The 57,671-nt window shown below is 55.7% G+C and carries 39 protein-coding genes (2 of these 39 cut by a window edge); 17 read left to right on the top strand and 22 right to left on the bottom strand.

Going from position 1 to position 57,671, the window contains the following annotated elements; translation table 11 throughout:
- From AU11_RS16050 to AU11_RS16080, 7 genes are all read left to right on the top strand, one after another.
- A protein-coding gene (locus AU11_RS16050; protein ID WP_043320664.1) for a TonB-dependent receptor crosses the window boundary here: on the top strand, positions 1-1,306 show its end. 1,688 nt of this gene lie to the left of the window's left edge; 1,306 of the gene's 2,994 nt are visible here — the last part of the coding sequence; the start codon falls outside the window, past its left edge; the stop codon is at positions 1,304-1,306.
- Between the two features lie 126 nt (positions 1,307-1,432).
- The gene (locus AU11_RS16055) at positions 1,433-2,164 is read left to right on the top strand and encodes a SapC family protein (protein ID WP_043320665.1); all 732 of its coding nucleotides are present in this window, start codon (positions 1,433-1,435) and stop codon (positions 2,162-2,164) included.
- A gap of 18 nt (positions 2,165-2,182) precedes the next feature.
- Positions 2,183-3,223, top strand: a complete 1,041-nt coding sequence (locus AU11_RS16060; RefSeq protein ID WP_043320666.1) for a cupin-like domain-containing protein — start codon at positions 2,183-2,185, stop codon at positions 3,221-3,223.
- Positions 3,224-3,262: 39 nt separating this feature from the next.
- Positions 3,263-4,762, top strand: a complete 1,500-nt coding sequence (locus AU11_RS16065; RefSeq protein ID WP_043320667.1) for a tryptophan halogenase family protein — start codon at positions 3,263-3,265, stop codon at positions 4,760-4,762.
- Between the two features lie 168 nt (positions 4,763-4,930).
- The gene (locus AU11_RS16070) at positions 4,931-7,771 is read left to right on the top strand and encodes a di-heme oxidoredictase family protein (RefSeq protein ID WP_231492073.1); all 2,841 of its coding nucleotides are present in this window, start codon (positions 4,931-4,933) and stop codon (positions 7,769-7,771) included.
- A 220-nt stretch (positions 7,772-7,991) separates the two neighbouring features.
- A complete protein-coding gene (locus AU11_RS16075; protein ID WP_051687382.1) occupies positions 7,992-9,533 on the top strand; it encodes a glycoside hydrolase family 16 protein in 1,542 nt (513 codons plus the stop codon).
- 232 nt (positions 9,534-9,765) lie between these two features.
- Positions 9,766-12,315 carry a glycoside hydrolase family 3 N-terminal domain-containing protein gene (locus AU11_RS16080; protein WP_043320668.1) on the top strand — a complete coding sequence of 850 codons (2,550 nt, stop codon included), beginning with the start codon at positions 9,766-9,768 and terminating at the stop codon, positions 12,313-12,315.
- A gap of 263 nt (positions 12,316-12,578) precedes the next feature.
- On the opposite strand, the gene AU11_RS16085 is transcribed toward AU11_RS16080, so the two are convergent.
- Complete coding sequence (locus AU11_RS16085) at positions 12,579-13,733, bottom strand: AraC family transcriptional regulator (protein WP_043320669.1); 1,155 nt, start codon at positions 13,731-13,733, stop codon at positions 12,579-12,581.
- 580 nt (positions 13,734-14,313) lie between these two features.
- Here AU11_RS16085 and glk point away from each other — a divergent pair.
- The 3 genes from glk to AU11_RS16100 all read left to right on the top strand — a co-directional run bounded on the left by glk (position 14,314) and on the right by AU11_RS16100 (position 19,890).
- The gene (gene glk, locus AU11_RS16090; RefSeq protein ID WP_043320670.1) at positions 14,314-15,276 is read left to right on the top strand and encodes a glucokinase; all 963 of its coding nucleotides are present in this window, start codon (positions 14,314-14,316) and stop codon (positions 15,274-15,276) included.
- 226 nt (positions 15,277-15,502) lie between these two features.
- Positions 15,503-18,289, top strand: coding sequence for a TonB-dependent receptor (locus AU11_RS16095; RefSeq protein ID WP_043320671.1), 2,787 nt, complete (start codon positions 15,503-15,505; stop codon positions 18,287-18,289).
- A 107-nt stretch (positions 18,290-18,396) separates the two neighbouring features.
- Positions 18,397-19,890 (top strand): tryptophan halogenase family protein, encoded by a 1,494-nt coding sequence (locus AU11_RS16100; RefSeq protein WP_043320672.1) that lies wholly within the window; start codon positions 18,397-18,399, stop codon positions 19,888-19,890.
- A 59-nt stretch (positions 19,891-19,949) separates the two neighbouring features.
- Here the strand turns inward: AU11_RS16100 and AU11_RS16105 are convergent, their stop codons facing one another.
- Entirely contained in the window at positions 19,950-20,795 is an 846-nt protein-coding gene (locus AU11_RS16105; RefSeq protein ID WP_043320673.1) for a universal stress protein, read from the bottom strand.
- A 262-nt stretch (positions 20,796-21,057) separates the two neighbouring features.
- Here AU11_RS16105 and AU11_RS16110 point away from each other — a divergent pair, with 262 nt between their 5' ends.
- From AU11_RS16110 to AU11_RS16120, 3 genes are all read left to right on the top strand, one after another.
- Positions 21,058-22,812 (top strand): alpha-amylase family glycosyl hydrolase, encoded by a 1,755-nt coding sequence (locus AU11_RS16110; RefSeq protein ID WP_231492076.1) that lies wholly within the window; start codon positions 21,058-21,060, stop codon positions 22,810-22,812.
- Positions 22,813-23,230: 418 nt separating this feature from the next.
- A complete protein-coding gene (locus AU11_RS16115; protein WP_043320674.1) occupies positions 23,231-28,888 on the top strand; it encodes a PQQ-dependent sugar dehydrogenase in 5,658 nt (1,885 codons plus the stop codon).
- A gap of 148 nt (positions 28,889-29,036) precedes the next feature.
- A complete protein-coding gene (locus tag AU11_RS16120; RefSeq protein ID WP_043320675.1) occupies positions 29,037-30,470 on the top strand; it encodes a DUF1552 domain-containing protein in 1,434 nt (477 codons plus the stop codon).
- 65 nt (positions 30,471-30,535) lie between these two features.
- Here the strand turns inward: AU11_RS16120 and AU11_RS16125 are convergent, their stop codons facing one another.
- From AU11_RS16125 to AU11_RS16140, 4 genes are all read right to left on the bottom strand, one after another.
- Positions 30,536-31,378, bottom strand: coding sequence for a DUF3014 domain-containing protein (locus AU11_RS16125; RefSeq protein ID WP_043320676.1), 843 nt, complete (start codon positions 31,376-31,378; stop codon positions 30,536-30,538).
- A gap of 238 nt (positions 31,379-31,616) precedes the next feature.
- Complete coding sequence (locus AU11_RS16130) at positions 31,617-33,509, bottom strand: alpha-amylase family glycosyl hydrolase (protein ID WP_043320677.1); 1,893 nt, start codon at positions 33,507-33,509, stop codon at positions 31,617-31,619.
- Between the two features lie 184 nt (positions 33,510-33,693).
- Positions 33,694-36,153 (bottom strand): TIM-barrel domain-containing protein, encoded by a 2,460-nt coding sequence (locus AU11_RS16135; protein WP_043320678.1) that lies wholly within the window; start codon positions 36,151-36,153, stop codon positions 33,694-33,696.
- 145 nt (positions 36,154-36,298) lie between these two features.
- Complete coding sequence (locus AU11_RS16140; RefSeq protein ID WP_197023881.1) at positions 36,299-38,173, bottom strand: glycoside hydrolase family 13 protein; 1,875 nt, start codon at positions 38,171-38,173, stop codon at positions 36,299-36,301.
- Between the two features lie 285 nt (positions 38,174-38,458).
- On the opposite strand from AU11_RS16140, the gene AU11_RS16145 reads away from it, so the two are divergent.
- Positions 38,459-40,726, top strand: coding sequence for an alpha-amylase family glycosyl hydrolase (locus AU11_RS16145; RefSeq protein WP_304412653.1), 2,268 nt, complete (start codon positions 38,459-38,461; stop codon positions 40,724-40,726).
- 49 nt (positions 40,727-40,775) lie between these two features.
- Here AU11_RS16145 and pgaD read toward each other — a convergent pair whose 3' ends face one another.
- Genes pgaD through pgaA form a run of 4 tightly spaced genes read right to left on the bottom strand, consistent with a single transcriptional unit; the run spans position 40,776 to position 46,343 of the window.
- Positions 40,776-41,246: a poly-beta-1,6-N-acetyl-D-glucosamine biosynthesis protein PgaD gene (pgaD, locus tag AU11_RS16150; RefSeq protein ID WP_043320679.1), complete on the bottom strand. Its 471-nt coding sequence runs from the start codon at positions 41,244-41,246 to the stop codon at positions 40,776-40,778.
- Positions 41,243-42,499, bottom strand: coding sequence for a poly-beta-1,6-N-acetyl-D-glucosamine synthase (gene pgaC, locus AU11_RS16155; protein ID WP_043320680.1), 1,257 nt, complete (start codon positions 42,497-42,499; stop codon positions 41,243-41,245). Before pgaC ends, pgaD begins: the two co-directional genes overlap by 4 nt.
- Positions 42,496-44,325, bottom strand: coding sequence for a poly-beta-1,6-N-acetyl-D-glucosamine N-deacetylase PgaB (gene pgaB / locus AU11_RS17895; protein WP_051687384.1), 1,830 nt, complete (start codon positions 44,323-44,325; stop codon positions 42,496-42,498). Before pgaB ends, pgaC begins: the two co-directional genes overlap by 4 nt.
- Positions 44,326-44,327: 2 nt before the next feature.
- Positions 44,328-46,343 carry a poly-beta-1,6 N-acetyl-D-glucosamine export porin PgaA gene (gene pgaA / locus AU11_RS16165; protein WP_043320681.1) on the bottom strand — a complete coding sequence of 672 codons (2,016 nt, stop codon included), beginning with the start codon at positions 46,341-46,343 and terminating at the stop codon, positions 44,328-44,330.
- 215 nt (positions 46,344-46,558) lie between these two features.
- Here pgaA and AU11_RS16170 point away from each other — a divergent pair, with 215 nt between their 5' ends.
- Positions 46,559-47,422: an alpha/beta hydrolase gene (locus tag AU11_RS16170; protein ID WP_081848224.1), complete on the top strand. Its 864-nt coding sequence runs from the start codon at positions 46,559-46,561 to the stop codon at positions 47,420-47,422.
- Here AU11_RS16170 and AU11_RS16175 read toward each other — a convergent pair whose 3' ends face one another.
- From AU11_RS16175 to AU11_RS16190, 4 genes are all read right to left on the bottom strand, one after another.
- A complete protein-coding gene (locus AU11_RS16175) occupies positions 47,423-48,100 on the bottom strand; it encodes a penicillin-insensitive murein endopeptidase (RefSeq protein WP_043320682.1) in 678 nt (225 codons plus the stop codon).
- A 77-nt stretch (positions 48,101-48,177) separates the two neighbouring features.
- Complete coding sequence (locus AU11_RS16180; protein ID WP_043320683.1) at positions 48,178-48,549, bottom strand: VOC family protein; 372 nt, start codon at positions 48,547-48,549, stop codon at positions 48,178-48,180.
- Between the two features lie 33 nt (positions 48,550-48,582).
- Positions 48,583-49,080, bottom strand: coding sequence for a GNAT family N-acetyltransferase (locus tag AU11_RS16185; RefSeq protein ID WP_197023882.1), 498 nt, complete (start codon positions 49,078-49,080; stop codon positions 48,583-48,585).
- Positions 49,034-49,324 carry a hypothetical protein gene (locus AU11_RS16190; RefSeq protein WP_043320685.1) on the bottom strand — a complete coding sequence of 97 codons (291 nt, stop codon included), beginning with the start codon at positions 49,322-49,324 and terminating at the stop codon, positions 49,034-49,036. Before AU11_RS16190 ends, AU11_RS16185 begins: the two co-directional genes overlap by 47 nt.
- A 106-nt stretch (positions 49,325-49,430) precedes the next feature.
- On the opposite strand from AU11_RS16190, the gene AU11_RS16195 reads away from it, so the two are divergent.
- The gene (locus tag AU11_RS16195; RefSeq protein WP_043320686.1) at positions 49,431-50,135 is read left to right on the top strand and encodes an MnmC family methyltransferase; all 705 of its coding nucleotides are present in this window, start codon (positions 49,431-49,433) and stop codon (positions 50,133-50,135) included.
- A 38-nt stretch (positions 50,136-50,173) separates the two neighbouring features.
- Here AU11_RS16195 and AU11_RS16200 read toward each other — a convergent pair whose 3' ends face one another.
- The 7 genes from AU11_RS16200 to AU11_RS16225 form a co-directional block, all read right to left on the bottom strand.
- On the bottom strand, positions 50,174-50,578 hold the full coding sequence (locus AU11_RS16200) for a hypothetical protein (RefSeq protein WP_051687386.1): 405 nt from the start codon (positions 50,576-50,578) through the stop codon (positions 50,174-50,176).
- Positions 50,579-50,680: 102 nt separating this feature from the next.
- Complete coding sequence (locus AU11_RS16205) at positions 50,681-51,127, bottom strand: isoprenylcysteine carboxylmethyltransferase family protein (protein ID WP_043320687.1); 447 nt, start codon at positions 51,125-51,127, stop codon at positions 50,681-50,683.
- Positions 51,128-51,187: 60 nt separating this feature from the next.
- Positions 51,188-51,778 carry a Crp/Fnr family transcriptional regulator gene (locus AU11_RS16210; protein ID WP_043320688.1) on the bottom strand — a complete coding sequence of 197 codons (591 nt, stop codon included), beginning with the start codon at positions 51,776-51,778 and terminating at the stop codon, positions 51,188-51,190.
- Positions 51,779-52,060: 282 nt separating this feature from the next.
- Entirely contained in the window at positions 52,061-52,477 is a 417-nt protein-coding gene (locus AU11_RS16215) for a VOC family protein (RefSeq protein ID WP_043320919.1), read from the bottom strand.
- Between the two features lie 261 nt (positions 52,478-52,738).
- Positions 52,739-53,521, bottom strand: coding sequence for a class D beta-lactamase (gene blaOXA, locus AU11_RS16220; RefSeq protein ID WP_043320689.1), 783 nt, complete (start codon positions 53,519-53,521; stop codon positions 52,739-52,741).
- A 251-nt stretch (positions 53,522-53,772) separates the two neighbouring features.
- Positions 53,773-54,132 (bottom strand): hypothetical protein, encoded by a 360-nt coding sequence (locus AU11_RS18355; RefSeq protein WP_197023883.1) that lies wholly within the window; start codon positions 54,130-54,132, stop codon positions 53,773-53,775.
- 11 nt (positions 54,133-54,143) lie between these two features.
- The gene (locus AU11_RS16225) at positions 54,144-54,947 is read right to left on the bottom strand and encodes a serine hydrolase (RefSeq protein WP_043320690.1); all 804 of its coding nucleotides are present in this window, start codon (positions 54,945-54,947) and stop codon (positions 54,144-54,146) included.
- 260 nt (positions 54,948-55,207) lie between these two features.
- On the opposite strand from AU11_RS16225, the gene AU11_RS16230 reads away from it, so the two are divergent.
- Positions 55,208-56,158, top strand: a complete 951-nt coding sequence (locus AU11_RS16230) for an IS110 family transposase (protein WP_043320691.1) — start codon at positions 55,208-55,210, stop codon at positions 56,156-56,158.
- Between the two features lie 40 nt (positions 56,159-56,198).
- Here AU11_RS16230 and AU11_RS16235 read toward each other — a convergent pair whose 3' ends face one another.
- On the bottom strand, positions 56,199-57,671 hold the 3' portion of the coding sequence (locus AU11_RS16235) for an AAA family ATPase (protein WP_043320692.1). The gene runs 168 nt beyond the window's last position; the window shows 1,473 of its 1,641 coding nt (coding positions 169-1,641); its start codon lies off the right edge, out of view; it ends in the stop codon at positions 56,199-56,201.

A 57,671-nucleotide genomic window follows, 5' to 3' on the forward strand; every position in this document is an offset into this window, starting at 1 on the left:
CGCGGGCACGGCCAATCGTGTAGGCGATTGTGGAACTGCCTTCTGCGCGTCCACCGATTACGCGTCTGACACCGATCGTGCCACCACCGAGACGTCCACCTCCGTGTATGCACAGTACAACTTCACCTCCGAAATGCGCGGAATGCCTTACGAGATCAACACGGGGCTGCGTTACGAGCAGACCGATGTGGACTCGGTATCTGTGGTGCCTGAATACGATCGCGCAGAATGGAACTCCAACAACGAAGTGGCGATCATCGGCACCGGTGAACAGGTTTATCTGAGCGAAGAGGGTAACTACGATTACTGGTTGCCCAGTATTGCGTTGAAAGTGGACGTGACAGAAGACGTGGTGACCCGCGCGGCAGTCAGCAAGGCAATCACCCGTCCGGATTACAATTCCATCAAAGGTGGCACCACGATCGGCACTATCGCCAACGGCGGCATTGGTGGCGGCTCCACCGGCAACCCGAGCCTGTTGCCCTACGAGTCCATCAACTACGACCTGTCTGTGGAGTGGTATTACGGCGAGACCAGCTACGCGTCGGTGGGCCTGTTCCGCAAGGATGTATCCAACTTCATCAGCAATGCCAAAACCGAGAAATCACTGTTCAATATTGCCAACCCGGCAGACGGTGCTCTGGTGGATGAGGCGCGTGCGAACGGTGCCAATGATGCGGAATCCATTCGTCAGTATATTGCCGCCAATTACGCCGACAGCGACTTCGTCAATGTGACCTACCTCGAAGACGGCGTTACCGTGGATAAGATATTTATTACCGGTAACCCGGCCACCGACAATGACATGGTGTTCCTGGTGGATACCCCGGTAAACAGCGATGTGGACAATACCATCGACGGTGTCGAACTGGCAGTGCAGCACATGTTCGGTGAAACCGGGTTTGGCCTGCAGGCGAACTACACCATCGTAGATTCCGAACTCAGTTATGACCCGTACATACTGGTGGATCAGGAGGCCATGGTCGGCCTGAGCGACTCTGCCAACCTGGTGGGCTTTTACGATAAGAACGGCTTCCAGGCGCGGATCGCCTATAACTGGCGGGATGAGTTCCTGAGTTCCCGCGGCCAGAACACCGGTGCCAACCCACAGTATGTGGAAGCTTACAGCCAGATTGACCTGAACGTGAGCTATGAACTACCACAGCTTGAAGGCATGCAGGTATTCCTTGAGGGGATTAACGTAACCGATGAGTACCAGCGTGTTTACGGCCGTGATTCACGTCAGCTGATGGGTTACTACCAGGGTGGTGCGCGCTGGCAGTTGGGTGCGCGCTACGCCTTTTAAACCAGAGCACAGGATGGTTTGAACTGGCAGGGAAAGCCGCTGATCATATGGTCAGCGGCTTTTTTTATAGCAGATAACATGCTTGAAATCTGATGGCAGATAATAAAAAAGGAAGAGAATAATAGTATGACGAATGCGGTATTGCTGAATAACGTAGAGCACTGTGATCTTCGGGTGCGAACCGGGCGCTCTGCAGAGCTGGGTGATGACGTCTGGTATGCACTGACATTTCCCCTGGAATTTCGCGCGCTTCAGGGGCAGTACCCCATCTTTTTTCAGCGGGATGCCAGTACCGGCGCATTCTTTCCTCTGGTACTGCTTGGCCTGGAGCCCGGTGAAAATCTCTATCTCAACAATGATCAATGGGCCGCTTCCTATCTTCCTCTGACCGTACGCCGGGAACCATTTTTAATTGGGCGCCAGCATTTTGTCGAAGACGGTGTGCAGAAAACCCGCCGGGTGATTCATATCGACCTCGACAGTCCTCGCGTCAGTCGGGAGCAGGGCGAGCCTCTGTTTCTGGAGTATGGTGGCAGTTCGCCGTTTCTTGACGGCGTGTCGGATATGCTTGAAGCCATTCACCAGGGTATCGAACAGAGTGAGAAATTTATCCGCGCGCTGCAAATTCACGGATTGCTGGAACCATTCACCATGGATGTCACGTTGAACAACGGTACGATCAATCAATTGAAGGGGTTTTATACCATCGATGAGCCACGCCTGCGGGCACTCAATGGTGAAGACCTCAGTGAACTGCACCGGGCCGGTTTTCTGGAAGCAATCTATATGGTGCTGGCGTCCCAGTCTCAGGTCCGGCGTTTGATTGATGAGAAAAATCGTCGCAGTGTACATGATTGATCTGACCGGAGGGCAAGCATGAAATCCGGGCGACCATTTATAGAAACCGCAGGTCTGCCGTATGCGGACGAAACCTGGGATGTTACTCCGGAAAATGTATTGGCTTCAGTGGAAGGCGTTACCCGGCCACTGGTGTTGCGAAACTATTGCGCACATTTCCCCGCGGTAAGTGCCGGTAAGCAGTCTGCACGGAAAATGGCGGAATATCTTCTCGACCATTACAGTGGCCAGCCTGTTAACGGCTGCTATGGCGACCCGGAAACGGAAGGGCGGATCTTTTACAATAAAGATCTTACCGGGTTTAATTTTCAGTCCCGCAGAGTGGCTCTTGGGGAATTGCTGGACGACCTGCTTTCTACCGCCGGGGCGTCGCCCGCGCCCATGCGCTATATGCCTTCCAGTCAGACCTCCTTCTGGTTTCCACCATTCGCCAGCACAAATGATGCGGGACTGTCCGATGTATCGCCCGTGGGTTCCTTGTGGCTCGGTAACCGGGTGCGTGTCGCTGCCCATTACGACTTCCCCAACAATCTGGCCTGTAATATTGCCGGCAGACGGCGCTTTACCCTGTTTCCACCGGAAGAAATCGTCAACCTCTATCCAGGGCCACTGGAATTCGCGCCGGGAGGGCAGGAAATCAGTCTTGTGGATTTCTACAATCCAGACTTCGAGCGCTTCCCCCGTTTTCGCGACGCATTGGCCCGTGCGCAAACGGCCGAGCTGCAGGCGGGTGATGCATTGTATATTCCGGGGATGTGGTGGCATCACGTGGAGAGCCTGGACACGCTGAATGTCCTCTATACCCATTGGTGGCGGGATTCTGCCGCGTATCTGGGGCGCCCCACCAATGCGCTGATGCATGCCATGCTCGGTCTGCGGGATCTGCCAGCACACCAGCGCAACGCGTGGCGCGCACTGTTCGATTATTACGTGTTTGCTGCCGAGGAGAGCGGCGCGGCACATATCGAGCCCGCAGCAAGGGGGATTCTCGAACAGCCTATGTCGCTTGAAACTGCGATGCAGTTGCGGACCAAACTGCAGAATGATCTGAAACGTTAAAAGTCATAAATCCTGAAAATAATAATCGAGAGCGAAAGTGTGAGTACACAGCAAAGAGTTCGTAAGGTGGTCATCGCCGGTGGTGGAACGGCGGGCTGGATGGCCGCGGCCGCGCTGGCAAAGTTGTTGGGAAAAAATCTGGATATCCGCCTGGTTGAATCCGAGGCAATCGGTACCGTGGGCGTGGGCGAGGCAACCATTCCGACCCTGCATCTTTTCCATCAGCTGCTCGGGATTGACGAGCGGGAAATGATGGCGGCGACCAATGCGACCTTCAAACTGGGGATCGCATTCGAAAACTGGAAAGAGAAGGGGCAGGACTACATTCACTCCTTTGGTGCCGCGGGCAAGGATTGCTGGGCGTGTAATTTCAGCCATTTCTGGGTCCGGGGCCGGCAACTGGGTATCGACTATCAGATTGGCGACTACACCAAAGAGCACCTGGGTGCACGGATGGGTCGCTATGCCGTCTCCCCTCGTAGTGAACGTACCCATGCGTATCACTTTGATGCAAGTCTATATGCAACATTTCTACGCCGCCTCGCAGAAAAGCACGGTGCCGTACGAATAGAAGGAAAGATCGAACAGGTTCAGCTAGACCCTCACACCGGCTATATCCAGTCCCTGATGCTGGAAAGTGGTGAGCGGCTGGAAGGCGACCTGTTTATAGACTGCACGGGTTTCCGGGGTTTGTTGATCGACAAGGCATTACACACCGGCTTTGACGATTGGGGGCACTGGTTGCCCTGTGATCGGGCGGTCGCGGTTCAGACTGGTAAAGCGCAAAGCCCTGTGCCCTATACCCGTTCAATTGCGCGGGAATCCGGATGGCAATGGCGTATTCCGCTGCAGTCCCGCACTGGTAATGGACTGGTTTTCTGCAGTCACTACCTGGATGAAGAAAATGCGACAAAAATACTGCTGGAAAATGTGGAAGGTGAGCCGCTGAATGCTCCGAGAGTCATTCCATTTCGTACCGGTACCCGTCGCCAGCACTGGAACAAAAACTGTATCGCTATAGGTCTTTCCAGCGGATTTATCGAGCCCCTGGAATCCACCAGTATCCATCTGATTCAGCGCAGTATTGTGCGCCTGCTCACGCTTTTCCCGTCCCGCGGAGTTGTTCAGGCGGATGTCGATGAATATAACCAGCTGATTCGCGAAGAGACGGAAAATGTGCGCGACTTTGTGGTTCTCCATTACAAGCTCACAGATCGAACGGATTCCGAATTCTGGCGTCACTGTCGTGGAATGGACGTTCCAGAATCACTCGCTCGGCGTATGCAGGTCTTTGAGGAGAGCGGTCGAGTTTATCAGAACGGTACCGAGCTGTTTGGAGAAAGCTCCTGGTTGCAGGTGATGCTTGGTCAGGGGTTGATGCCGCAGACCTACCACCCAATCGTCGACATGATGAGTGAGCGCGAACTTACCAACTTTCTTGACGGTATCCGTCGCCAGGTCCGCGACACCGTGGAAAGCTGGCCCCATCATATGGAATTTATTGAGCACTACTGCAGGTCAAAACAGGGCGCAATGTGATGAGGTAGACGCTTTGCATGACTCGCTTTGCACCATGTTCGGAGATCCCCCAAAGTGGGACGACACTACGCACCCGAGAAACTAGTTTCACTCTCGAGGTGAACCGATACGGGCGTCTCGATGCTCGTGCTCCAAATACTAAAAACTATGCTGAAGCGAGGCTCAACCATGCGTCTATTTTCCAAAAGGCGTGGCACTACTTCTGTGCCCGCCTTTCCCGTAATCACCGGCAGTGCGATTGTTTTTGCACTGACATTCCCGCTCACTGTGTTGGCACAACAGTCCAACTTGGCTACCGGTGCAAGTGTTTCTGCCAGCACCGCCGACCTCCCCGCAAGTAATGCCATTGATGGCGATACAGGCACCCGCTGGGCGTCTGCGGGGCAGACAGATCCTTCCTGGATCGCGCTGGATCTCGGCCAGCCCTATGACCTGGATCAGGTGGAAATATTCTGGGAGGCCGCGAACCCTGAAACCTACGAAATCTGGGGCTCCAACAATGGTGTGGACTGGAACACGCTGAGTGTGCAGACCGGCGGCGAGTTTGGGCACCGCACCGACACCGTCGATGTGAGTGGTATTTATCAGCATGTGAGAATTCAGGGAATCAGCCGCAGTGCTGGGAATTACTGGGGTTACTCTATTTGGGAAATGGGCGTGTTCGGTAGTCCGGCAAATTGCGATTCAGGCTGTGTGGTGGAACTGAATGGCAGCACTTTTCAGGCGCGGGTGACCGGTGGTGATATTGTCGATATTCACTATTCAATCAATGGTGGCGGCCAGATGAATGTGCGCATGGTCGAGACCTCCGGTCTCTGGACATACGATATTCCCGGTTTGACTGCCGGTGACGTGCTCAATGTTTCCTACACGAAAATAACCGGTGGTGTTGGCGAAAATATTCCGGCAAGCCAATATGTGTTTTCCGGTCAGGGCGGCTCTTCGTCGTCCTCCTCGTCATCTTCTTCTTCGTCCTCTTCTTCTTCGTCCTCTTCCGGCGGTAGCTCAGGTGGGTCCGGTGGCAGTAGCTCCGGCAGCTCCAGCAGTTCCAGCAGCTCATCGGGAGGTGCTTCTTCCGGAAGCTCGTCATCTGGCGGCTCGTCGTCTGGTGCAGACCTGGGATCGATCGTTCCGCTGTATGACAGCAGCACACAGTTGGAGCCGGCGATCACATTCGAGACACCAACGGCGCTGGTTACCCGTTTTTCAGATCGGGCGCGCGACCGTCATGCCAAAGAGGATATGTTTCAGGCGTACGATCACTACCTGAGTTTTTATTGGGAGGATCGCACCGCTTCTATCGAAATTATTGATGAAGTGGCCAAGGGTGGAGACTCGGTGCGAATGAATGTACGCACCCAGTTCAAGCTGAGTGATACCGAAGCAGAGAATCGCTGGTTTTATCGCGGCGTTGGCACCGTGGCGGAATACTGTGACAACGGAGTGATGGTGGTTGTCGATCAGTACAACTACTACAAGGAGCGCACCTATAACTGCCGGGAAGGCCGCAACATTCAGGTGGGTGACAAGCTGGAGTTTGAAATCAGCCAGTTTCTGGACCCCAGCGTGCCGAACGGTCGTGCAAATTATTACGGAACTACGTTCCTGTATATCGTGGGTGAGGGACTGGTTCCCTGGGATGTTGGCGGCGCGACACCGTTTGGTGGAATAAAAGACTCGGTCAAAATTCCCGAGACGGCATGGCTTGGAGGCGATACCACCATACACGCGCTGACTTCCGGAGAGACAGACAACCACTATATGCAGATGGCCACCAATCTCGGCTATGACAATGCGCAGCCATTTATGCTCGGGCGTCGTGTATTACACAGCTCTGCCATCGATGGAGTGCATGACGAGAATCCCGTGGATAACCCGCCCTTCGCACCAATGATCGGTCTTGCCGGCCCTCACTATATCAACGACAGTTGCGCCAGCTGCCACCAGCGCAATGGACGTGCGGTGCCAGCAGCGGTGGGCGAACCCCTGGATAAGTGGACATTCAAGGTGGCCGCGGCCAATGGTGATCCAGATCCATATCTTGGCTCTGCTCTGCAGCCCAAGGCGCGTAACGGGGCCGTCAGCGAAGGCCAGGTATCGATCGCGAGCTGGACGGAGCAGAATGGACTGCGCTCTCCCAACTATGCCTTTACCGGTGTTGTGCCCGAGCGGTTTTCCGCACGTATCGCCCCGAGTATTGTCGGCATGGGTTTGTTGGAAGCCATCGACGAAAGCTCGGTCATTGCACTGGCGGACCCAGATGACAGCAATGGCGATGGTATTTCCGGTCGAGTGAATCGCGTGATTGACCCTGAAACCGGAGAGACTCGGCTGGGGCGTTTTGGCTGGAAGGCCGGTATGGCCAGTATCCGTCACCAGCTGGCCCGGGCGTTCAATACCGATATGGGGGTCATGACGTCGGTCTTCCCACAACCAGATTGCGGCAGTAGCCAGAGCGATTGCGGTGCGACTGGAGCGGAACTTGCCGATAACCATCTGCAGGATCTGACTAAATATGTGGCGCTGCTCGGCGTGCGCCCGCAGCGGAACTATGATGATCCTGCTGTGGTAAATGGCAAGCAACTGTTCACGGATATTGGCTGTGCCAGTTGCCATACCCCAACCCATCAGACCAGTTCACAGCATCCGTTCGCGGAGCTGCGCAATCAGACCATTCACCCTTACACCGACTTGCTGTTGCACGATATGGGACCGGGGCTTGCGGACAACCTGGGTGAAGCCGAAGCCAGCGGTGCCGAATGGCGTACCCCGGCACTTTGGGGACTGGGGCTTTCCGCTTGTGTTACTGGTGGGGTGATAAACCCTCAGGGTGGTCAAGGCAACGAAATCTGTACACCTCAGCACGGCTATCTCCATGACGGGCGGGCGCGCAGCATTGAAGAGGCTATTCTCTGGCACGGTGGGGAAGGTCAGGCGGCCAACAATGCTTACCAGAGCCTGAGTGGTGCACAACAACAGGATTTGTTGAGCTTCCTGAATTCACTCTGATTTTTCAAACAATAATTGGCAAGGACTGATAGAAAGGCGCGGAAACTTTTCCGCGCCTTTTTTATTGGCGGGGCAGAAAGTCACAGGGCCCAGGTTGTGTACCAACGGAATGTGGGGCGACGGATATTCATTTCCTGCGCTAAAAAGGTGGCGTTCCCTGTGGGGACCTAAGTGAAAAAATAAACAGTGATAAGAATAAACACAGTAAAAGGAGACAGCGATGTCGAGATTCCTGATCCGCAACACCACACTGGCAGTTGCCGTGGCCGCAGTCGGATGTGGCGGTGGCAGTTCCAATAACGTAGATCCGGGTGAGACTATTGTTGATCCGCCGGTGGTCGATACCCGCCCCGAACAATGCCTGGAGGACCCGGAAAACTCCGGTTACTGTCTGGTGTGGTCCGATGAGTTTTCCGGCAGTGCGATCGATGCTGAAAAATGGGTTCACGAAAAAAATTGCACCGGTGGCGGCAATAACGAAGCCCAGTGTTATACGGATTCCCCGGATAACTCCTGGGTAGCGGACGACATGCTGCATATTCGGGCCATTCGCGAAGATGCCACAGGACCTTCCGTGGTGGACGATGATCCGAACTACGACGCCAACGATACCTCCGGCAGTGGCTCTTTTACCTCCGCCCGGTTGCGCACCAAGAACATGGGCGACTGGAAATACGGTCGTTTTGAAATGCGCGCGAAATTGCCGTTCGGACAGGGGAGCTGGCCCGCGTTCTGGATGCTGCCCACGGACTGGGCCTATGGTGGTTGGCCCCTTTCTGGCGAAATCGACATTCTGGAGGCGGTCAACCTGAAAGTCGGCGGCGAAGATCGGGTGTACGGCACGCTGCACTACGGCGGTACCTGGCCCGGCAACAAACACACCGGTGAGGCCTACCAGATTCCCGGTGACCTCAATCCTGCCGATGGTTTTCACACCTACGCCGTGGAGTGGGAAGAGGGGGAGATACGCTGGTATGTGGACGGGGACCACTATGCGACCCAGACCAGCGACGGCTGGTATACCACCGCGGAACTGGAAAATCCGCTGGCGCCTTTCGACCAGCCCTTTCACCTGATACTGAACCTGGCTGTGGGGGGCGACTGGCCCGCGAACGTGAATGATACCGGTATCGATGAAGAAGCTTTTCCACAGGACTTTGTCATCGACTACGTGCGGGTATATCAGTGCACGGAAAATTTTGATACCGGTAAAGGCTGTGCCAGCAGCGACGGTGATTTTGTCCACAACCCGGGGCTGGAGCCTCCGCAGGCTCCGGACAGTACCGACGGCGAGCTGGTGATTTTTGACGGTGAGGCCAAGGCCCCATACGCCTGGTATACCTGGACCGCCCATGGGGATATTGGCTACACCATCGAGAACATTGGTGGTGAGTATGGCGAGGTGGCGCAGATCACCTACAACACCAATCAGGGGATCGGTTTCTATCAATCCGACAGCGCTTACGACCTGAGCGATTACACCTATGTGGAGTTTGACCTGCGGGTTCTCAACGAGCCGGCGGATGCCGGTGCTGCGGGTTTAACATTCCGCGCGGATTGCGGCCATCCGTGTTCCTCTGGTGATTACCCGCTGGATATGCCCGCGCCGGACCAGTGGGCACATTATCAAATTCCGGTGATGGCACTGGTCGAAGGTGGTCTCAACGCCAGTAGCGTCAATACGCCGTTTGTCATATCGCCCACCTGGGATAATCAGATGGGGGCAATATTGCAGATCGATAATATTATCTGGACCCGCTAGCGGTTCATGCCCCCACATACCGTCCCATTTTCCCGAACCGTACAGAGTGGAAAGGTGGTCAGCTCCATTTTGTGATGGTTTGGGGAAGTGGGACGATCCCTTTCCCGGGATTCCGTACAAAGAAGCCTGGAATAACCGGGTGCTCCTGCCTGTAAGTAAGGCTGCCCGGTGCATACGTCAAAGATGGCACAACAAAAACAAGTGGGAACCTGGGAATAGGAGTAGCACGGTGATGAAAAAGCGAATTTTGCTGGGGGTCATCTCCGCACTGGTGGCCGGGGCAGTGCTCTCGGGCTGCGGTGAGCAGAAATTGACCGAGGCAGGGGCGGCAAAAACCGGGGAGAAATATGGGGATGCACAGGCCGCCGTCTGGCCGTCACTCACCTCGGGTATTCCCAAAGACCCGGCTATCGAAGCGAGAATCGACAACCTTCTGAGCCGGATGTCGGTGGAGGAGAAAGTCGGGCAGATGATCCAGGCGGAGATCAAAAATGTAACCCCGGAAGAGGCCCGAGCTTACCACCTGGGCTCTATTCTCAATGGCGGCGGCGCCTTCCCGAATAATGACAAACACGCGAGCGTGGCCGATTGGGTGGCACTGGCGGATGCCTTTTACGCGGCCTCCATGGATACCAGTGACGGCGGTGTCGCCATCCCGATTATCTGGGGCACCGATGCGGTACACGGCCACAACAATGTCATTGGTGCGACGCTGTTTCCTCACAACATCGGTCTGGGCGCCACGCAAAACCCCGAGTTGATGCGCCAGGTTGGAGCGGTTACCGCAGCGGAAGTCTCGGCTACCGGAATAGACTGGGTCTTTGCGCCCACACTGGCGGTCACCCGGGATGACCGCTGGGGGCGTAGCTATGAGTCCTATTCAGAAGACCCGCAGATCGTGCGCAGCTACAGTGGGCGGCTGGTGGAGGGCCTGCAGGGCAGGCCCGGTAGCGATGAGCTGTTTGCGCCCAAGCGGGTAGTGAGTACGGCGAAACACTTTATCGCCGACGGTGGTACGGAAAATGGCATCGACCGTGGTGATGCCATCATGTCCGAAGCGGAGCTTATCGAAATCCACGCCCAGGGCTACTTTTCCGCCATCGAATCCGGTGTGCAGACCGTGATGGCATCCTTCAGCAGCTGGAATGGGGAAAAGCTACACGGCCATAAATACCTGCTCACTGATGTGCTGAAAGAACGCCTGGGTTTCGACGGCTTTGTGGTGGGTGACTGGGCCGGGCACCAGTTTGTAAATGGGTGTTCCAATGTAAGTTGTCCACAGGCGGTGAATGCCGGTCTGGACATGTTTATGGCGCCGGACCCCAGCTGGAAAACGCTGTATGCCAACACCGTGGCACAGGCCAAGAGTGGGGAAATCTCGGCTCAACGCCTGAACGATGCGGTACGGCGGATTTTGCGGGTAAAGCTGCGAGCCGGCCTGTTTGATGCCGGTGCTCCATCCACCCGGGCCTACGCCGCGGATGAATCCCTGATCGGTGCGCCGGCGCACCGGGCCATTGCCCGCCAGACAGTGCGCGAGTCTCTGGTACTGCTGAAGAACAACGACGGGCTGCTGCCCCTGCAGAGAAGCCAGCGGATTCTGGTTGCCGGTGACGGAGCCGATAATATCGGTAAACAGGCTGGTGGCTGGAGTATCACCTGGCAGGGGACCGGCAACGAGAACAGCGATTTTCCCGGCGCTACCTCTATTTTTGGAGGCATTGCCGAGGCGGTAGCGAGTGCCGGTGGTGTCGCGGAGCTCGCCGTCGATGGCCACTATACGGAAAAGCCGGACGTCGCTATCGTGGTCTTCGGTGAAGACCCCTATGCGGAGATGCAGGGCGACGTGTCGAACCTGGATTACCCCGGGGACGCGGATCTGGCGTTGATACAGCGGTTGAAGGCACAGGGTATTCCGGTCGTGTCGCTGTTTATTACCGGTCGTCCACTGTGGGTAAACCCCGAGATCAATGCGTCCGATGCGTTTGTTGTGATCTGGCAGCCGGGCACGGAAGGTGCCGGTGTTGCCGACGTCATTCTTCGGGATGGCAAGGGCGAAGTGAATCACGATTTTAAAGGCCAGCTGACCTTCTCCTGGCCCGATAGTGCGCTGCCTACGGTGCGCAACCGCGGGGAAAACGAAGCACTGGCGCAATTTAAATACGGTTACGGCCTCGACTACGGCCAATCCGTGCAGCTTGCCGCGCTATCGGAGGAGAGCGGACTGGAGCTTTCCCATGGCAATGAGGCTCTGGCGGTATTCAATGGCCGCGCACTGGATCCCTGGAGCCTGCAGGTAACCGATGCCGGAAATAATCAGACGGTGATCGCCAGCAGTGTGTCGAAATTACAGGGAATCAGCGTGCAGTCCGTCGATCGCAACGTGCAGGAAGACAGTCGCCGTCTGCAGTGGACCGGTGAGGGCAATGCGGTAGCCGGGTTCTTTGCTAACAGCCGTACCGATCTCACGGGCTATCTGGAGAATCAGGGCGCGCTGGTGTTTGATGTGAAAGTCGACGGCGCACCCAGCAGTGCGGTCAATCTCGGCGTATTCTGTGGTCAGGACTGCGGCGCGGAACAGTCGATTACGGATGTCCTGAACAGTGCGACACCGGGTGAATGGCGCACCATCAGCGTTGACCTTCAGTGCCTCGCCAACGGCGGTGCGAAAATGGACATGGTGCTTTCGCCATTTTATGTGCGCACCGCAGGCGCGCTGGATATGACCGTGCACAATGTGCGTGTCGCATCCCAGGCCAGTGCGGATATCCACTGCGGGTAATCGCACCCTGCCACTTACCCCGGTCGCCATTTTTCCCATTCCGGCGACCGGATTGGGGCGGTGCGCAAGCAATCGCCGCCCCTTCCTTCACGGTCTCCCTCCCCGATAACTTCTATTGATCACTCTGCGGATCCCGTTAGCCTTGTGTGGGAATATAGAGGCGGGCCGATCTCAATGTTCACGGAAAATGGCAAAGGCGGCGGGCAGGGATACGGAGATACCGCCCCGAGGGGCGGCACCGCAGGCAGTCAGGTAGCAGAAGGTCAGGAGGGGGTGCGGGCGGCAAGCGCCTGCTTCCGAAACTCGGTGGGGGACATGCCCACAAGGCGACTGAAAAAGCGGTGGAAAGCCGACTTGCTGTTAAAGCCAGACTCCAGCAGTACATCCAGCACCGTCATATCGGCCTTTTCCGGGTTTGCCAGCAGGGCCTTGGCCGCTTCTACCCGGTAGCTGTTTACGAACTCAAAAAAATTGGTTCCAAAATGTTTATTGATCACCGCTGATACATCTTTAGCCGGCAGATCAATACGCTCGGAAAACTGTTCCAGGTTCAGGTTTTTCTTGAGAAATATTTTGTCGATTTCCATCGCGTTGCGGACCTTCTCGATGGCGGGCTCAGAGGGTTCCTCCTCTGCATTTGCCTCTGGCGTTTCCTCCTTGGGTTGCGTGACCAGCAGCTGGTGCGCGTAGGTCAGGCTATAGGCGAAAAACGCATTGATCAGGATGAACGACAGATAGTTGTCTGCAATACCCATATAGTCCGCGACAATTTCGCTGGAAAATTTCGCCACCACGTGTACCGCCATGGTCCAGGCCCAGGCGATACACACTCCCCATACCAGTGCGGACAGCCAGTGCAATTCCACTTCGGAAATATGTGAGTACTCGTCTTTCAGTGCGTGGCGGTAGCGGCGCAGTTGCAGCAGCGCCGCTACCGCATAGACGAACGGGATTAGAGATGCCAGATCCCAGATCAGCTCGATAAACGTACCGGGTAGTGCCTGTTCCAGATTGTGCGCATTGCGCAGATCACTGCTGGATATGCCGAACAGCGCGATGCACAGCAGTACCACTACTGTTGGTGCAAGGTGTATCGCCATTTTCGGCGTGAAGCTCAGCTTCTGTCGCGTCAGCGAGCAGACATACAGGTAAATCGCCGGACCTTTCAGCAATAGTGTTGCAAATAACAGGTACGGTAGTGCCGTTTGCTCAAGCCACGGCGTTACGGTGAACTGATCGTTCCACAGCAGCAGGGTACAGCCGGACGCGATGGCGATGATCAGCAGGAAAGCGGTCAGCAGTCGGCCGTCGTGGCGGGCACGGGTGGGCAGAATAGACTGGAATACCGCAAGAAGCAGGCACTCGGCTGCGGTCATCAACAGGACCACGTCGTGGATATTGAAGATGTATTGTTTCATTGAGTCATCGCCGGAGAGTTCTAGTCGTTGTTGTTATATTTTTATGGGTTTTATCGGGAGCAGTATATGAGAATTCCCCACAGGGGAGGAGCGCAGACCGCGGTGATCACCGGTTGCGACCATCCCGGTTTGCGGTTTTGTGCAAAGTGACACAGTCCAGTTTGCGGATCTGTTCAAAGTGGGGCGACGTGGCGGCGGTGGTTAGAGAGACTGCCGATATCGGGTTCCCGGTGGCGGCCAAAGGCCGGACTGGTGCCCGACTCATCTCTCTTCTCCCCATGAAGGGCAATTCTCGTCGACCTACCGATTTTGGCAGGACCGGCAGGGACACCTGCCGGACTTTTTCCAGCTTAATGGATACCTGTCTCGCGCTGACAGCCGCAATCGGTTGTTGCAGGCGCCTCATCCCCCCATATTTCCCTCTCCCACGCTCGCGAGGGGTGGAGTTTTTGTTGGCAAATCATTACCTTATAGCGCCTTTTTTGCGGCGGTAAGCCCTGTCCAGGGAACCTATCCAGCCTGGGAAACTACTCGGAATCTATTTCGGAACCTATTTTCGGAACCTATTAAGGAAAGCGTCATGACCAGAATCGTTGCGGACATCGGCGGCACCAATGCCCGCTTCGCCATCGCCCATCCCTATCAGGGCGGCTATCGGCTGGAAGCCATTCACGTGGTGAACTGCGCCAAATTTGACGATTTCTACACCGCCATGAACCAGTGGCTCGAAAGCCTGGAGCAGGCGCGGCCCACCGAGGCCTGCGTCGCGGTAGCTGGCCCGGTGGAAAAGACTCCCGAGGGTGGCCGAGTCACCATGACCAACCTGGGCTGGGACATTCGCGCCGAAGAGCTGTGCCGACGCTTCTCCCTCGACCGTGCACTGGTGGTGAACGACTTTGCGGCACTGGCCCTGTCCCTGCCGCGTCTGCAGGAAGAAGACAAATGGGCCCTGCGCGACGTACCGGCGCAAACCGGTGGCCCCATGGTGGTTCTCGGCCCCGGCACCGGTCTCGGTGTGGCCGCGCTGGTCAGTGAAGCGGGCAAGTACCGGGTTGTGCCCGGAGAGGGCGGTCACGCGAACCTGTCGGCGGGTAGTGAGCGCGAACTGGAGCTGCTGCGCATCCTGGCCCGCGAGCAGATGCCTGTGTACAACGAGTATGTGCTCAGCGGTGGCGGCCTGGTGAATCTGTACCGAGCGGTTGCGGCCCTGCACGGCCGCCAGGCCGAAGAGTTGACCCCCCCGGATGTGAGTGGACGCGGCCTGGATGGCTCCGACCCCCTGTGCCGGGAAACCCTGATCGATTTCCTCAATTTCCTTGGCAGTGCCGCAGGAGATGCCGCCCTCTATTATGTGGCTCGTGGGGGAGTGTTCCTCGGCGGCGGCGTGCTGCCGCGGATCGAGTCCCTACTGCCGGAAAGTGAGTTTGAACAGCGCTTTACCACCAAGGGGCGTCTCGGTGACTGGCTGCAGGGGGTGCGGGTTGAGGTTCTCAAGGCCGGCTATCCGGCGCTGGTCGGGGCCGCTGCCTGGCTGGAGCGCTGACCGCCGGGTTCTCCTCCGCTCCCCTATCGATTGCTGCTGAACAAATTTTATTCAGTCTGTATAATCTTGCACCTGATGGTGACCTGGGTCGGCCCTCCCATCCCTCTACTCCTCCGCCGCCCCCAGCTTCTCCCCTCTCCTCCCCCCATGGGGGTGGAGGATAAGGACTTCGGGTAAGCCTAGGATGGCATTACTCACCATAACGATAAGTCCAAGGGAGAAGATGATGAGTCTGACGAACAAACGATTCCGGCCGGCACTGCTGTCTGCAGCCATTGCCGCGTCCGTGACCTCCGTAGGCGTATTCGCCCAGGAAGAAGCCAGCACCAGCCTGGAAGAAATCACCGTTACCGGTTTCCGCAAAAGTCTGCAGGATTCCATCGGCACCAAACGCGATGCCAAGGGCGTAGTCGAGGCAATCTCTGCGGAAGACATCGGCAAACTGCCGGATTCCTCTATTGCCGAATCTCTTTCCCGCCTGCCGGGCCTGGCGGCCCAGCGCCTGGATGGCCGCGCCAGCAAGGTATCCATCCGTGGATTTGGTGAAAACGAAAGCGCGACCACCTTCAATGGCCGCGAGCAGGTATCCATCGGCGACAACCGCGGTGTGGAGTTTGACCTGTATCCCTCTGAAATCATGGCCGGTGTGACCGTCTACAAGACCCCGCAAGCAAGCCTCGAAGCGGAAGGCATTGCCGGTGTCATCGACATGCAGACCGTCAAACCTCTGGAGCGCGGTGAGCGTACCATCCAGTTCAATGCGCAAATGGAGCAGACCAGCTTTGGGAAGCTGAACCCGGACGGTGAAGACCAGGGTCAGCGCGCAACCTTCTCCTATATCGATCAGTTCGCCGATGACACCGTTGGTGTGGCTTTCGCCTATAACACCATGAGCTCTCCCAGTCAGGAAGAGCGCTGGAATTCCTGGGGTTACCCGGAGTTCGAAGTCGATGGTGAGAACTACTCCATCCTCGGCGGAGCCAAGCCTTTTGTGCGCTCCTCGGTTCTCGATCGCGACAGCGCCATGCTGGTTGTTGAGCTGCAGCCGAATGAAAAACTGCACACTACTTTCGACGCACTTTACGTTGACTTCGAAGATGAGCGCATTCTGCGCGGTATTGAAATTCCGTTTGCCTGGGGGCAGGGCAGCCTGTCTGCCGATTTCGCCGATGCGGACCCGGCTTCCGGCTTCCTGACCAGCGCTAATACGGATGGCCAGCGGGTTGTGGTGCGTAACGACCTGGAATCCCGCAAGGCAGAAATGAACTCTTTTGGTGTTAACACCAAGTACGATTTCACCGACACCATCCAGCTTGAATTTGATGCGAGCCACTCCAAGGTTGAACGCGAGATCTGGAGCTTTGAAAGCTATTCCGGTACCGGCCGTGGCGACAGCGAAGGTGTTGCGGATAACCTGGGCTATACCTTCCGCCCCGGTAACACCGGCGCCCAGTTTACCCACGAGCTGGATTACAGCGACTTTAATCTGATTCAGCTCGGTGGTCCGCTGACCTGGGGCTGGAGCGCGGCGCTGAACGACAAGTACAACCTGGCGGGCACTGATTACGAAAACGCTGCTCAGGATGGCTTCCTCAACGCCCCGGAAATCGACGATGAGCTGACTCAGTTGAAACTGGCTGCCACCCAGCTGGTGGAGCTGGGACCGGTCAATGAAATCTCCTACGGTGTATCTTACCGCGACCGTGAGAAGGTGAAGCGCTCCGAGGGTTACTACATGACCCTGGCAAACTTCGATGGCACCACTGAAAACAGTACTCTGATTGTGCCGGAAGAGTATCGTCTGGGCAGCGCTTCCCTCGACTTCATCGGTATGGGTGACATGATTGCCTATGATGCGGCGGCTATGCTGCGTGACGGTTACTACGACCTGACCGACGAATCCCTCACTGGCATTCAGCATCTGACCAAGTCCTACAGTGTTGCCGAAACCGTAACTTCCGCGTTTGCCCAGGCGAACTTTGAAAGCGAAGTGGCTGGCCTCGCGCTGACCGGTAATCTGGGAGCCCGCTACGTTTACACCGAACAGCAGTCCGAAGGATTCGGTGGCCAGGTGATCGACGGCCGGGTTGTTGCAGAAGCCACGGACCTCAGCCACGACTACGGACACTTTCTGCCTAGCCTGAACCTGGCTCTGGAACTGACCGATTCCCAGACTCTGCGCTTCGGTGCAGCGAAAACCATCTCCCGCGCACGCATGGATCAGATGAATGCGTCTGTGGAAGTAAGTTACAACCAGACCCCGGATGCCAATGGCAACAACTGGAGCATCAGTGGTGGTAACCCGCTCCTGGAGCCGAAGGAAGCGGTGGGTGTAGACCTGTCCTACGAAAACTACTTCAGCGAAGAGGGCTACTTCTCTGTTGCGGTGTTCTGGAAAGATCTGAAGCAATGGCACTTCGACGGTAACTACGAAGTCGATTTCTCAGGCGTTGCCGACCCAGCTACCGGCGAGATTCCTGAGAACTCCACCGCGACTGCCTACGGCATGATCAATGGCGGTGGCGGTACTCTGCAGGGCTACGAGCTGGCAGCGACTCTGCCGTTCAATATGTTCCACGAGAGCCTGGACGGTTTTGGTTTGCTGGCGAGCCACACCGGCCTGTCGTCCGATGTGAAAGATCCCAACGGAAACGAATACGAACTGCCCGGCCTGTCTGAAAGTATTCAGACCATGACCGCTTACTACGACAATCGCGGATTGTCTGCGCGTGTCAGCATGCGTAAGCGTGATGACTTTAAAGGCGAAGTTTACGGTGTTGGCTTCGACAGCGTGCAGGTAGATGTGGTGGGCGAAACCATTGTCGACGCACAGATCGGCTATGATTTCTCCGAGTCCAACATCAGCGGCCTCGACGGTCTGTCCGTATTCCTGCAGGGTCAGAACCTGACGGATGAGCCGTTCACCACGCTGAGCGGTGACAACGCCCTCCAGGTACGTGACTACCAGAGCTATGGTAAGACCTACCTGCTGGGCTTCAGCTACGAGCTGTAAGCGTCATTGAGTTGTCTCGAAAGCCCCTGTAATTTTGATTGCAGGGGCTTTTTTATTTGTAGCAGGGAAGGCGGTCATTCAATCAAGCAAAGCTTTCGGAATAAGCCGTGAATCAGAAAATAATAAAAAGACTCGTTATTCTCGGCGGCGGTACCGCCGGTTGGATGACGGCAGCGTTACTGGCGCGCAGCATGCGCAATACGCTGGATATTGTACTGGTGGAGTCGGACCAGATCGGCACAGTTGGGGTTGGAGAAGCGACCATCCCACCTATTCAGAGTTTCAATCGCGCTCTGGGCCTAGACGAGCGGGAGTTTCTTCGGGCAACCAAAGGGACAGTCAAGCTTGGAATTCAGTTCGAAAACTGGTCCCGGCGAGGCGCGAGCTATATGCACGCCTTTGGGAGTATTGGAAAGGATTTTCCTTTTTGCGACTTCTATAATTACTGGCTTCGCGCGCGCTCCCAGGGCGATACCTCTTCTCTGTGGGATTACTCCCTGAACTATCAGGCGGCATTACAGAACCGGTTTGCCCCGCTGGCGAAAATACCTAACACAAACCTTCCAGGGGTTTCCTACGCGTATCACTTCGATGCGGGGCTCTATGCGAAATTCCTGCGTCGGTATTGTGAGACGAATGGGGTAGAGCGCATTGAAGGAAAGGTCAGTGATGTTCTGAGAAATAGTGAAAGCGGCTTTATTGAGGCCTTGCAGCTGGAAAATGGTGCTCAGGTTAACGGCGATCTATTTGTTGACTGCTCAGGGTTCGCGGCTCTGCTGATCGAAAAGGTTATGGGGGTCGAGTATGAGCCTTGGAGCAAATGGTTGCCCTGCAACCGCGCCATGGCGGTACCGAGTCAATCGGCGCAACGCATCGTGCCCTACACTCGTTCCATTGCCCATGCCTGCGGCTGGCAGTGGCAGATACCGCTGCAGCACCGTACCGGAAATGGGCTTGTCTTTTCCGGTGATCATTGGAGTGATGAGCAAGCGCGGGAGGTACTGCTGGCAAATTTGCCAGGGGAACCACTGGCGGAGCCGCGGACCATTCCGTTCAAAACCGGGCACCGCCGGGAGCAGTGGTGTAAAAATGTGGTGAGCCTGGGACTCGCAAGCGGTTTTCTCGAGCCACTTGAGAGTACATCAATACACCTGGTGCAGTCGGCGGCGACACGACTGATCAAATGCTTTCCCCATCGCGGTATTCGCGATGAAGAGATCGCCGAGTTCAATCGCCAGTCGCGGGTAGAAATGGAGCGCATTCGCGATTTCATAATTCTGCACTACAAGGCAAATCAGCGTCGTGATAGCGATTTCTGGAAAAGTTGCGAGGAAATGGCCGTTCCGGAGAGCCTACAGGAAAAAATAGAGCTATTTCGTGCGACCGGTAAGTTGTTTCGCGACTTCGATGACTTGTTTACGGAGGTTGCCTGGCAGCAGGTATTGCTTGGGCAGGAAGTGTGGCCACAGGATTATCACCCCAATGCTGATGGCTTATCGGAAGTACAGCTAGCGGAATTTATGCAGAGCCTCAAGACAATTTTTCAGGGAGCGGTGGGTAATATGCCGGAACATGAACGTTATCTGGCTCAGCAAGCGTAAGCCTGCAAATATAAAAAGATCTGAGGGAAGCCCCGCGAACTCGCGCGGGGCTGGGTATGTCAGTGTGCCGTAGTGGTAAACGCGTTACACACCATCACATCGGTTTCCACCGAGCCGATCACCCGCTCCGCGGTATTGCCGCGCAGCAGTGAGCCGGTTTCGCCGTACTGGTTCAGGGTGCCCATCACCACCACGTCTGCGTCGATCTCCTTGGCGATCTCGGCGACCACTTCGTTGGTGTAGCCCTGTTTTACGTGGATGCGGTCGGTGGGGACGCCGGTTTTCTCTGCCAGCTTGGCCAGCGCGCCGCGATCCGGGTAAAGCATGGAATCCAGGTAGGCATTTACTAGGTGCAGCTCCGCACCGTACACCTCGGCGATATAGTTGGCGCGCTCGGTAATCTGGCGGTTGAGCTGGCGCTGCTGGTTGGTTTGAGCCTGGTAGTTGACCGTGGCCAGTACCACTTTGCGGCGGTCCTTCGCGCCCGGGCGAATCAGTACCACCGGGCACTTGGCGTGCTTGAGCACCTGCCACTTGGATTCGGCGAAGGTAAAGCGCCGGCTGCTGGTGCGGGCGTGCACCGGCAGGTAGATCATTTCCGCGTTATAGCGCTTGGATTCCTGAATGATCGCCCCCTGCCAGTCACTGGACCAGCAGACGTTGATCTCGAACTCCACACCGGCGTCCTCAATGGGCTTGCGGATCTGGTCGCGGAACCAGAATTCGTCGCGGAACAGGTGGTCATTCACTGCACGGGTATCCACCGCTTCGCCGTCCACGGCCACGAACACCGCCAGCTTCGGCTGCGGATTGCGCTCACGGGCGGTGGCTAGGGCTCGCTCCAGGGCGACATGGCGGTCATCGTTGGGGTCCACGACTACGAATACAACAGGTTTTTCCTGCATGATCACTCCTTCAAATTAGAAATCTGTTTCCCTAAGTTCTCTCTCTGCGCAATCTTCTCCGACGCAGACGCTCCGCCCTTTGTTATTGGCGCCCTGACATGGGCTTGTGAGGGCATATGGGCGGCCCCGCGAACGGGTAGTCAAGCCTATCACCGGCCGCTGTTCTTTTCATCTACGCCCCACCCCGGGAGGATGAAACCCGGGGTGAGGCGGGTACATTAGGCTGCAGTGATGACCGTTCGATAACGACGCAGAGAAGATAATGAGAAAAATGAACGCACTGGCCGCGCTGATTTCCACCGCGGCGTTGACCATGAGCGCCTGTTCCGACGAGGGCGCCAGTTCAACCGCGGCAACCGCAGCGGAAGCCGCGGTATCTTCCGCTCCACAGACCGCCCCTGTCTTGACCGAGGTCAAGCAGGGTACCGTGGACCCCTTCTGGAACAACGCCACCATCTACTTCATGCTTCCGGACCGTTTCCACAACGGCAACCCGGACAATGACCTGTCTTACGGTCGCAAAGATGACGCGGCCCATCTGCGCGGTTTCCATGGCGGCGATCTGCGCGGTGTGATCCAGAAACTGGAAGAGGGTTATTTTACCGATCTGGGTGTTGACGCCATCTGGATGTCACCGGTGATCGAAAACGTGCACGGTTACGATGAAGGGGACAAGCGCACCTACGCTTTCCATGGCTACTGGCCCAAAGATTGGACCAACGTGGATGCGAATTTTGGCACCGAGGAAGAGCTGGCGGAACTGATCCGGGTTGCTCGCAGCAAGGGTGTACGCATTCTGCTGGATGTCATCATCAATCACACCGGCCCGGTCACAAGCGTTGACCCCCTGTGGCCGTCGGATTGGGTACGCACCAATCCCCAGTGTGACTGGAGCAGCTTTGCCCAGAACGTACAGTGCGCACTCACTGATAACCTGCCGGATATTCTCACCGAGAGCGAAACTCCGGTAGCACTGCCGCCGCAGCTCACCGAAAAGTGGCAGCGGGAAGGGCGTCTCGAACAGGAAGTGGCCGAGCTGGACGCCTTCTTCGAGCGTACCGGATATCCGCGCGCGCCCAAGTACTACATCGTCAAATGGCTGACCGACTGGGTGCGTGAATATGGGGTGGACGGCTTCCGTGTCGATACCGTAAAACACGTCGAGCCGGAAATCTGGGCGATTCTGAAAAAGGAAGCCAGCCTCGCGCTGGACGAGTGGAAAGCGAACAACCCTGACGAAAAGCTGGATGATCGCGACTTCTTTATGGTGGGTGAGGTGTACCACTACGGCGTGAAGGATTTCGCCAGCAGCGATGGCCGCTTCTATGACTTTGGTGACCGCAAGGTAGATTTTTTCAACTACGGTTTCGATAGCCTGATCAATATGGGCTTTGCTGCGCACGCCGCGCAGGATATGGAAAGTATCTTCAGCGAATACTCCAGTATTCTGCATGGTGGCGAGCTGTCAGGTGTATCGGTATTGAACTACCTCGGTTCTCACGATGACCACCACTCCTTCGACCGCGAGCGCAAACAGGTGAAGAGTGCCGCGCTGAAACTGATGCTTGCGCCTGGCGCTGCACAGATTTACTACGGCGATGAAATTGCCCGCCCGATGATTGATGAACAGGCGTACGGTGATGCTTCCATGCGCGTGCCCATGGACTGGAGCAGTATCCAACAGGCCAAAACCAGCGAAATTCTCCGTCACTGGCAGAAACTCGGCCAGTTCCGCCAGTCCCATCTGGCGGTAGGTGCCGGGGTGCATCAGCAGCTGAGTGAAGCACCCTATATTTTCTCCCGGACCCTGGATGACGACAGTGTCATGGTGGCACTGGAGATGCCGGCCGGTGAAAAAACGGTGGACGCAGGCAAGGTCTTTGCAGAGGGAACCCTGGTAAAAGACTACTATTCCGGTGCCGAGGCTCGCGTGAAAAACGGTTCCCTCAGGTTTGATACCGAGTTCGACACCTTGCTTCTGGGCGCGGCGGAATCCACCGAGATTAGTGCGCGCTAACAGCGCCATACGGTTTCGATTGAATCGGGCACCTTGTCATTCCCGCGTATGCGGGATCCCTTGCGTTTTTGGGGTCAGCTAAGACCCGCAACTTCTCTTTCTCGTCGAAAGGCTTGCCGATATCAGGAATTCTGATATCGGCTTTTTTTTGTCTGTCGGATTTTGAGATCACAGCTTGCTTAGAAAAATGTGGAAGGCATCAACATTTTGGCATCCGGAAGTACTACGCCCCGGGGGAGGAGGAGGTAATCCCCCTGTAAGGGAGTAATTTGATCCTGTGCAAATGCGGTTTCAGCACAAGCCCGCTGAGTAGCCTTCTGCCGATAAATATAAGAGCGCACCTGCGGATAAATAATAAAAGCCGCCCGCAAAAAAGCGGGACGGACTTCCGGATAAAAATAACGCCCGGAGCATAGCGATGATTTCTGCCCCTGTGAAAGCCGGAGTGCCACACTCCGTTGCTGCCGTTTGCCTGCGCGCTTGTGTCGCGTTGGCGTGTCTGCTCGCCCTGCCGCTCGGCGCCGGTGCGCAAACCTGGTCCGAGGCCTGGTTCCGCGGTACTCCCAACGACTGGGGTACAACGGCGATGACCTACGATGCCGCTGCCGGTGTCTGGGTGACGGAACAGACTTTTGCCGGCGACAACCCCCGCTTCAAAATCAGCCACTATCAGAACTGGAATGAGGCCTATCCCGGGGCGGACTACCAGGTGGTCAGTGGCCGCTACCGAATCACGTTTGATGATGTCAGTAAGGCAATCACCGTTTCAGAAGTCGTCGAACCTCCGCCCGCCGGGACATCAACCAGTCTCTGCTTTGATAACGCGCAGAACTATACCAGTCCTCAAATCTATTTCTGGAATCCGGCACCCGGCGGCAGCGTGAATAACCTGCCCGGTTGGCCCGGCGCAGCGATGAGCGAATCCGGTGCGCATTACTGCTACGACTTCTCTGCGCATTTGAACAACGGTGAAATGCCGGACTCGCTCAATGTCATTTTCAATGACAATGGCGGAGCGCAATCCGCTGACCTGCAGTACAGCGGAGACCCCTGTTATATCGGCAACCAATGGCAGCCGGCGGCGGCCTGCGGACTGGATGAGGAGCCTGGTGATGACCTGCCGCCGAGCACCCGCCCGTTGCTGGTGCAGCCACTGAACTTTCCGATTACCGGCAATGTCTCTGGCGGCAATTACCGATTTGAGATCGCCTATCCGAATCTGCAGGGGCAGTTTATGTCTCCGGTGATGGTGATTCCGGACGGCATCAATGACCTGCTGTATGTGGTGGACAAAACCGGCACCATTTTCGTATTCCCCAATCGCGAAGATGTGGCGCCCGGTGAAATTCGCGAGCTGCTGAATATCAACGGCGAGGTGCGCAACTACCACGAGCAGGGACTGCTGAGCATGGCCTTTGACCCTGGCTATGCCAGCAACGGTCATATCTACATCTATTACATTCACGGCACCGATGATAATGAGCGCGCACCGGATGGCAGTTACGGTGATGCGATTCTCGAACGCTGGACCCTAGACAACCCAAACGATCCGTCTCAGGCGCTGGCTTCTTCGCGCACGGAAATTCTGCGAGTTCCCCAGCGCGGGCCGGATCACAAGGGCGGAATGATGCAGTTCCACCCGGAAGACAATTATCTGTACCTGAGTATCGGTGACGGCGCCTACGGTCACAGCGCTACCATGAGTTATCCGGAAGATCCGCGCACCAACAACGGTGCTCAGGAAACCGACAACCTGCTGGGTACCTTTATCCGTATCAAACCGCTGGAGCAGGCGGTTAATGGAAAATACTACGAAATTCCCGCGGACAACCCGTTTGTAGGTGTCCCCGGCTTCCGCGAAGAAATCTGGTCTTACGGCCACCGCAACCCGTGGCGCTGGAGCTTCGATACCGAAGCGCCCTACACCCTGTGGGAAACGGAAGTCGGCCAGGCGGGATTTGAAGAAGTAAACCTGATCGAAAAAGGCAAAAACTACGGCTGGCCGGTGTGTGAAGGCACCAACAACCGTGGTGATCTCGGTGGCGACCCCGGTAAAAACTGCAGTACCGATTTCGAGCCGCCGCGGGATGGCTACGCGCACCCGACCGGCTATTCGATCATCGGGGGTGTGGTCTATCGCGGGAATGCTCTGCCGGGCCTGAGCGGAAACTTTGTGTTTGGCGATTACGTCACCAAGCGCATCTGGTCCATCGTGGATGGCGAAGCCAAAGAACTGATCAGCGATGCCTTCCCGGAAAATATCGCCTCCTTCGGTACCGACCTGAGTGGCGATACGCTGCTGGTTTCCACTTACGGTGTGGAGTACGGCGGTCAGTCCACCATTTACAAGATCGTGGACGACGATGCGGAAGCGGCGGTCATCCCCGCGAAGCTCTCCGAGACCGGCCTGTTTGCAGATCTTGAAACCCTGGAGCCGGTAAGCGGCGTTATTGAATATGCCTTGAATAGTGAAGGGTGGTTCGACGGGGCGGCACTGCGGCATTTTATTGCGGTACCGAACGACCAGCAGATCAACTTTGCTGAGACCGGAAAATGGGATTTGCCGGTCGGCACCGTACTGGTAAAACACCAGAGTATTTCCACCGCGGAGAATCCGCACAAACCGTTTACCACGTCCGTTCTGTTCCGGCAGGATACGGGCAAGTGGCAGGCGGCCAACTATTACTGGAACAGCGCTGGCACCGACGCTGACCTTGTAACCGAAACCCTCACAGTGATGGACGGCGGCATTGAAAACCGCCAGCGGGCCGTGCAGTCAGCCGCCGACTGCGGATCCTGCCATATCGGAAGTGGCAGTCGCGAGCCCCTGGCGGTGCACACCCGTCAATTCAATCGGGAATTCCAGTATGGTGAGACCGAAACCTCGGTGGCCAATCAGCTGGATGTGTTCAACACCATCGCGCTGCTGTCGGAAGATATCGGTAGCGCCGACAGCCACGCCGCCTTCGTGAATGCAGCGGATACCAGTGCCGATCTCGATGAGCGCGCGCGCACTTACCTTGAAACCAACTGCGCCCACTGTCATGCCAGTGGCTTTATGGATCTGCGCTACGACACCCCGCTCGCGGACATGCGTATCGTGAACGTGGAAACCACCGGCGGCGCCGCCCGCTTGCGCCCCTTCGACCATGCCAACAGCCTGGTGTACATCTACCAGACTACCGATAACAACCGTATGCCCAAAGGCACCCGCTATACAAACCCGGTGGCGGAAGCGCTGTTTCGCGATTGGATCGACGGTGCCGGCCTGCAGCAGGTGGGGATTCAGCTGGATGCGGACAGCGATCGCCTGAATGGCGGCGATGCGCTGACGGTGCAGGTTTACTCTCTCTACGACAACGGTTTTACCGCGCCGGTACCCAATGCGCCGAGCGTAAGCTCCAGTAACAGCGATGTGCTCGCAGTGGAATCGGTGGGTGATGATCACTTTGTACTGCGCGCCGGCAATACCGGATCTACCAGTGTCACGGTGCAGCAGGGCGGTTTCAGCAGCCAGCTGACCATTGCCGTAACCTCTATTGATACCGCCATTACCGGACTGGAAATTGCGCCCCAGGGACAGTCTCTGGAAAGCAGTCGCCAGCTGGTTGCGGTGGGCATTCGTGCCGATGGCACCCGGGAAAATATTTTCGGGCAGGTCGGCTGGTCGGTGGCCAGTGGACCCGCCACCATCGACCAGAGCGGCCTGGTAACCCGTACCGGAGCCGGTGCCGTTACCGTGGAGGCGAACCTCGGAGAATTTACCGCGTCGCTGAATCTCGCCGAGGGTTTTGACGGCATCCGCCTGCGCTACGACAACCCCGACAACTGGGCACAGGTCTACGTGCATCTGTGGGTAACTGTGGATGGTCAGGATCAGGGGTTGACGCAGTGGCCGGGGCTGCTGATGAGTGGACCGGATACCGAGGGCTGGTGGACCCACTCGGTGGATCAGCAGGACCTGCACAATGGCCAGGTCAATCTGGTGTTCAACAGTGGCAACGGTCAGCAGACCGGTGACCAGCGGAACATCGGCGAGTCTTCCAGTTTTGTCGGCGGCGCCTGGGAACCCTGGACGCCGGAAGGGCCTGTTGGCGGCGACACATCGCGGGTTTCCGTGATCGGCGGCATCACGGCGGACGGCGGGCGCGATTACGCCATCGGCAGCGTGATCAGCGTCAACGCCGACGATGCGCCACTGGGCACTGTATTTGGCGGTTGGAGCGGCGATGCTGCGCCCTATATCGTCAGCGACCCGTCGCTGCCCCAGGTGCAGCTGCTGATTCCACAGCACGACCTTTCCCTGGTGGCACTCTTCCCCAGCGCAACCAACGAGTACGAGGCGGGGCAGAATTTTTACGCGGCCCAGTGTGCAAACTGTCACGGTGACCAGGGCCAGGGCGCGGTTGCCCAGACGCTGGCCGGCAGTGGCGCCAACTGGCAGTTGGGCGAGCTGACGCAATATATCGAAGACTTTATGCCAATGGACGCCGCCGCCAGTTGTACCGGCGACGAGGCCGGTGCCTGTGCCTTTGAAGTGGCGAGGCTGATTGTGGACGAAGCCTGGGACAGCGGCAGCTGCAGTGGCAGCGACTGCGATGGCAGCAATCTGGATCAGCGCAACCTGCGCCTGCTCACCCGTGAGGAATACCTCAACAGCGTGCGGGATATTTTCGCAATCGACTTCGACAGTTCACTGATGAGCTCGGTACCCGCCGACGGTCGCTACCGCAATTTCGACACCGCTTCCTACCTCTCCGCGGACAACGACCGCACCCTGGGGTATGAAATGGTGGCCGAGCAGGTCGCGGACCTCGCCATCGCGCAGGCCGGTTTCATGAATCTGGTGAGTGGTTGTGGCGATGTGCCGTGTGTGGTGGATACCCTCGGCTTCCGCCTGTTCCGTCGACCGCTGCAGAGTGCGGAAATCACCCGCTACGCAGGACTTTACCAAAGCGACGATGACGGCCGCCTGGCGCTGCAGGCGATGCTGATGTCACCGCACTTTATGTATCGTTCCGAGCTCGGTGTGCTGGACAGCGAGAGCGGCCTCTACCGGCTCGATAATTACGAAGTGGCAACACTGCTGTCCTACACCTTCTGGGCCACGACACCGGATGACACGCTACTGCTGGCCGCCACCGAAGCGGGCTTCGATATTGCCGTACAGGTGGATCGCCTGCTGGCGGACCCCCGTGCAGAACGCGGTCTGCGCCGCTTTATCAGCGGCTGGCTGATCAACAACCAGTATCCCTTCCCGGCAATCACCGATACCGATCTGGTGGCGGCGTTTAAGGAAGAAACCGTCGGCTTTGTGCTGGAGAACATTCGCTCGAATTCTGCCTTCGGCGAATTGCTCTCCGCCAACTACACCTGGGCCAACGGCGATCTCGCCGCGCATTACGGCCTGGATGCGAGCGGCGGCGACTGGGCCATGCGCACCTTCCCCGCGGGCGATCCCCGCAGTGGCAGCGGTCTGCTCGGCCACGGCAGCTTCCTCGCCTCCCGTACCAGCACCGTTAACCCGGCGCCGATCAAGCGGGGCGTGTACGTGCGCGAAGTGCTGATGTGCCAGGAGTTCCCGCCTCCTGCTGCTGCGGACTTCAATGTGGTATTTGAAGATACCGACAGCAACCGCGAAGCCACTGCCCGTCACACGTCCGATCCGGCCTGTGCCGCCTGCCACCAGTTTATCGACGGTGTCGGCTTCGGTTTTGAGCGCTTCGGCAGCGATGCCCTGTATCGCACCATCGAAACCATCGGTACCGGTGAACAGCGCGAGATTGACGACAGCGGCAGTATCAAGAGTCTGTACACCCCCGCGACGGTGATGGATCCGACCAGCCCCAGTTACGACTTCTACTCGGTGCCGGAACTGGCGGGCCTGATTGCCGGTAGTGACCAGGGCGAGGCGTGTTTTGCCCGTCAGTTCTACCGCTATGTGGTTGGGCGTGAAGAGGGTGCCAGTGACGATGTGATCATTCACTCCACCAGTGAAGACCTGCGCAATGGCGGTGGCATGCGCGATATGTTGCGGGCACTGGTTCTGTCCGACGCTTTCACCTTGCGCCGTTAAAGCTACTGCGCGTGCGCCTGGCAGCCACCGGCGGTGCTCGGAATGCTCATGTATAAAACATACATTCCGCCACCTCCGCTCCGGCGGTGACTGCCAGCCACCCGCTCGCTACGCTTTAATAGCCTCTTAATAATGAGGGATAACAATAATGAAATTCTTCAATAAATTCGGATTTACCTCGGTCAATGAATCCAGCAGCCGCTCGCGCCGTAAATTTCTGCGCAATCTGGCGCAGGCGGGCGTGCTGCTGCCGCTGGCGGGGAGTATGCTCGGCCAGCGTGTATTCGCGCAAACCGGTGGCGCGCAGCGGGTACTGTTTCTCTACTACCCCAACGGCGTAGTGCCCTACAACTGGGTACCCCAGCAGGGGCCGGGTAGTATCGGTGGCAGCCAGGAACTGAGTTTTGGCCTGGGGCCTTTGTCGTCCTGGCACAACCGCCTGATCATCTTACAGAACCTGACCCTGGATATCGGCGATGGTGCCGGTGCCCACTACAACGACATGCGCGGAATTCTTACCGGCAATAATCAGATCGGGTATGGCAGTGCCAGTATCGACCACTTGATCGCGGAGCAGTTGGGCAATGAGGGTGTGTTGAGTCTGGGGGTGCGCACCGGCAATCGATCCGACATCATGATTTCCAAACCGCGCAACGTGGAATCCACAGCGCGCCCCATCCCGAATAATGATCCGGCGGACGCTGCACAGAAACTGGCGGTGGGCATATCCGGTGGAGGGGTCGGCGGTGGCACAGGCGGCAATGACCCCGACAAGCAGGCCTATTACGATGCGATTCTGGATGACTTCGACAGTCTCGCCGACGTCACTTTGGAAAATGCACAGAGGGATAAGCTCACTCTGCACGAAAATGCGCTGAAGCGGTTGCGGGACCTGGCCGGAAACCAGGTAGGCGAATGCAGTTTTAATACCAACGTAATGAGTGACCCTTATTACGCATCCTCCAGCCCGTTATCGCCCACCGAGTGGCAGATGTTCCCGCATCTGGCCCGCGCCCAGGTGGACAACATCGTCGGCGCTTTTTCCTGTGGCCTGCACCGCGTCGCCACCCTGCAGCTTTCCAAAGGCGATGAAAACGGCAATCTGGTGAACTACTCCTATGATGAATGCTGGCAGATGGCTCAGGACGCCATCAGCCAGGGTGTTCAGCACAGCAACGGCAGCGGCCCCGTTGGCCCCATGACCCGTTGGTATAACGAATTTGCCAGCCACAGCGCCTCCCACCGTCCCGGCGATGTACCCCACACCGCCCAGGTGCGCTGGTATCACTCACTCCTCGCCTACACCCTGCAGCAACTGGAAAATAAAGGTCTGCTGGATGACACCCTTGTGGTGATGTTCAGCGAAGTCGGCGACGGCTCCAAACACGGCGGCGCTGCCGGCGCCGTCACCCTGGCCGGAGGCGCCGGCGGCGCCCTGCAGATGGGGCGTATCATCAACTGTGGGGATGGCATCAACAACGGCCAGCGGATCTACGGCACCCACCAGCTGTTCGGGGATATCGCACGCTATATGGGGGTGAATTCTTTGCCGGAAAATCACTGGTCGGGTGGGGTGGTTTAAACTGGGGATTTACATTCGCGGAAAAAATAAAGCCCCGATTTCGGGGCTTTGTTTATTTAATGAGCTTATTGCTCTGATGGCATATTCTGCAGCGCGGTTTTCAGTTCGCGCAGCTTCTCTTTCACTCTTGCGGCATTGTCCGGGCCGATGCGTATCATCAGTTTGTGCAGGCCGGGCATTTTTTCCAGTTGCTCGTCTTCAAACTTGTAGTACACCGTGGGGCGGACCAGTTTGATCGGGCCTTCGATTTCCGGGGCGGCGAGGGCCTGGTCGATGGCGGCGAGAAGGGCGGCGTGGAAGTTTTTGTTCTTCAGGCCCAGCTCACCGTAGGCCTGTTTCAGGCGCGGATACCAGAACTGGTAGAGGTTCACTGCGGTATCGGTATCCACCATGGCGAACAGACGCACCGGCTGGTCGTAGCGCTGGTAGTTCTCCTGGGACAGCACATACACCTTCTGCCCGTCGTCTTTGATTTCCAGTTCCTTGACTGCGAGCTTGCCGTCCACGTTATTGAACGGGCGGTTCTTGTGCATCAAATCGCCCTTGGTGGCGGTGTTCACCGCCGCGACCCATTTGCGCACCACTTCATCGGGCACTATCCATTTGGCCAGGGCGCCGTCGGCGGAGAGGCTGATGATGTCCTTGCGGGCTTCTTCATCGCTGTCGTTCAGGGTGGGCAGCTGGCGCGGTGGATCTTCCGGCTCGGCGGGTTCCGGCGTTGGGGGAATGACCGGCTCGTCTTCCGGCTCATCAAGGTCGACCTTGGGTTGGGTTTCGGGGGCGGCCTCGGGCACCGGCTCGGGAACGTCCTGTTTGATGTCTTCGCGTACCGCAAACCAGTAGATACCAAAGGCAACCGCCGCTGTCACCAGCAGGGCGATCAGCCACTCTTTGATCGTGCCACCCATCTCGACATTCTCCCGTTGATTCCCGTGTGCCCGATTGTAAAACCAAGCTTGGCGCCTCAAAAGTCAGTGTAAACCACTGACTGCGAAGTCTAGGACAGTAGCAGGTCGGGAAGGTTTCGCCTATAGGGTCGGACCAATAGTGTGGGGCGGGATCGAGAGGAAAGAGTAGAGGGAGAGAGTAGACGGAGAGAGTGAAGAGGGGGCGCAAGTGCGCCCCCTAATGAATTGAGGGGGAGCGTTATCGGGAGAGCTTCAGAATTTGCCCGGAGAGCGATGGCGCGGTTAGCGACACCTGCGCGGACAAATCATCGGCAACCACCAGTTCTGTCCCGCCGTCGCGGAGCGCATTGGTAAGGGTGTACTTACCGGCCGCTAGCTGCCACTCCTCAACCAGTGCTTTTGGTAGCTGCAGGGTAGTGGTGGCGTCGCTGTCGGCGAAGTTGGCAATCACCAGCAGCTGATCGTCCCCTGCCCACCGGGCGAAGCTGTAGAGCTTGTCTGTATAGGTGTCGCTCTGTTCCCTGTTGTAGCGGTGCAGGTCGAGGTATTCCCCGGTGAGCGCCGGACTCTGGCGGGAGAAGGTCAGCAACTTGCCGTAGAAGTCGCGCAGGGATTGTTCCGATTCACTGAGTTTTTCGCTGTTGAACTGGCCTTCGTTATTCCAGCGGCGAATGGTAGGGACTGACCAGTAGTCGAAGATAGTGGTGCGGCTGGCCTTGCCGAAGCCCGCGTCGCCGGCGCCCGGTTCACCCAGCTCTTGGCCGAAGTAGAGCAATGTCGGTGCGCCGCTGATGGTGGCGGAGACCACCATGGCGGGAATGCCGGCTTTGGCGTTGCCGGCGAATTCCGGACTGGCGATACGCTGTTCGTCGTGGTTTTCCATAAAGCGCAGCATATTGTCCTCAATACCGCTCAGGCTCTCCTGAATGTCCACCAGAGGATCAGTGCCGGACTTGCCTTCCATTACCGCGCGGATGGCGTCGTAGGTACCCACCTTGTCGTACAGGTAATCCATTTTCCCCAGTTGGATATAGTCGCGGTAAAGATCCGGCTGATAAATTTCCGCCAATAACAGCGCGTCCGGGTTCTGCATTTTGATGGAGGAATTCAGGTAGCTCCAGAATTCCACCGGCACCATGCCAGACATGTCGTAGCGGAAGCCGTCCACGCCGAAGGCGAGCCAGTAGTCGGTGATCTCACGGAATTTTTCCCAGCTGTTGGGAACGTCTTTGTCTGCCCAGAAAGCCGCGTGTGCGCGGTAGTCTTTCTGCGCAAAATCTGCCGGGAGTTCGGGGAAATCGTGGCTGCCATCCGGGCGCACACCGAAATTGATTTTAACTGTTTCGTACCAGTCCCCCTGAGCCGGTTGCGGCGCGCGGCTGCCATTGCCGGTCCATTTTGCCGGCACTTCCTCAAAGGTGCCGTCAATCAGAGGGTGAGCTTCGCCGTTCAGTGGAAGGTAACCGTCTTCCGCCACCGGCACTTGGAAGGGTTCGCCGGGAACATAGTAAAAGTTGTTGTCGCGGGCGTAGGCAACACTGGTGTTGTCGTCCACCCCGAAATCGCGTACGCCCTCGGGCTTGGCGAGAGACTGATAATTGCGTGCAACATGGTTGGGAACTATGTCGATCAGAACCTTGAGGCCCGCTTCGTGTGAGCGTTCGATCAGCGCCTTGAATTCCTCCAGCCGCTTGGATGGGTCATTGGCAAGGTCCGGGTTCACACTGTAGTAGTCCTTCACCGCATAGGGAGATCCCGCGCGCCCCTTGATCACATCCGGATCGTCATTACTGATGCCGAACGCAGTGTAATCACGCACCACTGCATGGTGCAGGGAACCGGTGTACCAGATGTAGTCGGCTCCCAGTGCGCGAATTTCTTCCAGTGCTTTGGGTGTGAAGTCACTGAATTTTCCAACACCGTTTTCCTCAATGGTACCCCAGGGCTTGTTGGTGGGGTTGGTGTTGCCGAACAGACGCGGGAGCACCTGGTAGATTACCGGTTTGCCGTTACTTTTAATTTCTGCGGCTGCTGCGGGCTGTGCATCGGAATCTTCCGATTTCTGAGTGCAGGCGCTGAGTGTGCCGGCGGCAATGGAAGTGGCCAAAAACAGGTGGATAAATTTTTTCATAAGCTCGGTATTTGTTTTCTAGTGTAGGAGCCTGCTTGCAGGCGAATTTTCGGGCTGCAAATCAAGCAGCCCTCCATGGAGCAAACGCCGGCCCGGCCATCCATGGCCGGTCGCAAATATGAGCAGCGAGCAGTGCTCGCTATGCGCTCAGATTTGCCCTGCAAGCTGTGCTTTGTAGTTTGAGTTATTGGGTAACGGTCAGGCTCTGGGATGGGCCGGACCAGTCGAATTTCACATGCAGGGTCTTGGCGCGCTTGTTGTACCAGGCCGTATTTTCGGCCAGCGCACTTTCCTTGCGCACCAGCGCCAGCGCCTGTTCACCCTGCCGTACCGCAGAGGGTTGCGCTACGTTATGTAATATCAGCTCGATACTGCGAGTTTCGGGTGCGCCGGTATAGCCGTTGCCTTCACGATCAAAGCGGAATGCGATACCGGATTCACTACGTTCACTGGAAAACATCAGCTTTTCGTACTGGCCCTTGGCGTAGGCATCCGCGGTAACGCCATCGTCCTCGTAGATATAGCCGCTGGAGCGAGGTGCGGATTCGTGAGCGTAGTAATCCAGACGCAGGTTCGCGCTGGAGTAATCGCGGGTATTGTTCAGACCGGACACCGTTGGGATAAAGGCGCCGGCACGGACCAGAACCGGAATGGTTTCGAGGTCCACATCAATTTTCGCCAGGTCCCCACCGTACTGGTTATCGTTCCAGTAATCGAACCAGATACCACCGGGCAGCTGAACCGCTACTTCATCGACATCTTCGGAAGTGACCGGTGCTATCAGAAAATCATTGCCCCACAGGTAGGCGTCCTTGTTATCCATCAGCGCCAGGTCGTTTTCGTTTTCGAAAAACAGCGGGCGCATCAGCGGCATGCCGGTCTGGCTGTTTTCAAACGCCAGGGTGTAGTTGTAGGGCAGCAGCTGATAGCGGAGCTTGACGAACTCGCGGGTGATATTGCGGGTTTTGCGGTCGTGGAACACGGGCTCCGGGGCGATGTGTTCCTGAGCGTGGGGGCGATATACCGGCTGGAAAGCACCGTATTGCAGCCAGCGGATATACAGTTCCCGGTCGAACTTTTCACCACCGGCAAAGCCGCCCAGATCCGAGTGGGTGTAGCCGAATCCGAGCAGACCCATTTGCAGAGAGAGCTCTACCTGCGGCTGCAATCCACCCCATTCCCGGGCCACATCGCCGGTCCATGGAATCATGCCGTAGCGTTGCGAGCCCGGGAAGCCGGCACGCATCATGATAAATGGACGCTGTTCCGGGCTGTCTGCCTTTTCGTTTTCGAACAGCATCTGGGCCCAGCGGTGTCCGTAGGCGTTGTGAATCTCATCCGCCATACCGATAGCGTGCACTGTGTCTGCGGGGTGGACCTCGGGTTCGCCGAGATCGCCCCACCAGCCGGAAACGCCCTGTTCTTTCAGGTCTTTGTAGATTCCCCAGAACCAGTCGCGACCGTCCTCGGAGAAAACGTCAATCAGGCCGGTATTGCCGAAATAGAATTCAAACTGCTTGGCGTTGCCGACGAGATTTTTTGCCAGCGCATTACTTGCCACCGCGTCGCTCCAGCGCTCGGAGGTGGAGAGCACAAACGGTTCGGTAACGAGGATGGTTTCAATTCCCTGCGCGCGCAGGTCGGCCATCATGTCCACCGGTGTCGGGAATGCGTTTTTATCCCACGCCAGGTTGCCCATATGGCCCTTGATATCCGGCCCGAACCAGTAAAGATCCAGTACCAATGCATCCAGCGGGAAATCTTCCTCGCGGAATTTTTCCACCACATCGCGCACTTCCTGCTCTGTGCGGTATCCGAAGCGGGAAGCAAAGTTGCCCAGCGCCCAACGCGGAGGCATCGGCTGCCGGCCGGTGACATCCACATAATTCTCGATCAGCTGCGGGTAGGTTTCTCCGGCCACCACGATATAACTGGTGCGGCCCGCCTGAGCTTCAAACTGCAGTACGTTTGCCTCGCTGGCCCCCAGGTCCATAGCACCGGTGGCACTGTTGTCGAACAGCAGGATGTACTTGTTGCTGCTCATAACCGCCGGCAGCCCGAAGTACATCTGGTCCGACTCGGTGGTATACCCGTAATGGGCTTTGTTGTAGAGCGGCAGGCGGTGGCCGCGACGGTCCATGCCCAGTACTCGCTGGCCGCCGCCAATCAGTTTTTCATTTTCACTCAGAGTAAAGCGAAAACCGCGCATGGTCTGGTTGGCAAAGAAGCCGTGTTCTTCACTCAGTAGTGGCTTGCCGTCGTGCAGGTATTCGATGGTAAATGGCGACTTGTGGATAACTGCTGTGAGATCGCCGAGGGCATACTGTAGTGCGTCCTGGGAAACGCTCAGTTGCGCCGCAACATCACGCTTGAGTTGATCGGCGCGGGCAAACGACGGCAGTTGCTTGATGCCGTCACGCTGGTAATGCACTTCCAGTGCGCTGGGGTTGACCGGGGTCAGGGTTACCTGACTGTCGCTGGTTTCGATCACCAGTTGGTTATCGACAAGCTGGTGGCTGCGATATTCCCGCACAGGTTCTGCGAGCGCTGTTTGCGCGGCGGTGGCGAGGAGGCTGGGTAGCAGGGTAGCCAGCCCGAGTTTTTTCAGCAGCCTCGTGGGCTTCTTGGAATTTACTACTTTCATCGTCTTCGCTTTTTGTATCTGTAATTTTAATTCGGGTTTACGGTGCTCGCTCCGCAACTCCGTCATGCCGGACTTGATCCGGCATCCAGCTGTGCTGGATCTGGATACCGGATCAAGTCCGGTATGACGAAGTGAGAGGGTTTCGCTAGTGGACCTCAACAACCGCCACATCACCTGCAGGGATCACCATCTCTCTCAGCGGAGTGGACCTGCCGGAGGTAATGTCGGTTGCTTTGGACTTTGTTCCCAGCATTTCTGCCAGATGCGCCAGCGGCACCTCACGGGCTGTATCGCTCTTGTTGATCGCTACCATGACCGTGTCGTTGTCGTCATAGCGGAAATACACATAGAGGCCATCGATGGGGGCAAAGTGCTTGAGCTTGCCGCTGTGGATAACGTCTTTGTCTTTGCGCCAGTTGAACAGCGTGCGCACAAATTGCTGGGCGTCTTTCTGTTCCGCACTCAGTTTTTTACCGGTAAAGGCATTGACCTTGTCATCTGCCCAGCCGCCGGGGAAATCGCTGCGCACGATGCCGTCGTCCCGCTGCTTGGGGCTTTTTGCCAGAATCTCGTCGCCGTAATAGAACTGCGGAATACCGCGCATGGTGGCGATGTAGGCGATCGCCATACGGAATTTGCCCAGGTCTTCATCCAGCTGACTGTAAATCCGGCTCATATCGTGGTTGCCGGCTAGGATCACCAGATTGTTCGGATCGGGATAGAGCACATCATTGGCCAGTGACTCGTACAGGGAAATCAGGCCGGTGCTCCAGGTCTCCGTTTTTTCCAGTCCTTCGCGCAGGCCGTAAAGTAGCGGGAAGTCCATCATGCTGGGTATGTGGGAGACGTAGCCATTGCGGTTTGTATTGCCTGCCTGCCAGTAGGCCACCAGCGCCGGTTGCCGCGTCCACTCCTCGCCGACGATATTGAAGTTAGGGTATTCCCGCATCAGGCGCGCGGACCAGCGGGTAAGAAAATCCGCATCGGAATAGGCATAGGTGTCCACGCGAATACCGGAAAGATCCGCGTACTCCACCCACCAGATGGCGTTCTGGATCAGGTAGTTGGCCACGCGCGGATTGCGCTGGTTGGGATCCGGCATGGAATCTACAAACCAGCCGTCGGTAAACAGCTGGTGGTCCTTGTGACTGGCGTAGGGGTCCATGTGCACGGTGCGCGCGTGATTGGTGTATTCGAACTCGCCTTTCTCGACCCCCTCGCCATTCAGCCAGTCATCCCCCGGCAGATCCTTGAGCCACCAGTGCCCGTCACCGATATGGTTCGGCACCATATCCTGAATCACCCCGATCCCTTTCTGTTTTGCCGCGGCGACAAACGCGCGGAAGCTTTCATTGCTGCCGTAGCGCGGGTCGATGCGGTACAGATCCGTGGCGGAGTAGCCATGGTAGGAGTAGGCCGGCTGATTGTTTTCCACCAGCGGGTTGGGCCAGATCTGGGTGAAGCCCATATCGGCGATGTAATTCAGGTGCGCCTGCATACCGGCGATATCACCGCCGTGGCGGCCGCCGGGATTGCTGCGGTCCGGGCCTTCTATGGTGTCCCCGGTGCGGTCGTTGGTGGTGTCGCCATTGGCGAAACGGTCGGGGGTGATCAGGTAGATGGTGTCGCTGCTGTCGAACCCCTGGCGCTCGGCGGAGCCGGCGCGGCGCTGTTTGAGGGTGTACTCCACAGTGATTTGCGTGTCGTCACTGCGCAGTGCTATGGGCAGGGTACCGGGCCTGGCGTCCTCGCTGATGGCGAGATTGATAAACAGGTAGTTCGGGCTCTGCTCCCGCTCGGTACCGGTCAGGGTTACACCGGGGTAATCGATGGTGACTGCAGCGTCTGCAATATCGTCCCCGTGCAGCATCAGCTGCAGATTGGGCTCCGCCATCTGAGTCCACCAGAAGGGCGGCTCGACGCGCTCGACGGCAGGCTGGTCAGCGGCGCTGCAGCCCATGGCCAGCGTCATCAGCGCTGCACCAAGTAGCGCTCGTGGGCGGGGTGTATCCATCATCATCGCGGTCACCTGTTTTTGACTTGGGCGCTTAAGTCGGTCGGACTATTCGCACTTTTTTTCACCATTGTGCCCGCACAGCCCACCCTTGTTATCCCCCTCCCTGCAGGGGGAGTCCCGGGTCCCCGTCACTCCGGCCTGGCGCGCATTTTTACCACGCCCCACCAGAGGGGGAGGAATTACTCCGGCAGATCGCCAGTATGTACAGGAGCCCGTATTAGTGCGGATTTTCAGTGAAAAATTCGCCGCGGGTGCGCTCAAGAAAAATAATCAACCGAGATGATGAAAATGAACAAGAGCTACCTGGCCCTGGCGGCACTGCTGCTGGGTGCGAGTTCCATGGCGCAGGCAGAATGGTTTCTGCGCGGCACCCACAACAACTGGCAAGCGGATCAAATGCAGGACATCGGCAACAACACGATGTTGGCCGACGATGTCGTATTTAACGCTGCCGGTGAAATCAAGTTCGATCGCTGGGGGGACTGGAGCGAAAATTACGGAGCCAATGGGCAGTTGAACGGCAATAACATCCCTGTTTCTGCCGGCACCTGGGATATCAAGTTTTATACCGACACCCACGATTACCACATTATTCCTGCAGAAGACCCGGTCACCCCCGCAGCCACGTTGCACCTGCGCGGCACCCACAACGGCTGGGCCGCGGGGGATCTCCTGGCCCGCATTGGTGAAACCGATGAATATGAAGCCTGCCGCAACTTTGCCAGCGGCGACGGCAATGGCGGCCCGCGCTTTAAAATTGACCCCAGTGGCAGTTGGGCCGGCAGCCAGTTCCCGGCGCAGGATGTAGCTGCCAGCGGCTGGACGTATATCGTTGCCAATGGTGACAGCAATACCCTGGTGAGCGTGACCACCGACCTGGCGGTGAACTGTGGTGCGGCGGAGCCGGACACAGACGGTGATGGTGTACCCGACGGCAGCGACCTTTGCCCCAACACCCCCGCTGGTACCACCGTGGATGCCGATGGCTGTGAAGTAGTGCAGCCTGAACTGAGCGATTTCCGCAACCGCAGCATGTACTTCGTATTTGTGGACCGCTTCGCCAACGGCGATACCAGCAACGACAACGGCAACAACCCGGCGGCCACCTCCAGCACCAAATCCGCCGGCGGCCTGTCCGAGTGGAAAAAATACTGGGGCGGCGATATACAGGGCCTGATCGACAAGCTCGATTACCTGGAAGCCCTGGGTGTTACCGCCATCTGGGTTACCCCGCTGAACGACAATATCGACAATTCAGGATCGGATGGGGCCTACCACGGCTATTGGGGGCGCGACTTCTACGAAGTGGACGAGCACCTGGGGGACTGGGCGCTGGTGGATCAGCTGGACGCGGAAATGGAAGCGCGTGGTATGAAGCTGGTGCTGGATATCGCCCTCAACCACTCCAACCAGGACGATCAATACGAGTTTGGCGCACTCTATAAAGAGCGCACTTTTATCACCGATGTGAATCAGGACAACGGTACCTGGTATCACCACAACGGCGCTATCGCCGACTGCGGTGACAGTGATCCATCCACCACCTGTGGTGGCGAGTGGGACGACCCCTGGTCTTTCACCAACAAGACCCTGTTCAACCTCACCGACTTCAACCACGGGTTTAACAGCAACAGTGCGGCGGATCAGTACCTGATTGATGCCGCGATCAAGTGGATGAGTCACGGCGTGGATGCCTTCCGCATCGATGCCATCAAGCATATCGAACCCAACTTCATCAATCGCTTCAGCCAGGCCGTGCGCGCGGTGGATCCGGATGTGTATATCTTCGGTGAGTGGTACGGCGCCGGTGCCGGTGAAAGCCTGTCGATGACCTTCCTCAATGAGAACCGCGGCTCCGAGCTGTTGGACTTCCAGCTGCGCAATAACATCGAAGCGGCCATTGCCGGCGATATTTCCATGACCCAGCTGAACGCCCACATCGAATCCCGCGCGGGTGCGATGGGCAACCGCGAAAGCTGGCAGCCTATCTTCCTCGACAACCACGACGCCACCCGCACCAGTGTATTCCTGCAAACCACAGGGCCTGTGGACAACGGCCGTACCGGCAAAGGTTTCAGCAAGGCGCTCGCCGACGCGCGCCAGAACCTGGGTATGGCCCTGGTCATGACCCTGCCGGGCATTCCCACCATCTATTACGGCAGCGAGCAGAACAGCACCTGGTTCACCGCCAACGGTGACGGTCAGATCGGTCACGATCCCTACAACCGCGAGGGTATGCCCTCCTTCAGCGAAACCACGCAGGCGTTTCAGCTGATCAGCGCCCTGGCCAACCTGCGCGCCCAGAGCCCGGCACTGGCTTCCGGCAGTTATAACGAGCGCTGGGTGAATCAGGACATTCTGGTGTTCGAGCGGGTTCAGGGGAATGACGTGGTCATGGTCGCGGTAAACCGCGGTAGCAATACCTCGATCAACGTCAGTAATCTGGCTCTGGCGGACGGGCAGTACAGTAGCCTCGTGGGTAATGACTCGGTGAGTGTGAGTGGTGGCTCCGCGGTTCTGAATCTGGATGCGAATGAGGTGATCGTTTTGCACTAATCCGTATCGCCCACCACCAACGTGGCGACGACGGGGGAAAATCCACTGGTTAAGTCGAAGCCCCGGGCCCAGGCCCGGGGCTTTCTATTTTGGTAATACTGCCATTGTCGATTTGCACCAGAGAAATTCTCTGTACCTGTAGCATTTCCATTTGGCCGGGATGCAGGGAAAAGTTCTGCGCCTGCTGCTCCGGTGGTAGGGGTGGGGGTGGATTTCTGGCATCGGCAACCGACTTGAGGTATTCGCGGCGGCTGATCGCAAGAATGGAAAGTGATAGAGAAAACAATACGATCAATTTGAAGAAAGGTAGCAGTTCCTGAAAAAAAAGTTTTGCGTGTACCGGAGGAAGAGCGTCGCGCAGACCAAGCGTCACTTCGGCAGCATGCCAGGCGATGATCAGCAGTGGTTGCAGCAACCCGATCATCAGGGCCCACGCCAGAAAGGTGAGTACACCATCGCGAAAACGGCACCATCTGGGGACGCGTGCCCGGTCAATAATAGGTGGCCAGTCTGCTTTCATCGGAACCCCCGGTCAGGGCTCGTCCAGGTACCGGTTTGACGTCGCAAGTAGAGAATACTGCGAGGTAGACCGACGATCGCAGTCAGCGCCTGTACTACCCAGAAAATCAGTGGATACCAGATAATCCAGTAAAGGCTGCGGAAAATATCCGGTTCAACTCTCCGGTCGAGCAATGCGGCGACCAGCGCCTGCAAGAGGTAGGTCAGTGCAAGGGTCATTCCCCACTTGTCAGGCAGGAACCCCAAGCTGCTAAAACCCAGCCCAAACGAAATTCCCAGCTGATGCAGTAGCCCGACACCCATAAACAGAAGTATGGTGTAGGACCACAGAATCGAAACCACATAGTTGGCCCAGATGGGCCACATGCGTAGGCCTTTGCGAGTAAACAGCTGCGGAAAATAGCGCAGGATGACCGTCGTGCCTCCTTCGCTCCAGCGCACCCGCTGTCGCCACAGACCGCGGAAGGTTTCCGGGGTCAGTATCCAGGCCAGCGCTTTGGGGGCAAACTCTACATTCCAGCCCGCCATCTGCAAACGCCATGTCACATCCACATCATCCGTCAGCGCCTGCGTATTCCACCAGCCGGCTTCCTGCAGGGCGCGTTTGCGAAACGCGCAGACCGCACCCGACACCGTAAAGAAACTACCGTAAATATTCTGTGCGCGGCGGATCAGCCCCACCATGCCGGAGAACTCCCCCACCTGCAGTAGCCCCACAATACTGCTGCGGTTGCGAATGCGCGGATTGCCCGCGATACCGCCGATCCGCGGGCTGACCTGAAACTGCCGCACGATCCAGTGCAGGGCATTGCGATCCAGTAGTGCATCGCCGTCGATACACACCAGGATCTGGTAGCGCGCCGCCAGAGCGCCGGTGTTCAGTGCACAGGATTTGCCCTGGTTGCTGATGAGGTGAATTACCGACAGGCGCGGATTGGTTTCGCACAGGGCGTCGAGGGTGGCAGCGGTTTCGTCTCTTGAGCCGTCGTTTATCGCGATCACCTCAAAATTCGGATAGGTGATGCGGCTCAGGTTCTCAATGGTTTCCCTGACCTGTGGGCCCTCGTTAAAACAGGGCACCAGTATGGACACCCCCGGGTAGGTGGTCAGTGTCGGGGGCCGGTCAAAACGCGGCATATGCCGTTCGCGTACGATGAAAAAGAGCAGGGCTCCGGTCATCCAGTAGTAGGCCATGACAAACGGATAACCGAAACAGAAGATGGCCAGGGCCTGTTCGACATACGCCCAGTTCACGGTGCCTTCTCCCCGGGCTGATCGGCGGGGGGCGTGGTGTCTTTTTTAAAGGTGCCCCGAGGCGGGAAAGCGCGGGCAGAATTGGTGGGCGCCAGTATGTCTGCCGGGGGGCGGTTGTCGATCAGATCCTGAGGCTCCCAGCCAAAGGTGGTACCGCCATAACTCTGGTAGTGCAGAATCGCATTGCGGATTTCCGCCACATTCGCCTTGCCGCCGGTATAGCCCCACAGGCCAGTGCGGTGTGCAATGTGCTGATAGGGCGAAAGTCCATCGGGCGGGGCCGGGTCGCGCGCATCCCGCGCCAATGGAATGGGGTTACTGGTGGGGCCGGGCACCAGAGTGACATCCGCAAGCGCTGCGCCGCGCATCAGCGGATAGTATTGCGGGGCGCGCCAGAAAAGCTGCAGCCCGGATCGCTCCTCCTCAATTATGGCGAAACAGCGCATCGCCAGTCGGTCGGCCAGCGGCCAGTGGCTGAAGTCTGTGCGCTGGCGCCTGGCACGCATTTGCCAGGGAGTATCCTGTGGATCGGCGGGTTGCCGGGCGAGGCTGGCAACATCTTCCAGCAGCAGTCCGTCAAATGGCACATAGCGTCCCAGATCGCGGCACAGTTGTTCCACCGCTGCTGTGGAACCGAGGGTGTGCAGCGCCTGCCGATGGGGAAAGCGGATAATCACCCGGGTGCCTGCGCGCGCGCTCATCTGTGCAGCCAGCCGCGACAGCAGGTCCTGGCGCAGTGGCAAGGTCTCCGTGGGGAACCAGCTGGCCTCGATACGGCCGTGTTCGTCCGCCGCGAGGGCATCAATCAGAACATTGGTGGTACCCAGCGTCAGCAGGTTCTCCAGTGCGGTCCCCAGTCGCAGATTCGTCACCTGTGCACTGCCACTGGCGAAGGCCGCCGGGTTCAGGGGCACGATGCGTCGGGTATTGGTCCATGGATCGATAAATTGCATCGCCGATACCCACTCACCGAGCGACGGGTTCTCGGTGGGCAGGTAGCGGGCGATCTCCATGGGGACCGCAGAAGAGGGTGCCGCCAGCTGCGCGGGTTCGGGATCCAGGGTAAATGAAAACTCGAAACCCATGGCGCGGGCGATTTCCAGTGTCGTCTGGTTATAGCGTCCGTAAGGCCACACCAGTGCACGGGGCGCGCGACCCAGGTGTTTCTGCATCCCGTCGCGGGCGCGTTGCAGGTCGCGGCGGATACGGGCGCGGTATGCCGCTTCGTTTTCATATCCCCGCGCCGGGTCATACCGGCGGGTGACGGCTGCGGGCAAACCATTGCCCTGGGGGTTGCCGATTTCTTCCCGGTGCAGGTTAAACGTGTGTGAGGCAAATTCGATAAAGCCGGAGGCCTGCATCTGGCGCGCCTCATCCCAGGTGATAAACGCACTGCGCGGCAATTGCTGGCGCCCGTAAGTCACCGTCTCCCCCGCAGGCGTATCCATCCACCGCCCCACAACGGCCGCCACCACCGGGAAGCGATAGGTCAAAGCGAGTGGGTAGACCCGGGTAAAGGTGCTGCTGCGGCCGTCGTCTACGGTCAGCAGAATGGCCTTCTCCGGTAACCGGATTTCACCGCGCTGTGCGCGGGCAATATCGTCGAGGCGGATGGGCGTCCAGTCGTTACCGGCAAGCCATTCAAAAAAAGCGACCAGCCGATCACTGGTGATGCCGGAGTCGTCCAGCTGGTCTTCCGAGTCCGCAATATCGTGCAGCGCCACACTGTAAAACACACCGGGCGCGGCAGTCTGGATTTGCGCGGCAGCGCAGGCGCTTATCAGCCAAAGCAGGATTCCCACTAGCAGGTTCGGCCAGCAGCGCATGGTCAGAACCTCTGGCTGTAATCGAGAAACAGCCCCCAGGAATATTCATTCTCACCATCGTAGCGGCGCATCGAACGCTCGATACCATAGTGCAGCCAGGTGCGTGGGGAGGGTTGCCAATACTGGCTGTAGCGCAGGGAGCCGATGGGGCCGGATGGATAGTTCTGCTGCCAGTAATTGCCCAGCTCGATAAAAAACTGCTGCACCAGATCCGCGTCGTACCAGCGCCATAAACGGTGTTGCACCGCGGCGGACAGCGTCGCTGAGTAATCCTCCTCTGGATTGAAGTAGGGCGCTCCCCGCAGACTGTTGTTGGAGGTATACAGGGTCGGGCGCATATAGACATCCACGGAATGGCCGTCGAGCACCTTCGACATACCGCTGATAATCCACTGGGTACGGTGATTGCCATCGGTAAAATCCGCCACTGCGGTATTTACCGACACACTGCCGGCATCACTGAACGTGTACGAGGCGGACACACTGGCGGAGTCCGCGCGAATCCCCGCCTCCAGAGCACGCAGCGGTGTCATCTCCGAGAAGCGCTGCAGGTCGGCCGAGAACCCCCAGTGGTCGCTCGGTTGCCATTCCGCCAACAGGCTGGCGCCGCCGCCGTCCAGTTCCCCGCGGTGGTTCCAGCCCGCCAGAGTCAGTGTGAGATCCGGCCAGCGCCCCTCAATACCGGCACCGATCGCATTGTGTTGGAGCGAGCGTCCCTCGGGGGTAGAGCTGGTGCGGATATCTGCGGCGAACAGCCGGTAGCGCTCTTGCAGCGGTGGCGTGAATACCTTGAGAGTGCCATCGAGTCCGCCGCCCTCCGCATCGGGGCCGCCTCCCCGGGTCTTCGAGGGGCGCAGTTCCAGCTGTAACTCCGCTTCCTGGTGAATGGCCAGGTCCCGTTGCAGTCGGCGCACCTGACCGTTGCCCGGAGCGACTTCAGCGAGCGCATCAATCTCCTGTTCAGCGATGTGCCAATGGCGCCTTCGCAGCAGCGACTCCGCAGTGGAAATACGGATAGCCAGCGCATCCGGCGACAGGCTGCGAGCAATCAGCAATTCCTGATGTGCGCGCCTTGGCCATTCGCGGGCGGCGGCGGTCTCGCCCCGTTCAGCCCGCAGCCAGGCATTCGCCGGTGCCGCCTTTACCAGTGGCTGCAGGCGCTGCCAGCCGGCTTTTGGCATGGCGACGAGGCGACGCGCCTGTGCCGCAAGCGTCTGATTACTCAACCACTCCTCATTGGGAGCGGGGCGCCCATCGATGCCGATACGTCGCCAGGCACTGCCTTCCGCCGCCAGGGCATCCGCTGTTACCAGCGCGGCATCCAGCTGCTCTGCTTCCAGTTGGGCATAGAAGAGCCCGATGCGGGCATCGCGGTTGTAATCGCCCTCGGCAATCACCTTTTGATAGAGCGGAATCGCGCGCAGCGGAAGGCGCACCGCCAGCAATGCATCCGCTTTGGCCTGAAGGACATAGAGTGGGAGCGCATTGCCGTGCTGTTCAAGCCTGGCGATTTCATCCAGCGCCTGCTGCCAGAAACCCCTGTCGCGCAGGGCAATCACCAGATCTCTCCGCAGCCGGGTAACCAGTCCCTCATCCACAGGCTGGCTGTTTTCGGCGCGCTGTAATTGTGAACGCAGCGCTAAGATGGCGCGGTCGGTGCCATCGTACTGGTGGGCCGGCCCGCCCGTATTGACCTGTTCCCCCCAGCGCACCAGCAGCGCCGCCTGGCGCGCATCGATACCGGGATCGCTGGACCCCCGAGCACGCTCTGCAGCAAATGGGGCATTCAGTTCCATCACAATATCGGCCTGGGCGCGGCGAATATGCGGATTATCAGGCGCAATCAACCGCGCCTCACCAATCAGGCGAAGCGCGGTGTAACGGTCGCCCTCTCGAAAGGCAGCACGACCCTCTTCGAGTAACACCGCCGCCTCCGCTGGCAGTGGCGCTTCATTGTTCGCAAATGCACTAAGCGGCGCCATTGCCGCCAAATAGAGCGCGCCCAGAAAAGCTCGCATTCCTTCGCTCCGGACCAGGAGCCCCTCAGGCTCCAAATCCCGTTTTTCGTTTTTTTAGATCACAGCTTTAAAACTTAGCAGCTTCGGTGCGAGGCATTGAAAAGAATGAGAGCGCGGAATCGCGATGAGCACTGGGAAAGTGGTATCGTGGCAGGATGGATTTGAGAGGAGCCAGATAAGTGAAGCGCATATGCTGGGCAGTTGCGGCAGTGGCCATGAGCGTGTTGCTGTCGGCTTGTGATGTTTTTAAGGATGAAGAGTCAAAAATGACAGGTGCAAAGCCAGCCCCCTTGGACTTTCTCCCGGCCTTATCCGGTGACTACTTCCGGCTCGACTCGGAACAGGTTGGCCGCCCATATCATATCTACATTCGCCTGCCAGAAGATTATGCAGCTTCTTCGCAGAAGCAGTATCCGATAATTTACCTTCTGGATGGTGATTCTCTATTCCCAATCCTGGCTGCCAACCACATGTTTCTGCACTACGACGACGATATTCCGGAAGCTATCGTAGTAGGGATTGCTTATGGCGGCTTCGACCCCGAAACCAATTGGCGAGATTTCGACTTCTCCACCTACGCTGCTGACTGGAAGCGCAGTGGCGGAGCGGAGGCTTTTCATAACTTTCTGGAGCACGAGTTGTTGCCAGAGGTTGAGAATCGCTACCGTGCGGACTCAGAAAGACGCGTACTATTCGGCCAAAGTCGCGGTGGGTTTATGGCGCTGTACTCTGCTTTCAATCATCCGGATCTCTTCTGGGCGCGCATTGCCAGTAACCCCAGTTTTCTACCAGATGGAGAGCAGTTCTTTGTGGATACGGTAGCAGCCACGCGGAATGACTTGCAGGTAATTGTGGCAAGCTCATCAAATGATCGGTATCGAACGAATCGCGTACGTACCATAGAGTGGCATGAGCATTGGTCAGTGCGCGAGGACTCCCCTTGGAGTACCCATTTTGTGAACATCGAGGGAGGCACCCACGCGGCGAACAGTACTGACAGCTACCGGGCTGGGTTGCGGAAGATATTCCTGCCTGAAGTCGCGGAAGCTGGTGCGCAAGATACGGTAGGTCAACATTGATTACTTACAGGGGATTGAGAAGTCGACATGATAGTGCTCATCATGTCTTACCCAAGATCTTTTTCGGGAAAACGTGATGTTTTCTTTTAGGTAGTCTGCATATTTAGTTTTAAATAAGTTGACTTGTAGTTTGGGGTCGAAGATAACCCGCCAAAGTTCGTGTCCCCGCACCTTTGCCTGCTTGTGTAGTGAGACGATATGTGCAGCCATGGCTTCATAGTCGATTTTCAATTCACCAAATTGATCGTGTTCATCAAACTCAATATCGTAGCCTAGCTTGTTGAGTGGATTTGTTGGTAAGTGCACTGATTTCCCTGATGGGTCTATTACCGGTGTCATAAAATCTACTGAAAGTCCATTTCTATGGGTTTTATGTGGCTTGAACTTTCCACCTTCTTTAAAGCCCGTCTCCGCGTACTTGAATACCTTGTTTGGTTGTTCCGTCTCCAGGTCTTTATATGCGGAGACAATGATGCCTTTAACTTCGGAGTGGACGTATGTCCTGCCGGCGAGGCGCCCGAGCGAACTGTAGCTTACGTAATTTTCACCGCTTGCAGGAAGGTTTACGCCGTTCTCCAGTCTGCCATTTGCCGTTGTTCCAAAGCAGGTGCTGGTCTCTGCCAAGGTAGTTATTGGAGCGAATAGGGGTAGTACAAGTAAGATTCTTCTTATATCCAAGGTGAGATTTCCTTGACCGGAATGCCTTTAGCCTTTACTGGAGATGAGTATTGAAATATGACGGGAGTTACCTGAGGTTATCGGTGTTGGTCGATTAATATTGGGTTGCCATCAGGGTCTTCAATAACAATACTGCCGGGGCCTGAGTCACCTTTCGCGTCATCGCGAATAACCTTGATTCCGCGCTTGATCAGTTCTTCACGTAGCTCGCGTACATCGGTAAACTCACCGGTATTCTGAGCCGACTGATCCCAACCGGGGTTGAAGGTGAGCATGTTCTTGTCGAACATTCCCTGAAATAGGCCAATAACGTGCTCACCATTTTTCAGGATTGTCCAGCCTTGCCCGCAATCACCTCCCAGAGACTCGAAACCGAGGCTTTCGTAAAACTTCTTGGAGGCCTCGATATCCTTCACCGTAAGACTGATTGAAAACGCACCCAGATTCATACCGCCCTCCTTGCTTTGTCATTGGAAAAATGGCTACTCGATGATGCGACTATCACGATCCAGAATCCAGCACCTTTCATTGTGCTCGAATCCAATATTTTGGTAGTAAGTGTTTGCGGCGGGTGCCGCAATAAGAATCAGCTTACATTTTGGGCCGAGTTGCTGCTGGGTAAGTTTTTGTAGCGCTTTGCCGATACCGCGTTGTTGGTGGCTGCTCGCTACCGCAAGGTCGGAAAGATAACAGGCGTAGTGGAAATCGGTCACGCTGCGAGCGATCCCTACTAGTTCGTTGCCTGCCCAAGCGCTCACCGTCAGATTGCTGTTTTCAAGCATTCCTTCCAGGCACGCAAGATCGTCCACCGGCCTGCGGTCCGCGAGGGTCGACTGCTCAAGTAGTTGCAGAAACTGGGTGACCGAAATCTCGGTGTTGATTCTGTATTCGATATCCCTATTCATATAGTCTACCGGGCCCCTGATATGTGGGTTATAGATCGATATCGAAATCCGGCCCGCTTTTGCCGGATACTGCACGTCCCAACCCGCGCAAAAGCGATGCGATTAAACGAAATGGCAGTTCGACGATGACTTCGGCGACCTGTAACCAGGCGGACTCCTGCTCTTTATCGTGCTTTGGCCAGATATAGTAGGCGGCGAGATAGCTCAGAATAGACCCTGCCAGTACAAATACGCTGAATCCGCGCGCGAACAGGTCGAAAATGAGGTAAATGCTGGCACAGAAAAAGAAAACAGCCAGAAGTTGCCGAAATACATACATTGTTATTCTTCCCTGGTACGTTCAAGCCATCATACCGTCAGCGGCGTCACTAACCAACGTGTGCTAGAGTGCGCGCCGCCACTTCCGTCCCACAGCGAGCTTCACTATGAAACCCTGGATTCAACTCGGTACTGCCGAAATTCCCAATGAAGGCGGTGCGCTGACCCTACGAAAGCGTGACCAAGAGTTCTCCATATCCCTGTCTGGCCCTCGTGGCGAGCTGATGAATAGTCGCAGGTTCCACAGTGAGCAGCAGCTATCTGTGTTGGGCTGCGCGCATCTGCAAAATCGTAAGGATGCCCGGGTGCTGGTCGGTGGTATGGGGATGGGCTATACGCTGGCTTCCGCATTGGAAGCCGTGCATGCGTCGGCACAAGTGATTGTCGCAGACCTGATTCCCGAAGTGGTGGAGTGGAACCGTGGCCCACTGGGCGAGTGTGCCGGGCGACCTCTGGATGATAGCCGGGTCGCCGTACACATCGGCGATGTGGGCGAGCTGCTGGTAGATCGAAGCGATGAATATGATGCCGTGCTGCTGGACGTGGATAACGGCCCGGAGGGGCTAACGCACAGCGACAACAACTGGCTGTATTCCATTGAAGGCACTAGCAGTATCCATAAATGTCTGAAGCCGGGAGGTATGCTTGCCGTATGGTCGGCGTCACCGGACACGGTATACGCCAGTCGGTTGAAGAAGGCTGGGTTTCAGGTGGAGGTGAAGACTGTGCGCGAGCGACCGGGGAAGGGCGCCCGCCATGCGATATTTCTCGCCCAAAGACCGGGTACAGAAAACAAGAATCGAGGTCGCTAATCTGCACTCGGTAGTTTATGAGAGTGACCCGACCCGGCCTACTCGACGCGGCGCCAAACCTCATATTCAACGCGCTCGCCATCTTTCCAGCGCTCGTTATACCAGTATTCATCTTCAACTCTGGTGGTAAACACAAATTTTGCACCAGACTGCTCGCCAAAAGAATTGAAGTAGAGTGTTTCCGTATACTTCCCATCGGCGACCTCATAAGTTCCGGTACCCGATGCCCAGAACTCGCCGCCTTTCATCGACGTAAAGCTAAAATGGCGATCGCTGATGATCTTCAACGCCTTAAAATCGAGATCCTGGTAATCGAGCAGAGTCCCCTTGTTGTCTACATAATTACCGGAAACCAACTCCCAGGCACCGGTAAGGCTATCGGCGCTTGCGAAGGAACTAATCAGGGAGAATATGAAAGCCCAGATGTATTGCCGTTTTCTCATAAAATTGTAATAACCACGAAGGATGATTGAATTACTTTCCGGGTAAGGATGTAAGATACAACAAAATCGGTGGCTCCAGTAGAGCTTTGCGATTAATTGGGATCAAATCCAACGGCGAACTTTGCGACAGTAGGTTTCGTAATCTTTTCCAAATTTTCTCAGCATTACTCTTTCTTCGAACGCTATATACCAGCGGTCAATAATGAGAAAAAATAAAACGGTTAGCACCATAGATAGAATCGTTGCGCCCATCAACAAAGAGAACCCGAGCATGGCTCCAACAAGGCCTAGATACATGGGGTTTCTTGTGTGCTTGAACGCCCCTTCTGTTACGAGCTTGTCAGGCTTGTCAAATGTCATGATGTTAGTGTCCAGTTTTCTAAACAGTGCTTTTCCAGAGGAGGAAAGTATCAGGCCGGAAGCAATAAAAAGTAAGCCTATCAGATTGTATGGGAATGCAAGATGGTAGGAAGGCTCTATCTGCCACCATGCTGCTCCCATGATGATGATAAAAAGCACAAACAGAGTCGGTGGCAGTACTATCCGCATGACATATCCCCAGTAAAGTGTTGCATGACTATACCGAGCTATCACGGTAGCGGCCTTAACCTATGTTAAGCCCATCTCTCTCCGTATGCGTGATAAAGTAACATCCGTTACACCGATGTACATCGCGACATGGCGGAGTGGTATACGTTTGCTTTCATCACCAAATTCGACCAGGAATCGCTCGTACCGCTCTTTTGCGTTAAGTAATAAGAAATCGGCCTCTCGCTTCTCCTTCTTTAAGATTAAACGTTCTAAACTTATTCGTAGAAAATCGCTCCAGTTTCTACTGTTTTTTGAAAGTTCGATTAAATCCGCGTACTGTATCGACCCGGTCATGCATTGTGTAATTGCTTGCGCAAAGAAAGGGCTGGGCTTTCCTTCGACCAGAGAGCTAACACTGGAAAATGCGCCTCCTACCCGAACCAGAGACTTGTTTCGCTCATTGCCTTCTTTGTCGGTGTAATAGTACCTTCCTATTCCGTCCATCATGAAATGGACGTCTTGGACGATGTCTCCACAAGAAAAAATGTAATCCTTTGTTGCGAAGGTATGGAATGTGAAATACGGATAGGCCTGCTCCAGGTCGACCTGATCAAAAGGCGTGAGATGCGAAAAGATCTGCTTCAGGCGCTCTTGGTGGGTGCGTTCCATGGCTTTCCCCAGTGTGAGTTCGAATACCGGATTGTCTTCTATCGCCGTCTATTCTTGGTGAGCCTGTCAACACCTTCAATAAAAATCAGGTGGTAAAATCGTTCTCGCTCAATTTTCTACTTTTCAGGTTTATCGCCGCGCTGTCTTCGTGAGCGATTACGCCAGCAGCTATCCATTTTTTCAGCATCTGTTATATGGCCTGCGTAGGAGCGAATAGGTATAAGTGTTATCGAAGTGAGCGAAGAAAACTACCAATGATTCAGATGGCATGTTTTTGCTTTGTCAGTGGCTGCATTCACCCAGCTCTTGTGCTAAGCCAATGAGAATTCCTTCTGGGCCCCGTATGTAGCAGAGTCGATAGATCCCCTGGTAATCGACAATTTCATCAACCACTGTGGCACCAAGTGGGCGAAGACTGGTCACGGTGTCCTCTATATCTCCAACGGTAAACATAACACGCATATACCCTAAAGAGTTTACCGGAGCTGTACGATGGTCAGACACGATAGCCGGGAAATCAAAACGTGTTAGTTCAATTCGACTGATATCGTCTGGGGTTTTCATCATAGCAACTTCAACTCGCTGACCTCGTACACCGGTTACTCGGCCAGACCAGTCGCCTTCTACAACCATACGGCCTTCCAGAGAAAGGCCAATGGCACTAAAAAACTCAATTTTCGCACGTCTCGCTTTGTTCATCGAGTCCCGAAAGGGTGAGTTGATGAACGGTGTGTCCTCTATCACGCAGCGACTTGGCAACTTTATCCCATATCCAGCCTCCTGCCCATGCACCAGGTACAAGTACGAACTCCATAGCTTCTCCTATCAGTCAGTGCAGCGGGGCGTGCGCTACGTATAGCGCCGCGCTTGCTATTTCTCTCAAGGATTCAGCCTTGCCACTTAAGGCCAATTCCATAGGTCGAATCCGATCGGTATCTGTACTTGCAAGTTTCAGCTCGCTTATAGAATACCCAAAGCTTTGAGACTTTCTTTCCCCAGCTTCACACGCTGTTTCGCATCGGATGGGTTTTTGATGTCCATATTTAGGGCAAACGAATACACATGGTTACCCTTTGTGACCCATCCGACCCACCATCCTACGCCAGGATTCGGTACATTTTCCCAGCCTGTCTTTCCGTAAAGCTTCCAGCCTTCACCTTGTTCTAGCAGGACGATATCTCGAACAGCTTTTTGGATATCTTTTGATAGCGGAAGTTGATCTTGAGCGAGTCGTGATAGAAAGATAGCTTGCTCTTGAGCACTGATTTCCAGCGGCCCATCAAGCCAGAATGTATCTATAGAGGTACCAATATCTTCATTCCCAAAACCTAGCTTCGTGACATACGCCTGCATTCGCTCTAAACCAGTACGACGAGCCAGCGCCTGGTAGATGGGAATGTTGGATATAGAAATAGCTTCACGTAGCCCCATATCCCTTTCCCAGATTTTAAATAATTGCTTCTGCCCGCCGTAGGGGAGAATGTCGTCGACATCCTTTACTGCGCCCACAGAAAGGCCAATCAAACTATTTGCAATTTTGAATGTAGATGCCGGAATAAACCGCACTTCAGATCTTCGATGATTGTGTCCTATGAATTTTCCAGAGTCGGAATCGTATAGAACGAATGTTCCAGAGACGCCGGACCTAGTAAACAGATTGTTGATTTCAGAACTTTCTTCCCAATCTCCGGAAAAGCACGGAGTAGAAAGAACGGCAAAAAATATAGCTACAAACTTATTCATTTTTTGATGTCCGGTGAAGCCAAATATTCGATATAACAGAAAGCCAAAGCAGCGTGGGTCGACACGACTGTTTTCCGAGGGATCTCAAAAGCCAGCGTCTACCGCGCCATGCCGTTCTATGGGCTCCCGTGTGAGTTCGATACCACGCTCACTCAAACGCTCATAAGCAGCACGATAGCTATCCACATATAACACCGCAGACTTTGAGAGGATTCTCGCCTAAAGCCCTTTCCTTATACTCATATAAAATCTCAGTAACCGGCGCTCTTGACCGCGTCTAGGCTCATCGATTTTTTATGTGCAGTCTCTAACGGCCTGGCTAATCGCTTGACTATTTCCCAGGCGGAGCGCTCGGCAACTTTAAAGTTACCGTCATTAGAAGTTATGGCTATGGCGGCATTGATATCTGGTAAAATTACAAGCAATGCATACCACATAGTATTTGAGCCGTTATGCCAATGAACATCGCCAATGCCTAACTCTTCTGGTGGACCGATTACCCAGCCATACGCATAGCTATTCAGATTCGGATGATGCAGACGCTGAAACGATTCTCTTTTGAGGAATGAGCTACGCCCTTGTATGCCTTGAAGATGTTCGTCTGCATACAATGCCAAATCATTCAGCGATAAATGTATTTGCCAGCAGGTCCAATTATTGGCGTGTTATCTTCTTTTCCACTCTTAGTAAAACCAAATAACTCCTTATGCCCCCATGGCTGACTCAATTTTCCCTCTATATCTTCAGGTGCGCCAAAGCCGCCACTCTCAATCCCTAGGGGTGAAAAAACCTCTTTTCTAATTAAGTTTTCCCATGAAACTCCGGCGATTTTTTCAGCTATTACACCTGCAATCGTATATCCGACATTAGAGTACACAAAGGTGCCACCTGGAGTTACGTCAGGCCGCTGAGAGAGGATATGGCGCACTGCTGATTCTCTCGCAGCCATTCTCTCACTGCCGGCGTTTGGATGTTTTAAGCTAACAAAAAGTGAGAAGTTGGGCGTTGCCCCAGATGTATGTGAAAGCAGGTCGCCTAGAGTTACATCGTTCCATTCTGAATGGATGTCCTTGTCGTCGGGAAAAACATCTTTGATCGATGTATCCCACTGCAAATCACCTCTGTCAACTAAGCGAGCAATCATCGTCGCGGTAAAAGATTTAGTAATAGAACCAATATGCCATAGGTCCTGGTGTGAGACGGGAACACCTTCCCCTGTTTTACGCTCGCCGCTAACCGAAAGCCCAATGATCTTGCTGTTCTGGATGACTATCGCACCTAGGCCGACCAGATTTTCAGATTTTCTCTGTTCGTCCACGTGCCTTTCTAAAAGTTTATCGATCTGCGCAAAGGGATCTTCTTCCGAAGCGAAGCAGCTAATTGAAGAAAGTACCAAGGGGACGATTAAAAATGATATGGCTTTCATTGCGTTCTCTCACGCCGCGCTCTGCGGAAATTTAGGAGCGCTAGCGAGTAAATTTTCCGTAGCAGCGCCTTGTATGGCCTAATCACCCAAATATTCGGTAAGGTGAGACCCGTAACTTACCGCCATAAGTTACCGGCCTGGCAGCCCGATGAGCGAGAAGTCTAAAGACCGTTAACAAGCGTGGGCGCCGGGCCGACCCGATTTATAAACTCGAACAGTCGAATGGGCCTCGAGCCCGAATTTAGCAAGGAAGAGTCATCATGACAAACCAAAAGCTAGCGAAGTCCAGGGTTAATGTCGGTGTCGATGTGGGGAAATGGAGTTTGGATATCTGTATCCACGAGAAGAAGCTGGTGTGGCAGGTAGAAAATACGCCAAAAGGTATCCGATCACTGATGAACCGTCTTTCGCGATATCATGTTGAGCGAATCGTTATGGAAGCGACCGGCAGATATGAATTCGCACTGGCGGAAGCAGCCTATGATAAGGGCTTACCGGTATGTATAGCGAAGCCGACATCCGTCAGAAAGTATGCTGGCGCTATAGAGCAGCTCGCCAAGACGGATCGTATTGACGCTCTGGTAATTGCTGAGTATGCGTCGGTAATCAAGCCTCGCGTAACGCCTGAGAAAAGTAAAAACCTTATAGCTATCAAAGACTTACTCGCCAGGCGTCGTCAGGTGCTGAGTCTTCGGACTCAAGAAATCAATCGTCGACACATTATGGATGGCGGGATTAAACGCTCCTGTCGTCGACTGATCAAGTGCTTTGATGCTGAGATTGCTTGGGTCGAAAAAAGGCTTGAGAAGCTCGTAGAAACAGAGTCCGAATGGTCAGAAAAGCGAGAGATTTTGGAGTCAGCGCCAGGTGTAGGGAAAACGCTTGCGTTCACCCTGTTAGCCGACATGCCAGAACTTGGTAGCCTGACAAACAAGCAAGCGTCGGCACTCGTTGGGGTAGCACCGATCAATCGCGATAGTGGAAAGATGCGCGGGAAACGACGGATTCAGGGAGGACGAGCTTCAGTTCGCACGACGCTCTATATGGCGACACTAAGCGCAACTCAATGCAATCCTGCGATCAAGCCTTTCTACAAAAATCTCGTGGCGCAAGGCAAGCATAAGAAAGTTGCTTTGACCGCCTGCATGCGGAAATTCATTACTATTTTGAATGCGATGATTCGAGAAAAACAAGCGTGGTGCGCAACCTAAATTTGGGATGGTTGACACCACAGTCGCTTTTTATAAGCCCCTACGAAAATAGGCCTTTTTCGTAAAGTGGCATTATTTCATCGTATGCTTCATCAAAGTATTCACTACTGAGCAAACTATATTTTTCAGTTAACTCAAGCTGATGATAGCCTTTCATATTACTTTCCAATGCAACTGCACCAATAATTACTTGATTGTTCTCTCCTAAACTCTCAGTACACAGTGCAATTAACTTCTCAGTACCTTCAGTATCAAGATCTTGTTGCTTGGGAGAATCAATAACTATCGGTAGCATTGCTACGGTAGAGTGCTTTTCCATGGTTTTTAACAACCCATAATGGTAAGCAAATATCGACCTTGGACTTCTACTACCAGTCTTACTTTTTGTGATTTTCCCATATTGTATCAAAGGGGCTATAACTGGAGATCTAATGCCCAGTTTATCCTGTGCTATTGCCAAAAATGATTTAAAGTCGTCATTAATAGTTTGCGTACGTTTTCTATCCGTAAACTCATTTTGTTTTTTAAAAAGGTCTTCCAATGCTTTCGATCGTTCACCTATTTTTTCATGTAAGCTCTTTATTTGCTCTTCAAACGTGATTTCAACTTCCTTGCTTGCTTGTGACCTGATAACATCCTTCAGAGAGAGCTCTCCTTTCACTTCCCTCATCATTGCGTTTAATTCAGAACTTAATTCTTTAGACTGGCGGAGCTGTTCCTTTACAGAATTAATTTGATCATCTAGAACTTGTTTCTCGTCATACATTTTTGGAAGTAATTCAAGAAGCTGCTCACGATTTTCAAATACGTGATATTTTACTGACATATCAGTCGAGAGATCTTCTTCAAAGTTTTCGAGAAGGCTTCTGCATGTCTCGATTTCCTTTGCAATTGAATCTCTATTTGAAAGTAGATCAAGTAGCTTAAGTCTGAATTCAGACTCCTCTACATTTAGCTCTTGGCATTTTCCTAGGAATTTATTCAACAGATCTTGATAATAATCTACATCGATATCAAATAAGACTCTGCCAAATGATTCTTCAAATTTTTTCTTCGCTGCAATTACAGCCTCGAGCATTGCGCTTAGTTCTTCTAGCTCTAGTTGTATAGTCTTTATCTCACCAGCAAGCTCATAATACTCTTTAGGCTTAATTCCAGAATGGAATTGTAGTGAGTTTTTTTGCCAGTCATCATACATGGCCATACCAGAGAATGATGACAGCGCAGTATGCCATCCCTCATCTTGATCAATATAAAAAGGCAAGTACAAACAAGCAGGGTTTGCTTGGGTTTGCTTTCCTGTTTTCTTATAAGAAAGCTGAAGGTTAAAGTTAAATATTTCCTTTATTTTCTCTGCAATAGCACTCATATGGCTAGAAGAGACTAGCAAGGTGTAACTATCTGAATATATGAATATTGAAATTCGCTTCTTATGGCGAACAAACGTATATTCCCTGCCATTTACGTTGATGCAGACTTTAGTGATTATGTCGTCATCTTTCCATTCCTTATC

The sequence above is a fragment of the Microbulbifer sp. HZ11 genome, from assembly GCF_000708675.1.
GTDB lineage: Bacteria > Pseudomonadota > Gammaproteobacteria > Pseudomonadales > Cellvibrionaceae > Microbulbifer.

Coding starts and splice junctions, on each gene's coding strand:
- AU11_RS16180 (WP_043320683.1), bottom strand. CDS start 48,549: ATGAATCTGGGTGCGTTTTCAATCAGTCTTACGGTGAAGGATATCGAG.
- pgaD (WP_043320679.1), bottom strand. CDS start 41,246: ATGAAAGCAGACTGGCCACCTATTATTGACCGGGCACGCGTCCCCAGA.
- AU11_RS16105 (WP_043320673.1), bottom strand. CDS start 20,795: ATGCAGGAAAAACCTGTTGTATTCGTAGTCGTGGACCCCAACGATGAC.
- pgaB (WP_051687384.1), bottom strand. CDS start 44,325: ATGCGCTGCTGGCCGAACCTGCTAGTGGGAATCCTGCTTTGGCTGATA.
- AU11_RS16145 (WP_304412653.1), top strand. CDS start 38,459: ATGAACAAGAGCTACCTGGCCCTGGCGGCACTGCTGCTGGGTGCGAGT.
- blaOXA (WP_043320689.1), bottom strand. CDS start 53,521: ATGAATAAGTTTGTAGCTATATTTTTTGCCGTTCTTTCTACTCCGTGC.
- AU11_RS16130 (WP_043320677.1), bottom strand. CDS start 33,509: ATGAAAAAATTTATCCACCTGTTTTTGGCCACTTCCATTGCCGCCGGC.
- AU11_RS16225 (WP_043320690.1), bottom strand. CDS start 54,947: ATGAAAGCCATATCATTTTTAATCGTCCCCTTGGTACTTTCTTCAATT.
- AU11_RS16135 (WP_043320678.1), bottom strand. CDS start 36,153: ATGAAAGTAGTAAATTCCAAGAAGCCCACGAGGCTGCTGAAAAAACTC.
- AU11_RS16095 (WP_043320671.1), top strand. CDS start 15,503: ATGAGTCTGACGAACAAACGATTCCGGCCGGCACTGCTGTCTGCAGCC.
- AU11_RS16060 (WP_043320666.1), top strand. CDS start 2,183: ATGAAATCCGGGCGACCATTTATAGAAACCGCAGGTCTGCCGTATGCG.
- AU11_RS16110 (WP_231492076.1), top strand. CDS start 21,058: ATGAGAAAAATGAACGCACTGGCCGCGCTGATTTCCACCGCGGCGTTG.
- AU11_RS16055 (WP_043320665.1), top strand. CDS start 1,433: ATGACGAATGCGGTATTGCTGAATAACGTAGAGCACTGTGATCTTCGG.
- AU11_RS16120 (WP_043320675.1), top strand. CDS start 29,037: ATGAAATTCTTCAATAAATTCGGATTTACCTCGGTCAATGAATCCAGC.
- AU11_RS16085 (WP_043320669.1), bottom strand. CDS start 13,733: ATGAAACAATACATCTTCAATATCCACGACGTGGTCCTGTTGATGACC.
- AU11_RS16170 (WP_081848224.1), top strand. CDS start 46,559: ATGAGCGTGTTGCTGTCGGCTTGTGATGTTTTTAAGGATGAAGAGTCA.
- AU11_RS16210 (WP_043320688.1), bottom strand. CDS start 51,778: ATGGAACGCACCCACCAAGAGCGCCTGAAGCAGATCTTTTCGCATCTC.
- AU11_RS16080 (WP_043320668.1), top strand. CDS start 9,766: ATGAAAAAGCGAATTTTGCTGGGGGTCATCTCCGCACTGGTGGCCGGG.
- AU11_RS16190 (WP_043320685.1), bottom strand. CDS start 49,324: ATGTATGTATTTCGGCAACTTCTGGCTGTTTTCTTTTTCTGTGCCAGC.
- AU11_RS16070 (WP_231492073.1), top strand. CDS start 4,931: ATGCGTCTATTTTCCAAAAGGCGTGGCACTACTTCTGTGCCCGCCTTT.
- AU11_RS16075 (WP_051687382.1), top strand. CDS start 7,992: ATGTCGAGATTCCTGATCCGCAACACCACACTGGCAGTTGCCGTGGCC.
- AU11_RS16205 (WP_043320687.1), bottom strand. CDS start 51,127: ATGCGGATAGTACTGCCACCGACTCTGTTTGTGCTTTTTATCATCATC.
- AU11_RS16215 (WP_043320919.1), bottom strand. CDS start 52,477: ATGAACAAAGCGAGACGTGCGAAAATTGAGTTTTTTAGTGCCATTGGC.
- AU11_RS16115 (WP_043320674.1), top strand. CDS start 23,231: ATGATTTCTGCCCCTGTGAAAGCCGGAGTGCCACACTCCGTTGCTGCC.
- pgaA (WP_043320681.1), bottom strand. CDS start 46,343: ATGCGAGCTTTTCTGGGCGCGCTCTATTTGGCGGCAATGGCGCCGCTT.
- AU11_RS16125 (WP_043320676.1), bottom strand. CDS start 31,378: ATGGGTGGCACGATCAAAGAGTGGCTGATCGCCCTGCTGGTGACAGCG.
- AU11_RS16140 (WP_197023881.1), bottom strand. CDS start 38,173: ATGATGATGGATACACCCCGCCCACGAGCGCTACTTGGTGCAGCGCTG.
- AU11_RS16200 (WP_051687386.1), bottom strand. CDS start 50,578: ATGAGAAAACGGCAATACATCTGGGCTTTCATATTCTCCCTGATTAGT.
- AU11_RS16195 (WP_043320686.1), top strand. CDS start 49,431: ATGAAACCCTGGATTCAACTCGGTACTGCCGAAATTCCCAATGAAGGC.
- AU11_RS16230 (WP_043320691.1), top strand. CDS start 55,208: ATGACAAACCAAAAGCTAGCGAAGTCCAGGGTTAATGTCGGTGTCGAT.
- glk (WP_043320670.1), top strand. CDS start 14,314: ATGACCAGAATCGTTGCGGACATCGGCGGCACCAATGCCCGCTTCGCC.